Source organism: Paracoccus sp. 22332 (assembly GCF_052045125.1).
Taxonomy (GTDB): domain Bacteria; phylum Pseudomonadota; class Alphaproteobacteria; order Rhodobacterales; family Rhodobacteraceae; genus Paracoccus; species Paracoccus haematequi_A.
Genome location: NZ_JBQEOI010000010.1, coordinates 1 through 55,031 on the forward strand (window position 1 = coordinate 1; position 55,031 = coordinate 55,031).

Sequence of the window (55,031 nt, forward strand, 5' to 3'; positions counted from 1 at the left end):
GCCCGGTCTATGCCGGCAACGCCATCCAGACGGTGCGGTCGAAGGACGCGAAGAAGGTGCTGACGATCCGCACCGCCAGCTTCGAGGCGGCGGGCGCGGGCGGCTCCGCGCCGGTCGCGGATGCGGCCCTGGCGGAGGACCCGGCGCTGTCGGGCTGGCTGAATGACGAGGTGGCGGCGTCGGACCGGCCGGAGCTGACCTCGGCGGGCCGGGTGGTCTCGGGCGGCCGCGGCGTCGGCTCGAAAGAGCAGTTCGCGATCATCGAGGCCCTGGCCGACAAGCTGGGCGCGGCGGTGGGCGCCTCGCGCGCGGCGGTCGATTCGGGCTATGCTCCGAACGACTGGCAGGTCGGCCAGACCGGCAAGGTGGTGGCGCCCGAACTGTATGTGGCGGTCGGCATCTCGGGCGCCATCCAGCACCTGGCGGGCATGAAGGACAGCAAGGTCATCGTCGCCATCAACAAGGACGAGGAAGCCCCCATCTTCCAGATCGCAGACTACGGCCTCGTCGGAGACCTCTTCACCGTGGTGCCCGAACTGACCGGAAAGCTCTAGGGCCATCTTCTGTGCGGAAATATCCTCGGGGGGTCCGGGGGGCGAAGCGCCCCCGGCGTCCCGAACCAGGACGGCAGGACAAATGCGGCGCCCTGCCCCGATCAAAGCCGCAAACAACAGGGAGACTGCATGATGAGAAGACTGCTGATGACCACGGGCCTGATCGCCGGGGGCCTAGGGGTGGCCGGTGCCGCAAGCGCGCAGGACTGCGGCGACGTGACGCTGGTGCTGCACAACGTCCAAAGCGCCGAGGTGCTGGCCCAGGTCGACAAGTTCATCCTGGAACACGGCTATGGCTGCGATGTCGAGACCGTGCCCGGCGACACCGTGCCCACCACCACCTCGATGGTGGAAAAGGGCGATCCCGATGTTTCCTCGGAAACCTGGGTCGATCTGCTGCCCGAAATCGTCCCGCGGGGCATCGAGGAAGGCAAGATCGTCTTCGGATCGAAGGCGCTGCCCGATGGCGGCGTGCAGGGATGGTGGATCCCGAAATACCTGGCCGACGCCCATCCCGACATCAAGACGGTCGAGGACGCCCTGGCCCATCCCGACCTGTTCCCCGACCCCGAGGATCCCAGCAAGGGCGTCATCTTCAACGGCGCCGAAGGCTGGGGCGCGACGGTCGTGACCAACCAGCTTTACAAGGCCTATGACGCCGAGGCCAAGGGCTTCACGCTGTTGAATCCCGGTTCCGCGGCGGGCCTGGACGGCGCCATCGCGCGTGCCTATGAGCGCGGCGAGGGCTTCATCACCTATTACTGGGCGCCGACCGCGCTGCTGGGCAAATACGACATGGTGATGCTGGAAGCCACCGTGCCGCACGATCCAGCTGAATGGAAACGCTGCATCACCAATATCGACTGCCCCGATCCCAAGGTGACGGCCTGGCCGGTCGATACGGTGATGACCGTCGTCACCAAGGACTTTGCCGAACGCACCAGCCCCGCCCTGATGGACTATTTCAACACCCGCGGCTGGAGCAACGACACCGTGGGCAAGCTGATGTCCTGGCAGACCGAGAACCAGGCTACCGGAGAGGAAGGCGCCCTGCATTTCCTTGAGGAGAACAGGGATCTCTGGTCCCAGTGGGTGCCCGCCGAGGTCGCCGAAAAGGTCCAGGCCGCGCTGTAAACCCGCCCGGACGGTCCGCCCGGATGCCGGGCGGACCAGACCTGCCCCGTCCCCCATCACCCGAGGCACCCATGACGTTCAAGCGCATGATCCACGCCGTCGATACCCATGCCGGAACGCCCATGCGCGTGATCACCGGCGGCATCCCGCATATCCCCGGCAATTCCGTCTATGAAAAGATGAAATGGCTGGAAGGCCATGACGACGGGTTGCGCAAGATGCTGCTGCGCGAACCGCGCGGCTATTCGGCCCATTGCTGCAACATCCTGGTCCCGCCTTCGCATCCCGAAGCGCAGGCCGGATATGTCATCCTGGAACAGATCGAATATCCGGTCATGTCGGGCGGCAATACCATCTCGGTCGTGACGGTGCTGCTGGAAATGGGCCTGCTGCCGATGCAGGAACCCGTCACCGACCTGGTGCTGGAAGCGCCCGCCGGGCTGATCCGGGTGCGCGCCGAATGCGCGGGCGGAAAGGTCAAGGCCGTCACCTTCCGCAACGTCCCGGCCTTTGCCGCGCATCTGGACGCGGAAATCGACGTGCCGCATCTGGGCCGCGTGCGCGTCGACGTGGGCTGGGGCGGCATGTTCTATGTCATCGCCGATGTCCGCCAGTTCGCGGGGCTGGAACTGGTTCCCGGACATGGCCGGGAAATCGCCCGCGTCTCGTCGATGATCCGGCAGGCCGCGATCGAGCAGCTGCCGGTAGAACATCCCGATTATCCGGGCGTCGGCATCACCATCTCGCAACTGTCCGGCCCGTCCGACGATCCGAAGGCCGACTGGAAGAACGCCGTCACCATGGCCTCGGGCGAGTTTTCCTGGGACGACCCGGCGACCTGGACCGGCGCCCTGGACCGCTGCCCCTGCGGCACCGGCACCTGCGCCAAGATGGCGGTCCTACACGCCAAGGGCGAATTGCCCCTGGACCGGCCGTTCCGCCACCAAGGCATCCTGGGCAATATCTATACCGGCAGGCTGGTCCAGGAAACGATCCTGGGCGGCCGCCCTGCCGTGGTCCCCGAGGTATCGGGCACAAGCTGGATCTACAGCCTGAACACCATCGTGCTGGACCACGACGACCCGTTCCCCGAAGGTTTCACGGTGGGCGACACCTGGGCGTAAGGAAACGGCCGCTCAGGGAACCGGGACCGCCGGGCTGCCCGCCAGGCGGATCGGGACGGCGCGCAGCCGGGCGGCCTCGGCCGCGTCATGGGTGACCAGGACCAGCCCCGCCCCGCTGCGATCCAGCAGACCGGCGGTCAGGTCCATCATCCGGCCCGCCGTGCCGGGATCGAGACTGGCGAAAGGTTCGTCCATCAGCAGGATGTCGGGACGCGCGGCAAAGGCGCGGGCCAGCGCCAGGCGGCGCTGCTGGCCAAGCGACAGTTGCCGGGGAAACTTGTCCTCGTGCCCCGACAGCCCGACCTGGGCCAGCAGGGCACGGGCCTCGGCCTCGGGACAGCCGGTCGGCAGGGTGACGTTGGCGATGGCGCGGCGCCAAGGCAGCAGGGTCGGTTCCTGGAACACCACGGCCAGCCGGTCGCGCCCGTCCAGCCGCCCGTCGAAATCGCGGTCCAGACCGGCCAGGATCCGCAGCAGGGTCGATTTGCCGATCCCCGACGGTCCCAGCACCGCCACCCGCTGACCGCGTTCGACCTCCAGCCGCAACGGACCCAGCACCGGGCGCCCGGCGAAGGATTTGCCCGCCAGATCAAGCCTCATCGCGGCGCCAGCGGTTCGCGCGCGCCTCGCAGGGACGCAGGAGGGCCAGGTCGATCAGCAGCATCACCGCAACGAAGGCCAAGGCCCAGGCCAGCACGCCCGCCACGTCGAAGCTGGAAAACAGCAGGTGGATCTTGAAGCCGACGCCGTTGGACCGGCCCAGGAATTCGACCACCAGCACGATCTTCCAGATCAGCGACAGTCCCGCCCGCGCGGCCGCCGCGATATGGGGGGCAAGCTGGGGCAGCACGACATGGCGCAGCCGCGCCCGCCAGCCCATCCGAAAGGCCGCCGCCATGTCGTCCAGATCCGGGCGCAGGGCACGGGCGCCTTCGCGCAGCATGACGGTGGTCACGGGGATCTTGTTCAGCGCCACGGCGGCGACGGCGGCGACCTCGTTCAGGCCGATCCAGACATAGGCCAGCACGATCACCACCAAGGCCGGGACGTTCAGCGCGATGACCAGCGACGGGTTCAGCCAGTGGTCCGCCGCCCGCGACCGGCCCATCCACAGGCCCAAGGCGGTGCCGACGGCCATGGCGATGGCAAAGCTGGCCAGCACGCGCCCCAGGGTGGCGCCCGCGTGCAGCCACAGCTCGCCCGACGCGGCAAGCGTGGCGACCCGCCCGGCCACCGCCAGCGGCGACGGCATGGTCCGCGGATCGCCCGCCAGCGCCGCGACGGCCGTCCACAGCGCCAGCAGCAGCAGGACCGACAGCACCCCCGGCACCAGTCCGGGCCGCTTCTGAGGGGGCGCGTCAGTCACCTTGCCAGAACAGCCCCTCTGGCAGGTCGGTCAGCCCGCCGGTCAAATCGTCGCCGCCCAGGTCGGCCAGTACTGCGAACAGCTTCTGCGCCGCATCTGCATCGACCGGACCCTCGGCCGGGATGCCTGCGCGCCAGCCGTCGCGCAGGGCCATGAATTCCGCATCCGTCGTGGCCCCCATGACCGGGCGCAGCGCCTGCCAGGCGGCATCGTCGGCCGCCAGCAGATCCTTGGCCTGACGGGACGCCCGCGCCAGGCCGCGCGCCAGATCCGGGTGATCGGCCACCCAATCGTCGCGCAGCACATAGCCCAGCAGCGGCGTGCCGGGATCCAGGCCAAGGCCCTGCGCGGCATCGGCGACGCTGACGACCTCTCGCATTCCGGCCGCCTGCATCAGCGCCAGGAAGTGCCAGAAATTGACGGCGCCCGCGATCTCGCCCGTCTGGGCGGCGTGCTGGATCATCGGCGGGGCGCCGAACACCTGTTCCGTCACATCCGCCAGGTCGCGGCCGGTCTGCTGGCGATAGAAGGCGCGCAGGATCAGCCAGCTTTTGTCCACCGGCCCGCCGGCGATGCCGATCCGCTGGCCTTCCAGGTCCGCCAGGGTCCGCACCGGGCTGTCGGCGGGCACGACCAGCCCGCCTACGGCGGTGGAATAGGGCCAGAAGGTGAAGGGCGCCCCGTTCGCCCGCTGCACCGCCACCCAGATCCAGTCCGACACGATGGCGTCGACCTGGCCCCCCTGCATGGCGACCTGGGTCGCCGGATTGCCCGCCAGGGGCAACATGCGCAATTCGAATCCGTTCCGGCGGTCGAAACCCTGGTCGCGGATCGTCTGCAATTCCCAGGCGACGGTGCCGTTTTCCAGCGTGCCGATGGTGATGGCGGGTAAGGAAGCCTGCTGCGCAAGACCGGGCCCCGCCTGCGCCAGGATCGCCGCGGCAAGACAAAGGGCCGGACCCGCGATCCGGCCAGCCCACGGAAAGCGCATGGTTCCCCCCTTGGCTTTCTTCCGACCGCAAGGTGGCACGACCGCCGCCCGGTCACAATCGACCAGAAGTCGCACCCCTGACACGGGGCCGGGGATCAGGCCCAGCGGCGCTTCAGCGCGACCAGGTGCAGCGCCGCCGCCGCCGCCCCGCCGCCCTTGTTCTGGCCCTGCGGATCGGCCCGAACCTGGGCCTGGGCGATCGTCTCGACCGTCAGAATGCCGTTGCCGATGCAATGCCCCTGCAACCCCAGCAGCGTCAACCCGCGAGAGCTGTCGTTGCACACCGTGTCGTAATGGGTGGTTTCCCCCCGCACCACGCAGCCCAATGCGACATAGCCGTCATAGAGATCGCGGGCCGCGGCCAGGGCGATGGCGGTGGGAATCTCCAGCGCGCCTGGCACCTCGACCAGATCGACGGCGGCGCCTGCCCGGGCCGCCACGGCCCGCGCGCCCGCGACCAATCCGTCCGCCACCTGCCGATAATAGGGCGAGACGACGATCAGCAGCCGCGCGCCGGAAACCTGGGGCAGCGGAAGCTGGTGATGTTCGATGCTGGCGGCCATGGCTTACCCCTTGATCGGACGGGTGGAATGGATCGAAAGCCCATAGGCGTCAAGCCCGATGACCTTGACCGGCGCCGAATTGGTCAGCAGCACCAGATCCGACAGGCCCAGGGCGGACAGGATCTGCGCCCCCAGCCCGTAATGGCGGATCACATGCGAGGAAACCTCGTCCTGCCGGGGCAGGCGCGGCTCGGTGTCGCGGAACAGCACGACGACGCCCCTGCCCTCGTCGGCGATCATGCGCATGGCCTGGTCCAGCGTGCCCGCGTTCCGGCGGCCGATGCCCAACACGTCGTGCAAGGGGTCCAGCACATGCATCCGCACCATGACCGGGCCGGGCGCGGTCAGGTCGCCCTTGGTCAGCACGATATGTTCCGCGCCCGAAGTGTCGTCGGCGAAGATGCGCATCATCCAGTCGCCGCCATGCGCGGAATGGACCGCCATCTGGCCGCGTTCGGCGATCAGGTTGTCGTGGCGGCGGCGATAGGCGATCAACTGGCTGATGGTGCCGATCTTCAATCCGTGCCGCTGGGCAAAGGCCACCAGATCCGGCAGCCGGGCCATGGTGCCGTCGTCGTTCATGATCTCGCAGATCACGCCCGAGGGGTTCAGCCCCGCCAGCCGGGCCACGTCCACCGCCGCCTCGGTATGGCCGGCGCGCACCAGCACGCCGCCGTCGCGGGCGCGCAACGGAAAGACATGGCCGGGCGTGGCGATGTCGGCCGCGCCCCTGGCCGGGTCGATGGCCACCGCGATCGTATGCGCCCGGTCGGCGGCAGAGATGCCCGTGGTCACGCCTTCGCGCGCCTCGATCGACATGGTGAAGGCGGTCTCGTGGCGGCTGGAATTCTTGGCGCCAAGCAGCGGCAGCCCCAACGCGTCGATCCGCGCGCCGGTCATCGACAGGCAGATCAGACCCCGGCCATGCGTCGCCATGAAGTTGATGACCTCGGGCGTGGCCATCTGCGCGGGAATGACCAGATCGCCCTCGTTCTCGCGGTCCTCGTGATCGACCAGGATGAACATCCGGCCGTTGCGGGCCTCGTTGATGATGTCCTCGATGGGGGAAATCGCGTCGGACCAGTCACGCTCGACCGGTCCTGGAATGTCGTCGGTCATCCGCCGCTCCTGCACAGGGGTCGGTGACGGGTCAACACCCTGGCCGCCACCATCGGGTTTTCGCTTCGGCCGACCATGGCGATCATCGACAGGCGCGGGCCTGTCCTGCATCTGCACCGCAACCCCACCCGGTGCAACCCCCGTCAGCCGCCGACCGATGCGACAAGACGCGCGTCGAGGGGAGAGGGCGCGGAGGGGCGTATTCGCATCTGGGGGAATCGCGGCAGGCGCGCGACAGGACATTGCGTTTGCGCCGACCGCGAAGGCCGGCGCGACGGAACCCTATTCAGCCGCAATCTTCTGCGCGCCTTCGATATAAGCCACGCAGTCATCGGCGGTCCGAACGTCTTCGGACTTGGCGGCGATGTCGAACAGGTTTCCAGGCCACCGTACCGGGCAATGTGCCGCGCCTTGGGGTGACCGTGAGGCCACTTCAGGATGTCACAAACAGACGTTCCGCAAGAACGGCTTTTTCTCCATCTGCGGCCATGCAATGTCGCCCCGTCAAACGCGCTTCGGCGCAGCTCACTCGGCAGTGTCGCGGCGTGCCAGGATCTCGTCCAGGCGCCGACGCGCGGCGTCGGGAAGGTCGTCGGGCAGATCGGCCTTGCTCGCGGGCCTGTCGCCCACCTGGATCAGCATCACCATCCCCATGGTGAAATGGGGCGAACACTTGATGCCCCAGATGCCCTCGGCCTCCAGCGTAACCTCGATTTCCTCGTTGATCTTGCCGATGAATTTCTCGCCGCCCTCTGGGATCATGCCGGCGATGGTGGCGGCGTTGTGGCCGGGATCCGTGGCGATGAACTTCACCGTGTCGCCGGGCCGGATCACCAGATAGTCCGGCTCGAACGGCATGGGGCCGGTGTCGTTGCGGTTCAGCATCCTGACCTCGTGCACCTCGGCCAGGGTGGCGGCGGGCAGCAGGCAGGCAAGCAGGGCGGCGCGAAACAGCATGGCGGTTCCTTTCAGGACAGACGTTGGAAGGCGAAGACCGGGCGTCCGCCGCCCGGATGGGGGATCAGCGCGGCCTCGACCGCGAAGATGTCGCGGATCAGCGCGGGGGTCAGGACCTCGGCCGGGGGGCCCAGGGCGGCGCAGCGCCCGGCCGTCATCACCAGAACGCGGTCGCAGCGCAGGGCGTGGTGCAGGTCGTGCAGGGCGATGACCGAGGCAATGCCCATCGCCTCGACCAGATCGAGGATCGCGATCTGATGGTGGATGTCCAGGTGATTGGTCGGCTCGTCCAGCAGCAGGACGCGGGGCTCCTGGGCATGGGCGCGGGCGATGTGGACGCGCTGGCGTTCGCCCCCGGAAAGCGAGGACCAGTCGCGATCCGCCATCGCCTCCAAGCCCACGGCGGCAAGGGCTGCGGCGACGGCGGCCTCGTGCCGCCCGCCCCAAGGTTCCAGCGGGCCGAGCCAGGGGGTGCGGCCCAGTTCCACCGCGTCGCGGACCCGGATGCGGTCGCCGGTCTCGGCCGATTGGGCGACAAGCGCCAGGCGGCGCGCCACCGTCCGCCGGGACATCCGGGCCATCGGCCGCCCCTCCAGCAGAACCTCGCCGCCGGTGGGCCGGATCAGCCCGGCCAGCATCCCCAGCAGCGTCGACTTGCCCGAACCGTTCGGTCCCACCAGGCCCAGCGTTTCGCCCGGCTGCACGCGCAGGCTGACATCGGCGACGATCTGCCGTCCGCCGACGATGCGGGACAGGCCGATGGCTTCCAGGACCGGGGTCATCGGTGCCGCCCCCGGATCATGATCAGCGCAAAGGCGGGCGCGCCGACCAGGGCGGTGATGACGCCGATCGGCAAAACCTGGCCCGGAATGGTGATCCGCGACACCACGTCCGAGACGACCAGGAACACCGCCCCCGCCAGGGCGGTCGCGGGGACGAGGCGGACATGCCGGGGACCGACCAGGATCCGCATCGCATGCGGCACCACCAGGCCCACGAAGCCGATGGCCCCGGCGATGGAAACCATGATCGCCGTGACCAGGGCCGCCGTGCCGATCAGCACCGCCTGCGTCCGGCGCAGGCCGATGCCCAGCGATGCGGCGCTGTCCGCGCCGAAGGTAAATGCGTCCAGCGCCCGCGCGTGCCACAAGGCCACGCCCAGCCCCAGCCCGGCCATCGGCAGCGCCAGCCATGTGTCGGGCCAGCGCACGCCCGACAGGTTGCCCAGCAGCCAGAACATGATGCCCCGCGCCTGCTCGGCGCTGGCGGACCGGGCGATGATCAGCGCCGTCAGCGCGTTGAACATCTGCGACCCCGCAATGCCCGCAAGGATGATGACCCCTGCCCCGCGTGTGCCGGTGCCGCCGCCTGCCGCCCGCGCCAGCGCCGCCACCAGCACGAAGGCCGTCAGCGCACCGGCAAAGGCACCGGCCGACATCGACAGCATCCCCGCCCCGATCCCCGCGACCGAGACCGCGACGGCCCCGGTCGAGGCACCGGCGGAAATCCCCAGCAGATAGGGTTCAGCCAGCGGGTTGCGCAGCAGCGCCTGGAGGATCAGCCCCGACAGCGCCAGGCTGGCGCCGCCGCAAGCCGCCACGACCGCGCGCGACAGGCGGTAATGCCAGATCACGCCGGCATCGACGGCGCCGACCTCGGCCTGCGACAGGCCGGCCTTGACCGACAGCACGTCCAGCACCACCGACAGCGGGATCCGCGTCTCGCCCACCGCCGTGCCGAAGAACAGCGCCGCGGCCAGGATCACGGGCGCAAGCCAAAGCCATCCCCAGCCCTGCACCACGGCGCGATCCCTCATTTCAGGCCGAACCCGGCCAGCGCCTGGGCCAGGGCTTCCAGGGCGTAGATCGACCGGACCGAGGGGTCCATCGCATTGGCCTCGATCGTCACGATGCGGTCGTTCTTCACGGCGTCCATTTCCCTGGCGACCGGGTCGCTGGTCAGGAAATCGCGCTTCACGGCGATGTCGTCGGCGGGAAAGCGGCGGCGGTTCATCTCGGCCGCGACGATGAAGGACGGGTTCGCGCTGGCGATGGTTTCCCAGCCGACGGTCGGCCATTCCTCGGCGGAATCGACGATGTTGCGGACCCCAAGCGTGGACAGCATCCAGCCCGGAACGCCATAGGCGCCCGCGACATAGGGGTCGATCTCGATATCGGCCGAGGAATACCAGAAGACCGCCGTGACATCGTCGGGCAGGTTCAGCGCCCTGGCCTTGTCCACGGCGGCGGCCTCGCGCGCCTTCAGGTCGGCGATGACCTGGGCGCCGCGCTCCTCGACATCGAAGATCCGCGCCAGTTCCGCGATGCCCTGATAGACCAGGTCGGGGTCGAACATCACCGTGCGCGCGCCGTCCATGCTTTGCGTGTTGTCCTTGCCGACGCATTCCGTGGGCATGACCCAGCTGGGGATCCGCGAATCGTCGAACATCTCGCGCGTGCCGACGGCGCCTTGCGGCCCGATCATCCATTCATAGGCGGTGACGACCAGATCGGGATTCTTGCCCAGGACGCTTTCGAAGCTGGGGGCGTTGTCAGCCAGCCGTTCGACCTTGGCATCCGTTTCGGCGAATTCGGGCAGGACCGGGTTGATCCACAGCGCGGTGCCCGCCACCTTGTCGGCAAGGCCCAGCAGATACAGGATCTCGGTCGTGCTCTGGCCGACGCTGACCACCCGTTCGGGGGCCTTGTCGATGGTGACCCGATGGCCGCAACTGGTCAGGGTCAACGGGTATTCGGTGCCCGCCCGCGCCATGGGCGCAAGGGCAACGGCGACGGCGATTGCCGTGGCTAGCTTCAACATCATGCTTCCTTCCGATGCATTCGGCGGGACGGAAGGCATGGACACAGGCGCGGGGACCACGACCCGCAACACGATGTCACGCCGAGCCGACCCGCTCGGGTTGAACAGACTGCGTCGGCAGGTCTCCTGACTGGCGGATGATCGCCTTGCCCGGCCTTCCCGGACCGAGGTCCAGTGGCATGATCGGGCAGGCTACCGCTTACAGTTGCGGGGGCAGTTCCGGTTGTCGCCCAGGGGCGGATCCGGATTCCCTATTAATTCCGGGTGGAAACCGACGCACCGTCCTTAGCCCGAAGCGGGTTTTCTGACAAGATCGCCTATCGGTCGAAAGGGACGGTCGGTCCCGATTCCCGCGAAGGGCACCAAACCCGGTGACAAAGATGCCTTTCAGCCGCCGTCGAAATAGCGGATCCCCTTGACCACCAACTCGCCCAGGCTGGAGGCGCCCAGCTTGTCGCGCAGCACCAGGCTGACATTGGACACGGTCTTGTAGCTGATGCAGGCCCGGTCGGCGATCTCGCGATAGGACAGGCCCTCGGCGATCAGGCCCAGGATCTCTTCCTCGCGCGCGGTCAGGTTGGCGGCATTGCCGCGCCGGCCGGGCAGGTTCATCAGCGCGATCTGCGTCGCAAGCCGGCCCTCGACATAATTGCCGCCGGCCAGCACCTCGGTCAGGGCGGTCAGGATCTCGTCCGAGGGCGAATCCTTGTTGATGACGCCATTGGCCCCCGCATGAAGCGCGCGGCGGGCCAGGATCGGGCTGCGATGCATGGTGAAGACCAGGATCGGCAGATCCCGGTCCAGCATCCGCAGCCGGTCGATCAGCTTGATCCCCGCGATCCGGTGATCGCCAAGCGTCAGGTCGACGACCATCAGGTCGGGCCGCGCCGCCCGCCAGGCGCGCCAGCCTTCCAGCGCGGTGGCCGCGCCGACGATCTCGCAGGGGATGCGCTGGCGGATGATGCGACCCCAGCCTTCGACCACGACGGGGTGATCGTCGATGATGACGATGCGCTTCAGGCCGTTGGCGGATTGTTTCCGGGGCGGGGCTTCGATCATCGGTGCGGCATCCTCAGTTCGGTGACGGTTTCGGCGCCCACGCGGCGGGGCGGGTCGAAGGCGGCGCCCAGGGCGCGCGCGCGGTCGCGGATGCCGGCCAGCCCGTGTCCCCCGGCCGAGCCGCGCCCCGAAGGACCGCGCCCGTCATCGCGCAGCTGGGTGACGATCTGGTCCTGGGTCCGGCGCATCTCGATGCGGATCCGGCGGGCCTTGCCATGCCGGACGGCGTTCAGCAGGCTTTCGCGGACGAAGCGATAGATCGCCGTTTCCGCAGGCTCGCTGGCCGCGATCCGTCCGTCGCAATCCAGGTCGATGGCCACATCCGGCGCGATCTCGGCGAATTCGGCCACCAGTTCGCCCAGAAGTTCAGGCAGCGATCCGTGGCCCATCAGCATCGGGCGCAGATCGTTGATCGCGGTGCGGGCGGTGTCGCGGACCGCGCCCGCATGGACCAGGATCGCCCGCAGCGCATCGTCAAGCTGCGCCGATCCGGGGCCCGAAACCTCGCGCGCGGCGGCGCGGGCCTGGGACAGCGCCGCGTTCAGCGCGAAAAGCTGCGGACCCATGTCGTCATGCAGATCCGAGGCGATCTTCGCGCGCTCGGTCTCGGACAGGGTCAGCAGCCGGGCTTGCAGTTGCCGGTTTTCCGCCCGCTGCGACGTCAGGTGGTCGGCCAGCGCGTTCACGCCATTGGCCAGCGCCGCGAATTCCGCCAGCCGGTCAGGCGGCGCGCGGCGGTCCAGATCGCCCTGCCGCATCGCGCCCAGCGCCTCTTGGATCGCGCGCAGGCGGCGCAGGATCAGGCGGCTGAAACCCATCGACATGCCGACCAGCGCCGCGCAGGTCAGCGCCAGCAGCGGCATGATGATGCGGAAATCCTCCCAGACCTCGGCGATTTCGTCGGCGGGATCGGTCTGGATGACCAGCCAGCCCAGGACGTTGGGATAATGCGAGATCGGAACGCGGTCCGACCGCAGTTCGGGGCGCATCAGATCGCTGAACCAGCCCGGCGCCTGGTCCTCTGTCAACGCCGCGCCCTCCGCATGGGGCGTCACGGGATGGCCGTGGTTGTCCGTCACAAAGGCGGAAAGATGGCGCAGGGCGTCGATCTCGGCGGCCAGCTGCATCGCCTGGCCCATCGTGTCCTGACCCGCGAAGCGCGGCGGCATCCGCACCGCGACCGTGGCCTGGGCGGTGCGGAAGGCCGACGAGGTTTCCTCGTCTATGGCGATGCGGGCGTTCAGGACGATGATCGCGGCGACCGTGGCGCAGAGCATGACCCCAACCGCCACGGGCACGATGGTGACGATGCGGTGCAGCGACCAGGGCCGGATCCGGGGCGGGACGGCGGCATCTGGCAGGATCCGGGCCTCAAAGCGCATCACGGCACCCGGCCTTCGGCGGTGGCGGCCCGCATGGCGGCGGCGTGGTCGGCGCCCTGGGCGCGCAGGACGCGATAATGCTGGATCACCGGGCCGATGCTGGGCCGATCCGGGCCGCCGCCAGCGGCAAGCTGGTCCAGCAGCGCCGCGACGGCGATGGGCGGATCGTCCTTCCGCCGGATCTCGTCCCACAGCTGGGCCGCGCGATTGGCGATCATGCGCGGGCTATCGCCATAGGCTGCCGTCGCGCGGTCCAGGGACGGCGCGATCCCGTAGGCGGGGTGCCCGGTCACGCGGGCCAGAAAGGCCGAGGGGGCTTCGTCGCCGGTCGCATCCAGCCAGGCCTGCCCCTCGGCCGGCATCCGGTGGACCTGTTCCGATGCGGCGGGCAGTGTCGGCTCTTCCTCGCGGCAGGCGGACAGGGCCAGGGCCATCAGGGCGGTCATGGCGGCGGTGCGGTATCGTGTCGCAGTGACCTGCATCCGGTCCCTTCCCAGTCCGGGGCGATTCGCCCCCGCGCCCGATGCGCCCTTCAAGGCTAGGTCAGCCCAAGGGATGAGACAATCTGCGCGGGCTTCGGACAATGGTATGGCCGATCGAGACGCGCCATGACTTTCCCCCCGCTTCAACGGGGAAAATTCCCCGCGAAGATCGGGGACCGTTCCCCGCAGACACGCCCGCGGCGGGGTGTTCTGATCGTCCTTGCGGCAGACCGAACGCCGAAAGGCCGAAGGCTGGCAGCAGGCGCGCGGGACCGGAGGGGAGGGCTCCGACACCGGATCCGCCGCGCGATAGGGAGAGGATCACATGAAACGCACAATTCGCAAGACGATGACGCATGTCTCGCCGCTGGCCGTGGCAAGCGTGCTGGCCTGCGGGCTGGCGGCGCCCGCCGCCGCCAACGACACATTGGTGGAACTGGCCCAGGATCCGGCGAACTGGGTCATGACCGGGCGCGACTACAACGCGCAGAACTATTCCGAGATGACCGAGATCAACAAGGAAACCGTGGCCCGGCTGCGCCCGGCCTGGTCCTTCTCGACAGGGGTGCTGCACGGGCACGAGGGCACGCCCCTGGTGGTGGGCGACAAGATGTTCATCCATTCGCCCTTTCCGAACACCACCTTCGCGCTGGATCTGAACGATCCCGGCACGATCCTGTGGCAGAACAAGCCGCGCCAGAACCCGACCGCCCGGACCGTCGCCTGTTGCGACGTGGTGAACCGGGGTCTTGCCTATTGGCCGGGCGACGACACGCGCGGGCCACTGGTGTTCCGCACCCAGCTTGACGGCCATATCGTCGCGATGGACGCCGATACCGGCGAGAATGTCTGGATCATGGAGAATTCCGACATCAAGGTCGGCTCGACCCTGACCATCGCGCCCTATGTCATCAAGGACATGGTGCTGGTGGGCAGTTCGGGGGCGGAACTGGGCGTGCGCGGCTATGTCACCGCCTATGACGTGAAGACCGGCGAACAGCGCTGGCGCGCCTTCGCCACCGGCCCGGACGAGGAGCTGAAGCTGGCCTCCGACTTCAACGAACCGAACCCGCATTACGGCCAGTTCAACCTGGGTCTGGAGACCTGGGAGGGCGACGCCTGGAAGATCGGCGGCGGCACCAACTGGGGCTGGTATGCCTATGACCCCGACGAGGATCTGTTCTACTACGGCTCGGGCAACCCCGCGCCCTGGAACGAGACGATGCGGCCGGGCGACAACAAGTGGACCATGGCCATCTGGGGCCGCGAGGCCGAGACCGGCGAAGCCAAGTTTGCCTATCAGAAGACCCCGCATGACGAATGGGACTATGCCGGCGTCAACGTGATGATGCTGTCCGAACAGGAAGACAAGGACGGTCAGATGCGCAAGCTGCTGACCCATCCCGACCGCAACGGCATCGTCTATACGCTGGATCGCACCAATGGCGACCTGATCTCGGCCGACAAGATGGACGATACGGTCAACTGGGTGAAAGAGGTTCAGCTGGATACCGGCCTGCCGGTCCGCGACCCCGAATTCGGCACCCGCATGGACCACAAGGCGCGCGACATCTGCCCCTCGGCCATGGGCTATCACAACCAGGGCCATGACAGCTATGACCCGGAACGCAAGCTGTTCATGCTGGGCATCAACCATATCTGCATGGACTGGGAACCGTTCATGCTGCCCTATCGCGCGGGCCAGTTCTTCGTCGGCGCCACGCTGGACATGTATCCGGGACCGAAGGGCGATCGCCAGAACGGCCTGGGGCTGGGCCAGATCAAGGCCTACAACGCCATCACCGGCGAAATGGCCTGGGAGAAGATGGAGCGTTTCGCGGTCTGGGGCGGCACCATGTCCACGGCGGGCGGGCTGACCTTCTATGGCACGCTGGACGGTTACCTCAAGGCGCGCGACAGCGACACGGGCGACCTGCTGTGGAAGCACAAGCTGCCTTCGGGCGTGGTCGGCCATCCGATGACCTATCAGCATGACGGGCGCCAATATGTCGCCATCTATTACGGCGTGGGCGGCTGGCCCGGCGTGGGCCTGGTCTTCGACCTGAACGACCCGACCGCCGGTCTGGGTTCGGTCGGCGCCTTCCGCAGGCTGAAGGAATTCACCCAGATGGGCGGCGGCGTGATGGTCTTTTCGCTGGACGGCAACAGCGTCCATACCGACGACGTGAATATCGGCGAATGGATCCCCGGCGACGACGCCTGATCCCCGCCGCGGCGGGCCGCGACCGGCCCGCCGCATCATCCGACCGACATTTGGGAGACTTGACGATGAACGCGACGATTTCGCGCCTCGGCTGCGGGACGGCTGCCCTGCTGTGCGGCCTTGGCACCGCCGCAGCCCAGGACGCCGACACGCTGCGGGTCTGCGCCTCGACCATGGACGCGCCCTATTCGACCGAGGACCGCACCGGCTTCGAGAACCGGATCGCCGAGGTTCTGGCCGACGAGGCGGGGATGACCCTGGATCTGGTGCAGATCCGCAAGGACGCGATCTATCTGGTCCGCGACGGGATCGAGGACGGTCTGTGCGACGTGCTGATCGGCGTGGACCAGGGTGACAGGCGGCTGCTGACCAGCGAACCCTATTACCGTTCGGCCTATGCCTTCATCAGCCGCCAGGACCGGAATTTCGACGGCGACAGGTGGCAGGACGTGGACCGGGAAGGGTTCGACACCTTTTCCTATCGTTATCACAGCCCGGCCGAGACGATCCTGAAATATACCGGCCGCTATGAATACAACCTGATCTATCAGGCCTCGCTGACGGATTTCGAGGATCGGCGCAACAAATACACCCAGGTTCCGGCCGACCGCGTCGTGTCCGAGGTCGCGGCGGGCAATGCCGATCTGGGCATCGCCTTCGCCCCCGACGTGGCCCGCTATGTCCGCGATTCCCGCGAGCCGCTGAAGCTGACCCTGATCACCAACGAGATCGAGCGCGAGGATGGCGTCATCATCCCGCTGCAATACAGCCAGTCGGTCGGCGTCGCGCCGGACAAGCCCGAACTGCTGGACCGCATCAACACGGCCCTGGAATCCGGCAAGGACCGCATCCGGGCGATCCTGGACGAGGAAGGCATTCCGACCTTGCCGCTCGATTCCTAAGACAAGGACAAGACATGAGGCATCTTTCGCTGGCAGTGATCGTGACGGGGTTGGGTTTGGGGCTTGGCGCCGCCTTCGCGCAGCCACAGTTCTACAACACGGTCGACGGCTCACCGCTGAACTTCGACGACGCCATGGAGGAAGGCCGCGACACCGAGGCGGTCAAGGAATTCATGGCCACCGGGGTCAACATCTATAACGAGAACCCCGAGGTTATGGCCCAGGCCGAGGAAACCTACAACACCATGTGTTCGGGCTGCCACGGCCATTACGGCGAGGGCAAGATCGGGCCGGGGATCAACGATTCCTACTGGACCTATCCGCAGAACGAAACCGACGTGGGGCTGTTCTCGACGCTCTATGGCGGCGCTTCGGGGCAGATGGGTCCGATGTGGGGCAGCCTGACCCTGGACGAGATGCTGCTGGCGATGGCCTGGGTGCGCCATCTCTATACCGGCGATCCGCAGACCGCGACCTGGCTGACGCCGGAACAGCGCGAAAACTTTGCCCCGTTCAAGCCCCAGGGCGCTGAGGAGGACCAGTCCTGAGGCTGCGACCGGCCGGCGCAGCGGCGCCGGTCATTTCCACAGAAGGAGGAGAACAGATGAAACTGATCGCATTCGGCATCGCCGCCGCGATGTCCCTGGCCGCCCCGGCCTTCGCCTATGACGGCACCAACTGCCGCGCCCCCGGCAATTGCTGGGAACCCAAGCCCGACTATCCCGAACGGGTCGAGGGTTCCGAATACGACCCCCAGCACGATCCGGCGGAACTGTCCAAGCAGGGCGAATCCCTGGCGGCGATGGACAATCGCAACGCCTGGCGGGTCTGGCATGCGGCCCAGACGGGGACGTTCGAATACGATGTCGCCAAGATCCCCGGCTATGAGGAAGGCGCCACGCCGCCCGCACAGTGACCGGGGCGTGCCGCGCCCTTGGACGGCTACTCCCAAATGTCACGTCCCGGCGCGGCACATCCGCTTTTCCACGGTGATCCATGCTGCAAGATGCCCCTGCCCCGGCCGACTGGCTGTCCCGCCTGCGCGACGCCGAGGCGCAACTCAACTCTGTCATCCTGGGCCAGTCGCGGGCCATCCGGCTGATCCTGCTGTCGGTTCTGGCGCGCGGCCATGTGCTGCTGGCGGGCGACGTGGGCACCGGCAAGACGACGCTGCTGCGCGCGGTCGCCCGCGCCATCGGCGGCCCCTATGCGCGGGTCGAGGGCACGGTGGATCTGCTGCCCACCGACCTGATCTATGACGCGCATCTGGACGACGACGGAAAGCCGCGGATCGAACCCGGCCCGGCGCTGTCGCAGGGCGAGGATCTGTCGATCTTCTTCTTCAACGAGATCAACCGTGCCCGCCCGCAGGTTCACGCCATGCTGCTGCGGCTGATGGCCGAACGCAGCCTGACCGCCTTTCGCCGCGAATACCGCTTTCCGCATCTTCAGGTCTTCGCCGACCGCAACCAGATCGAGCGCGACGAGACGTTCGAACTGCCCGCCGCCGCCCGCGACCGCTTCGCGATGGAAATCCCGGTGACGGTGCCGACGGCCCGCGACGACCGGATCGCCCTGGCCTTCGACACCCGGTTCCACGACACCGACGCGCTGATCGGCGGCCTGTCCGCCGGCGTGCTGCCTTATCACGGGCTGAACCGGCTGGCCGCGCAGATCCAGGCGGGCGTCCATGCCAGCCCGGCCTTGCAGCGCTATGTCTTCGACCTGTGCGACGCCCTGCGCGATCCGGTCCGGGCGGGGCTTTCCGTTCAGGACGCGGACATGGCCCGGCTGGTGCAGGGCGGCGTCAGCCCGCGCGGGATGCAGGCCCTGGTGCGTGTCGCCCGCGCCGCCGCCTGGTCCGATGGCCGCGACGCGGTGCTGCCCCAGGACGTGCGCGAGGTCTTTGCCCCGGTGATGGCCCATCGCACCTTTCTTGGTCCCGCCTACGAGGCACGGCGCGAAATCCTGGTGCCCGCCCTGATCCGCGCCGCCTTCGACACGATCCCGGTGCCTGCGGAATGACGGCGGACCTGCATCTGTTCGACGCCCTCGCCTGGCGGATGGCGCAGCCGCAGCCCGGCCTGCGCCAGGGCGCCCATCGCGGCCGAATGCGCGGCGCGGGCGGCGCGTTCGCCGATCTTGCGCCGCTCTTGGCCTATCCCGACGCACGGCGGCTCGATCTGCGCCGGTCGCTGACCGATCCGATGGGCGGATTCTTCGTGCGCCGTTTCGAACGGCCCGCCGACATCACGCTGCATGTGCTGGTGGATGCCTCGGCCTCGCTGGGGGCGGGGGCCTTATCCGACCGGCAGGGGCTGGCGGCGCTGATGGCGGGCGGGCTGGCCCAGGCGGCCCGGCGCGGCGGCGACCGGGCGGCGGTCCAGGCGGTCGGCGGCGACGAGATCCTGGCCGCGCTGCCCCCCTCCCGGCGGGCAGGTATCGGGCAAGAGGCGCGCGATCTGATCGCGGCGCTGATCCCCACTGGGTCGGGCGTCGGCGGGCTGATCGCCGCCGCATCCTCGCTGCCCCGGCGGCGCGTCCTGGTCGGGGTGATTTCGGATTTCGACATCTCGGCGCCCGAACTGGCACTGCTGCTGGAAGCGCTGTCCCCCCGTCCGGTTCTGCCGATCTGGCTGCGCGACAGCGGGCTTGAGGAACCGCCCGGCGATTTCGGCCTGGCCGAGATCCGCGATCCCGAAACCGGCCGCCGCCGCACGCTGCTGACCTCGGGCAGATGGGCCGCCCGCCAGGCTCAGGCCAGCCTGCGCCACCGGCAGTCCCTGCGGGCGGTCTTTGCGGGCCAGGGCCTGCGTCCCGTCGAGATCCGCGACAGCATCGACATCGGCGACCTGATCGCCACCCTGGACGAGGCGCCGCTATGAAATGGCTGGCGCTTGCGCTGCTGCCCCTGCCCGCCCTAGCGCAGCCGGTCGTCACGGCGGACAATCCGCATGGCTATGGCTGGTGGCTGGGCGACGAACTGGTGCAGCGCGTCACCATCGCCCTGCCGCCCGGCGTGACCGTCGATCCCGCCAGCCTGCCGCGCCCTCGGGCGGTGGATTACTGGCTGGACCTGCGCGCGGTCGAAGCCGAACAGGCCGACACCGGCCTGCATCTGACCCTGCGCTGGCAGAACTTCTATTCCGCACTGGAGCCGAGTTGGCGCGAGGTTCCCGCCCAGCCCATCCGCCTGTCGGACGGCACCGTGGCGGAACTGCCGGGTTTCGGCTTCGTCACCTCGCCCCTCCGGCCGCTGACCGCGCCCTCGACCGCCGATCAGTTGCAGCCCGATCCGCGTTTCCGGCTGATCGACCCGATGCCCTCCCGCGCGGGCCTGGGCCTGTCGCTGGCGGCGCTGATCCTGTCGGGGCTGGGCCTGGCCTGGCACCAGGCCTGGGGGCCGTTCCGCGCCCGGCCCGCGCGCCCCTTCACCCGTGCGGCGCGCGCAATGGCCCGCCTGCCCGACCGCCGGCTGCTGCACCGCGCCTTGGACGCCGCGTTCGGCCGCGTCCTGATCGGCGCGGATCTGCCGCATTTCCTGGCCGCCCGTCCCGAGTTCCGCCCGCTGGCCGATCGGCTGGCCGCCTTCTTCGCCGCCTCGGACGCCGCCTTCTTCGGCCAGCACGCGCACCCCGACACGGCCGAGGCCCAAGCCCTGGCCCGCGACCTGGCGCGGATCGAACGAGGGCGGCGATGATCGGCTTTACCGCACCCTTCGCCTTGTGGGCGCTGCCGCTTGCGGGCCTGCCGCTGCTGACGCGATGGCTGCGATCCTCGTCCGTGCCCCGGCTTGATCTGCGTCCGGCCGAAGGGGCGTCCCGCGCAGTGGATCGCGGGCTGACGGCGGCGGGCGTGATCGCGCTTGCGGCGCTGATCATGGGCCTGGCCGGTCCGTATCTGCGGGGCGGATCCCTGCCCTATCGCGGCATGGGCACCAACCTTGTGCTGCTGATCGACCGCTCCTCCAGCATGGACGACACCTTCGCGGGCCGCGCGCCCGACGGCACCGGCGAAAGCAAGGCCGCCGCCGCCCGCCGCATCCTGCAAGACTTCATCGCGGGCCGCCCCGACGACCGCATCGGCATCGCGGCCTTTTCCACGGCGCCCTTGCAGGTGCTGCCGATGACCACCAGCCGCAGCGCCATCGCCGCGGCCATCGCCGCGCAGAGCGAACGCGGCCTGTCGCAGACCGATGTGGGGCGCGGGCTGGCCCTGGCGATGCAGATGACCCGAGACGCGTCGGCCATGGGATCGCGGGCGGTGGTGCTGGTGTCGGACGGCGCCGCCGTCATCGCGCCCGAGGTGCAGGATCTGGTCCGCGAACTGGCCCTGGAACAGCAGGTCAACCTCTATTGGCTGTATCTGCGGACCGAGGGCGCGCGCAGCATCTTCGACCCCGGCGCGCCGGGCGAGGCGGACAGCCCCCAGACCCGGCCCGAACGCCACCTGCACCTGTTGTTGCAGCGCCTTGGCATCACCTATCGCGCCTTCGAGGCGGAAAGCCCCGAGGCGGTGGCCCAGGCCGTCGCCGAGATCGGCACCCTGGAATCCAGGCCGATCCTGACCGAACGAAGCTTGCCCCGCCGCGATCTGGCCTGGCTGTGCTTCCTGGCCGCCGCGCTTGCCGCCGCGCTGCTGACCGCCGCCCGCGCGTTGGAGCGGCCCTTCGCGCCACGCCGCCCCGCCCCGCTGGTGCGCCAGCCATGAAACGGCTGGCCTTCATGGCGCTGCTGCTGTGTCTTGCCGCGTCCCTCGCCGCGACCGCCTGGTTTGGCCGCGTCGTCTTGCACGACGCCCGCGACAATGCCGCGATCCGCGACCTGGCGGCGGGCCGCGACGCCATTCCGGCCGTACGCGCCGATCCGCGCGCCATCCATGCCCGGATCCTGTTCCTGGCCTGGCGCGACCGCCTGCCCGAGGCGCAGGATCTGCTGCCGCTGCTGGTCGGCGCCCCACCCGAACTGCTGTCCGAGGCCAGCTATGCCATCGGCAACGCCCGGATGCGCGCCGGTTTCCAACAGATCGAAGCGGGCAATTTCGAGGATGCCGAAACCGAGATCTCGCTTGCCAAGACCGCCTATCGCGACGCGCTGCGCGCCGTGCCTGGGTTTCGGGACGGCAAGGTGAACCTCGATCTTGCCATGCGCCTGGTGCGCGACCTGCCCCGGCCGCTGGCCGACGGCGACAGCGATCCGCTGACCCAGCCCCGCAGGCTGTGGACCGATCTGCCCGGCCTGCCTCGGGGGGCGCCATGAGGGTGCGCGTGATCCTGCCCGCCATCGCCGCCATCCTGGCCGGGACGGCGATGATCGGCCCCAGCCTGACGCGCCCGCAGCGGCTGACCGATGCGCTGGTGGTGGTGGACATCACCCGGTCGATGAACACCCGCGACATGGAGGGCGGCTCGCGGCTGGACTACGCGCGCCGCGCGCTGACCGACTGGATCGCGACCCGCCCCTGCGGCAGCCGCATCGGCCTCGCGCTCTTCACCGAACGCCGCAGCCTGACCCTGTTCGAGCCGGTCGAGATCTGCGCCGACTTCGCATCCATCAAGGGCGCGATGGATGGACTGGACTGGCGAATGGCCTGGGAAGGCGACAGCATGATCCAGAAGGGCCTGGATCACGCGCTGCGCCGCGCCGGGGGGTTGGGCGTTCCCCTGATCTTCGTGACCGATGGGCAAGAGGCCCCGCCCCTGCCGTATTCCGGCGCGGCCCGATTTGCAGGCGACAGTCCCGGCGGGCTGATTCTGGGCGTGGGCGGCGATCAGCCCGCGCCGATCCCGAAATTCGACGATCTGGGCCGCGAGGCCGGTTTCTATGAATCCGGCGACGTGCAGCACGCCCCGGCACGGCTGGGCGCGCCGCCGCCCGACGCGGCCCAACGCCCCGGCTGGCACCCGCGCAACAACCCCTATGGCGAGTCTGACCTGGACGGCAGCGAACATCTGTCGGCCCTGCGCGCCGAGTATCTGGCGGACCTTGCCGCAGAACGCGGCCTTGGCTTCCTGCGCCTGTCGGACGGCCCGGCGGCGATCGACCGCGCGCTTGCCGTCTATGCGCCGGGCAAGACCGTCCCGGCGACCCGCAGCCTGTCGCCGCCCCTTGCGGCGGCGGCCCTGGTCCTGCTGCTGACACTTTGGGTCATTGGCGGCAGGCGCGTTTCCCTGACCCGACAGGACATCACATGACATTTGGAAAATTCATCGCCGCCGCCGCGCTGACAGCCTCGCTTGCCCTGCCCACCTGGGCGCACGGCCCGACGCCCCAGCAGGCCGAACAGAAGATCACCCTGGCCGCCCCGCCCGAGGCTGTGTGGAAAATCCTGCGCGACCCCGCCAGCATCGCCGACTGGCACCCCGATGTGGCCTCGGTCACCATGGAGGGCGAGGGCAAGGGCGCCAGACGGACGGTCGAATTCACCTCGGGCGGCACGGTGACCGACGGCATCGACCGTATCGACGACGATGCGCTGGAAATCCGCTGGCGGCTGAGCGAGCCGGATATCGAGGTCTTTCCCGTCAGCTACTATACCAACAGCATCACGGTCGCCCCCGCCGCCGAAGGGTCGGACGTGACCTGGAAAGCAAGCTTCTTCCGTGCCGACACCACCAACGAACCCGCCGAACGGTTCAGCGACGAGGCGGCCGTCACGGCGATGAAGGCCCTGATCGACAATGGATTGTCAGGTCTGAAAGATGCAGCAGATCGTGGAGGTCCAAGCTGACGGACGCTGGCCCGAAGCTGTCGCGTATCGGTGCCGCTCCTGATGCTTGCCTGATCGAGAATGCTGGACACTCGAATAAGGTCATCGGCGGGCGAGCTTATCCGTGTATATCCCCCGATCGGTGGTCGGCGCCGGGATGGAGACCGCAGCCTGTCTTGCTGTTGCAGCATAGAAAAGCCTGCCAACGGCGACGCTGGCAGGCCCGGATGCACATGTCCTGCAAGACGGAATGTGCCAGATCGCTCGACGGCAGGTTTCCTTTTACTCGCCTGCCTCGGCGGATCTTCTGTTCCATCGGATCGAGGACCACAGCGACACGCCGATCAGCGCCGCGCCGCCCAGGCCGGTGATGACCTCGGGGATGTGGACGAAGGATTGCAGGAACATGATCACCGACAGCGCGATGATGGCGTAGAAGGCGCCGTGTTCCAGATAGCGGTATTGCGCCAGCGTGCCCTTTTCCACCAGCATGATGGTCATCGACCGCACATACATCGCGCCGATGCCCAGGCCGATGGCGATGATGAACAGGTTCTGCGTCAGCGCGAAGGCCCCGATCACGCCGTCAAAGCTGAAGGACGCATCCAGCACCTCCAGATACAGGAAGGCGCCCAGGCCGCCCTTGGCGCCCGCGACCAGCGTTTCCTGGGTGCTGTCCAGCAGCCCGCCCAGAACCTCGACCAGCAGGAAGGTCAGCAGGCCCCAGATCGCGGACTTGAAGAACACCTCGGATTCGGCAGGATCCAGGAAGCGCGAGAAGATCAGGATCAGCGACAGCACCAGGGCGACCTCGATGCCGCGGATGGTCGCGTATTTCTGCATCTTGGATTCCAGCCAGCGGACCCAATGCACGTCCTTTTCATGGTCGAAGAAGAAGGACAGGCCGACCATCATCAGGAAGGTGCCGCCGAAGGCCGCGATGGGCAGGTGCGCATCATGCATGATGCGGGCGTATTCCTCGGGCTGGGCGGCGGCCAGGACCACGGCCTCCCACGGGCCGATCTTGGCGGCGATCACCACGATCAGCAGCGGGAATACGATCCGCATCCCGAAGACGGCGATCAGGATCCCCCAGGTCAGGAAACGGCGCTGCCAGACAGGCGTCATTTCCTTCAGCTTGTTGGCGTTAACGATGGCGTTGTCGAAGGACAGCGAGATTTCCAGCACGGCCAGCACCGTGCAGATGAAGAAGATCGTCAGCGTGCCGCCGACCGTGCCGGTCATCTGCCAGCCCAGATAGGCGCCCAGGACCAGGCCGACGACGGTGACGATGAAGGCCCAGGTGAAATAGTGAAGGATCGGCCGGGCGCCTGCGTGCGCGCCATCGGAAGGCAGTCCGTTTTCCATGCAAAGAATCCAGGCGGCTGTTTCGAAACAGTGCCGACATCACGGATGTGCCGCCACATCCGCCAGAGGGGCCCGGTCACCCAATCTGCATCCGCGAATCCGCGAATGCCGCGTCTATGCAATAGCTGGGGTGGTTTCGCCAACAGAAATGTGACCGGCCTGCGCAAAATCGTGCATGGCAATAAGCTCGGATTGCGTCATTGCCGCCCGGCAGGGTTGGCGATCGGGAATCTGTTTCCATTGGCAGCCCGCGCCTTCCACGGCGCGCCCTGTCCGCTTGGCATCGTGGCTGCCGATCACCGCAGCGGCAGCACCACCCGCTGCCGCAGCCCGTGGGGGCGCAGGTTCTCCAGCAGCACCTGCCCGCCCGACTGCTCGATGATCTGGCGGGCGATGGCCATGCCCAGGCCCGCACCGGGCAGGGCCTTGCGGCGGGCCTCGTCGACGCGGAAGAACGGCTCGAAGGCGCGCTCCATCAGCGGCTCGGGGATGCCGGGGCCTTCGTCCTCGATCAGCAGGGCGGCGCGGTCCGCGCTGCGGGACAGGGCGACGCGCGCCGCCTTGCCATGGGTCGCGGCGTTGATCAGCAGGTTGCGCACGGCGCGTTTCAGCGACAGCGGATCGGCCGCGACGGTCAGCGGCGCCAGCGGCCCCACCGCCACGGCATAGCCCTGGGCGTCCAGTTCCTGCGCCACGTCCGCCACCAGCCGGTCCAGCCGCAGATCCTGCGTGTCGCCCTGCGCCACCTGGTCGCGCACCAGCCGGATGGCGCTGTCGGCGATGGCGTCAAGCTCGGCCAGGTCGGCCAGCCATTTCCCCCGCTCTTCGTCGTCCTCGACGAATTCGGCGCGCAGGCGCATCCGGGTCATGGGCGTACGCAGGTCGTGGCCCGCCGCCGCGACCAGGCGCATCCGGCTTTCCATCGCCGATTTCAGGCGCGCCGACAGGTGGTTCAGCGCCCGCGCTGTGGCCTGGGTCTCGGGCAGCCCGGTTTCCGGGATCGGCACCAGCACGCCGTCGCGGCCGATCCGGTCCACGGCGCTTTCCAGGATCCGCAGCGGCCCGGTGATGCGCGTGGCGGCGATCAGCGACACCACGGTCGCCCCCGCCACGATCAGCGCCATCCAGGCCCCGAAGATCCGCCACCCCCCGCGCGGCGGCCTCAGGTCGGGCAGGGGCAGCACCGCCCAGCGGTCGCCCAGATCGACCGAGATGCGCAGCGTCGTCCCCGCCGGATCAGCACTTACCGCCAGCGGCAGATCCATTCCCTGCCGTGCCAGCACGCGCGACCAGCGTTGGGTCGAACGGTCCTGCGGCAGCCCGGCGGCGGGGGCGTCGGCGAAGGCGATCCCGGCATCCGCCGCCGCCTGCGGATCGGTCTGGGCGAAGCGGACGTTCCAGGCGATCTGGCGCGCCACGGGGATGATCGCCGTTTCCGGCAGCGGCCGCTGCATCATCTGCATGGCCACCAGGCTTGCCAGCACGATCACCGTGGCGATGGCCAGGATCATGAAGCCCGCGATCCGGTTGCGAAGCGAGGTCATGGATCCGCCGCGTCCGCCTGCACCGGCACCGCCAGCTGATAGCCGCCGTTGCGCACCGTCTTGAAGATCGCGGGCAGGCTGTCGGTGGCCAGCTTGCGGCGAAGGCGGCTCATCAGCACGTCGATGGAACGGTCCAGCGGGTCGCGGTCGCGCCCCTGGGTCAGTTCCAGCAGCAGGTCGCGCGACAACACCCGCCCCGGCCGTTCCAGGAAGGCCATCAGCAGGTCGAATTCGGCCCCGGTCAGGTCGATGTCCACGCCATCCGCCACCACGCGCCGCTGGTCGGGGACCGCCTGGAACCCCGCGAAGCGATAGCGGCGGGCGGGATGCGGGGCATCCTCGGGTCCGCTGCGGCGCAGGACGGCGCGGATCCGGGCGGTCAGTTCGCGGGGGTTGAAGGGCTTGCCCAGGTAATCGTCGGCGCCGATCTCCAGACCCACGATGCGGTCCACGTCCTCTTTCAGCGCGGTCAGCAGGATCACCGGGATGCGCGGCCGCCGATCCTGAAGGCCGCGGCAGATCTCCAGCCCGGTGCCGTCGGGCAGCATCACGTCCAGCACGATCAGGTCGGGCCGCGCGTCGGCCACAGAAGCCAGGCATTCGCGCCGGTCCTGCGCGGTGGCCACGCGAAACCCCTGCCCGCCCAGATAGCGGGCCAGCAGGCTGCGGATTTCGGCGTCGTCGTCGACGACAAGGATGCGCGGGCTGCCGGTCATGATGATCCTGATCGCGTTCGACCGGGACTATAGCGCCCGGCGCGCCGAGAGGGCGGGAATTTTGCAACCGAACGTTTCCCGCGCCGCCGCCGCAACGTTGGTTTACAAATCTGTCCCGGCCAGCCGCGCGGCCGGGATTGGATCTGCCGCCCCCGACGCTATCTATGGGTCGAGGAACGGTTTTCCGAAAAGGGAGGGCAGATGCGGGTTCGGTTTCGCCACGGGGTGCTGGCACTGGCGATCTGCGCGGCGCTTGCCGCCGGGGCGGCGGCGTTGGGCATCGGCCAGTCCGGCGACAGCGGCGCGACCGTGCTGACCACCCCCGTCGAACGCGGCGACATCCAGGTGACGGTGCTGGCGCAGGGCACCCTCAAGCCCCGGAACCTGGTCGCGGTGGGCGCGCAGGCGTCGGGCCGGATCACCCGCATCGCCGTGGAACTGGGCCAGGCCGTGAAAAAGGGCGACCTGATCGCCGAGATCGACTCGGTCAACCAGCAGAACGCGCTGAAATCCGCGCAATCCGATCTGGCCGTCGCCCGCGCCCAGCGGGTCGAGCGGGAATCGACGCTGGATCTGGCCGAACGCACGCTGGACCGGCTGGCGAAATTGCAGCGCAGCAACCTGTCCTTGCAGGCCGAATACGACACGGCCGTGTCGGATGTCGCGGTGTCCAAGGCCCAGATCGAGGCGCTGGACGCCCAGATCGCCCAGGCCCAGGTCGCCATCGAGACGGCGCAGGCGAACCTGGACTATACCCGCATCACCGCGCCCAGCGACGGCACCGTGCTGGCGATCACCGCGCAGCAGGGCCAGACCGTCAACGCCGCCCAATCCGCGCCCACCATCGTCGTGCTGGGCGATCTGACGCAGATGGAGGTCTTTGCCGAGATCTCCGAGGCCGATATCGGCCAGGTGCGGCCCGGACGGCCGGTCTGGTTCACCACCCTGGGCGCGCCCGAGCGCCGCTATGACGCCGTGCTGGAAGCCCTGGCCCCCGCCCCCGAATCGATCGTCAACGATTCCAGCATCGCCGGCAGCGCCGCAACCGGCAGCAGCGCCACGTCCGAGGCGATCTATTACAACGGCCGCTTCACGGTGCCGAACCCGGACGGCACCCTGCGCACCTATATGACCGCGCAGGTCCATATCGTGCTGGGCAGCGCGCAGGACGTGCTGACGGTGCCGTCGATGGCGCTTGGATCGCCCGGCCCGGACGGGCGCTATCGGCTTCAGGTCCAGGGCAGCGATGGCACGCTGTCCGAACGCGTGGTCAGCGTCGGCCTGAACGACAAGGTGATGGCCGAGATCACCGAGGGCCTGGCCGAGGGCGAGAAGATCGTGACAGGCACGGGCGGCGCTGACGGCGGCTCTCCCGCCCGCAACCCGCTGGGCGGGATGCCGCGCGGGATGCGGGGCTGATCCGGTGGACGGGCCGATCATCCAGCTGACGGGCATCGGACGCAGCTATCCCCAGGGCGAGGAGCGACTGACCGTCCTGCGCGACGTGGACCTGACCATCCGGCCCGGCGAATTCGTGGCGATCATGGGCGCGTCGGGGTCGGGCAAGACGACGCTGATGAACATCCTGGGCTGCCTGGACCAGTCCAGCACCGGCCGGTATCTGTTCGCGGGACAGGATACCGGCGGGCTGGACAATGCCGAACTGGCGGCGCTGCGGCGCGAACGCTTCGGCTTCATCTTCCAGCGGTATCACCTGCTGCCGGAACTGACCGCGCTTGGCAATGTGGAAATCCCGGCCGTCTATCGGGGCGAGAGCGCATCGCTCCGCCGGGCGCGGGCCGCCGGGCTGCTGGACCGGCTGGGCATGGGCGCGCGGCTGGACCATCGTCCGGCGGCCCTGTCGGGCGGCCAGCAGCAGCGCGTGTCCATCGCCCGCGCGCTGATGAACGACGCCAGCGTCATCCTGGCGGACGAACCGACCGGCGCCCTGGACAGCCGCAGCGGCGAGGAAGTGCTGTCGATCCTGGAAGAACTGAACGCCGACGGGCGCACGATCATCATCGTCACCCATGACCCCAAGGTCGCAGCCCGCGCCCGCCGCGTGATCGAGATCAGCGACGGCCGCATCATCGCCGACCGCCAGAACCGCCCCGAAACCCCGGCTGCCGTCCGCGACAGATCGGCCAGGGGCGCATCCGCCCTGCCCGGCTCGGCCTTCCGCGAGGCGCTGCGGATGGCCTTGGTGTCGATGCGCGCGCACAAGCTGCGCAGCTTCCTGACCATGCTGGGAATCATCATCGGCATCGCCTCGGTCGTGTCGGTGGTGGCGCTTGGCGAAGGGTCGCGCCAGCAGGTGCTGGCCAATATCTCGTCGCTTGGGACCAACACGCTGGAGGTGTTTCCGGGCCGCGACTTCGGCGACATGCGGTCGGGGCGGATCAAGACCCTGGTCGCGGCGGATGCCGAGGCCCTGGGCCGCCTGTCCTTCGTCGCCGCCGCGACCCCCGGCACCGCGACCACCGCCACCATCCGCTTCGGCGGGACCGAGGCCAGCGCCCAGATCAGCGGCGTCGGCGCGGATTACTTCGCCGTCACCGGATCGGCCATCGTCGCCGGGCGCAGCTTCGGCCAGGCGGCCATCGACCGCATGGCGCAAGAGGTGGTGATCGACACCAACACCCGCGACAGCCTGTTCCCGGACCGCGCGGACGGCGGCGTGGGCCAGGTGATCCACGCGGGCAACGGGCTGTTGCAGGTGGTCGGCGTGGCCGAGATCGCCTCGCGCGGGCCGGGCGGCAGCCAGAGCCTGCGGCTTTACGCCCCCTATACCACGGTGCAGGCGCGTTATCTGGGGACCAGCACCCTGTCCAGCCTGACGCTGCGGATCGCCGATGATGCCGACATGGGCGCGGCGCAATCGGCAGTGACCGCGTTCCTGACCCAGCGGCACGGGACGCAGGACTTCTTCATCGTCAACACCGACCAGATCCGCCAGACCATCACCAGCACCACCGGCGCGCTGACCCTGCTGATCGCGGCCATCGCCGTCATCTCGCTGGTGGTCGGGGGGATCGGGGTGATGAACATCATGCTGGTCTCGGTCACCGAACGGGTGTCCGAGATCGGCCTGCGCATGGCGGTCGGCGCGCGGCGCAGCGACATCCTGCAACAGTTCCTGATCGAGGCCGTGCTGGTCTGCATGATCGGCGGCATCCTGGGCATCGCGGCGGCGCTTGGATTCGGCCTGGTCTTCGACCGCTTCAGCACCAGCTTCACCATGATCCAGTCGCCAAACGCGATGATCGCGGCGCTGATCAGTTCGACCCTGATCGGCATCACCTTCGGCTTTCTGCCCGCCCGCAGCGCCGCGCGGATGGACCCGGTCGCGGCGCTTTCCAAAGGCTAAAAAAAAGATTGTGCCTTGTTCGAATGCTGGCGCAAGCTGTCGCCAGCATGACGGCGGCGTCAACCGCGCCGCCGGCCAGTCTGGGAGGACACATGACCGCTTCGAAACTGATCGGCGCGCTTTTCGCCGCCACGATCCTGACCGCGCCCGCCTTTGCCCAGGGCTATCCCGAACGCCAGATCACCATGGTGGTGCCGTTTTCCGCAGGCGGCCCGACCGACACCGTGGCCCGGCTGGTGGCGGAACGCATGTCGGACGACCTGGGACAGCAGATCGTGATCCAGAACGTCGGCGGCGCGGGCGGCACGCTGGGCGCGGCCCAGGTCGCCAAGGCCGAGGCCGACGGGTATACGGTGCTGCTGCATCACATCGGCATGGCGACCTCGGCCACGCTGTATCGCAACCTGCCCTATGACACGCTGAACGCCTTCGACTATGTCGGCCTTGTCACCGAGGTGCCGATGGTCGTCACCGCGCGGGCCGATTTCGAACCGGCCGATTTCCCGGCCTTCATCGACTATGTCAAGGCGAACGCCGATTCACTGACCCTGGCCAATGCGGGCATCGGCGCGGCCAGCCATCTGTGCGGGATGCTGCTGATGCAGGCTTTGGAAGCGCCCCTGGTGACGGTGCCGTATAAGGGCACCGGCCCGGCGATGACCGACCTGCTGGGCGGGCAGGTCGACATCATGTGCGACCAGACCACCAACACCACCCAGCAGATCAAGGCAGGCACCATCAAGGCCTATGCCGTGACCACGCCCGAACGGCTGGATCTGTTCCCCGACCTGCCCACCGCCGCCGAATCCGGGCTGGAGGCGATGCAGTTCGGCATCTGGCACGGCATCTATACCCCCAAGGGCACCGCGCCCGAGATCAATCAGCGCCTGTCGGAGTCGCTGCAAAAGGCGTTGGCCGACGACGGCGTGGCCAAGGCCATGGCCGATCTGGGCACCGCCCCGTCATCCGCCGCCGACGCCACGCCCGAGGCGCTGAAGGCCAAGCTGGAATCCGAGATCGCCCGCTGGAAGCCGGTGATCGAGGCCGCCGGCGTCTACGCCGACTGACCCAAGTCCCCGCCGCCCCTCAGGCGGCGGGTTTTTTCCGGCACGCGGGGGGATCATGTCCACGAAACCGAAAGACGGCACCGACATTGCCGCTGGCCTGTTGTTCATGGCCATCGCCGCCTTCTTCGCCTGGCAATCGCTGGGGTTGGAGATGGGAACCTCGACCCGCATGGGGCCGGGCTATTTCCCGATGGTCCTGTCGGGCCTGCTGTTCATCCTGGGCGCGATCAGCCTGGTCAAGGCTTTCGAGCGCGCCGATGACGAGCCCTTCGGGCGCATCGCCTGGCGCGGCATCCTGTTCATCCTGCCCGCGCCGATCTTCTTCGGCCTGACGGTGCGCGGCCTGGGCTTCGTGCCCGCGCTCTTCATCACCACGCTGATCGCCAGCCAGGCATCGATGCGGATGCGGCCCCTGGCGGCGCTGATCCTGGCAATCATCGTCACCATCATGTCGACGCTGATCTTTTCCTATGGGCTGGGGCTGCCGTTCCGGCGCTTCGGTCCCTGGCTGCCGGTCTGAGGGGACGCGCATGGACCTGCTTTCCAATCTTGCGCTTGGCTTCAGCGTCGCCTCGTCGCTGGAAAACCTGCTGTTCTGCCTGATCGGGGTGCTGCTGGGCACGCTGATCGGCGTGCTGCCGGGCATCGGCGCCACCGCCACCATCGCCATGCTGCTGCCGATCACCTTCCAGCTGGAACCCGTGTCGTCGCTGATCATGCTGGCGGGGATCTATTACGGCGCGCAATACGGCGGCTCGACCACGGCGATCCTCATCAACATGCCGGGCGAAAGCTCGTCTGCGGTGACGGCCATCGACGGATACCAGATGGCCCGGCAAGGGCGCGCGGGCACGGCGCTTGCCACCGCCGCCCTGGGGTCGTTCTTCGCGGGCAGCGTGGCGACCTTCCTGGTGGCGATCTTCGCGCCGCCGCTGACCGCCATCGCGCTGAAATTCGGCGCGGCCGAGTATTTCAGCCTGATGGTCATGGGCCTGGTCATGTCGGTGGCGCTGGCCCATGGCTCGGTGCTGAAGGCGCTGGCCATGGTGGTCTTGGGCCTGCTGCTGGGCATGGTCGGCACCGACGTCTATACCGGCGCGCCGCGCTTCACGATGGGTATGAACCAGTTCGCGGACGGGCTGAACTTCGTGGCCGTCGCCGTGGGCGTCTTCGGCATCGCCGAGATCCTGCGCAACCTGGAAGACGAGCACGACCGGCAGGTGATGACCCGCAACATCACCCGCCTGTTCCCCACGCGCGAGGAATTCCGCCAGATGATCGGCCCGGTGCTGCGCGGCACCGGGGTCGGGTCCGTCCTGGGCATCCTGCCGGGCGGCGGCGCGATCCTGGCGTCGTTTGCCAGCTATACGGTCGAGAAGAAGCTGTCCAAGCACCCCGAGGAATTCGGCAAGGGCGCCCTGGCAGGCGTCGCCGGACCCGAAAGCGCCAACAACGCGGGCGCGCAGACCAGCTTCATCCCGCTGCTGACGCTGGGCATTCCCGCGAACCCGGTGATGGCGTTGATGATCGGCGCGATGATCATCCAGGGCATCGTGCCGGGGCCGAACGTGGTGTCCGAACAGCCCGCGCTGTTCTGGGGCATCATCGCGTCGATGTGGATCGGCAACCTGATGCTGGTGGTGCTGAACCTGCCCCTGATCGGGTTGTGGGTGAAGCTGCTGGCCGTGCCCTATTACGTGCTGTTCCCGATCATCATGGCGATGTGCTCGATCGGGGTCTATTCCGTCAACTCGAACCCCTACGACCTGTTCGCCGTCGCCTTCTTCGGACTGCTGGGATACGTCATGTCCAAGCTGCGCTGCGAGCCCGCGCCCCTGCTGCTGGGCTTCGTCCTCGGTCCGCTGCTCGAGGAGAACCTGCGTCGCGCCATGATCCTGTCGCGCGGCGATCCCACCACCTTCGTGACCCGTCCGATCAGCGCGGGCCTGCTGGTCCTGTCGCTGGCGGTCCTGGTGCTGGTGTTCCTGCCCCAGATCCGCAAACGCCGCGACGAGGTGTTTACCGAAAGCGACGCCTGACCCAACCAAGGAGGAACCCATGCCGACCATCACCCGCCGCATCCTGCTGGGCACGGCCCTGGCGCTTGGCCTTGCCGGCACCGCCGCCGCAGAATTTCCCGACCGCCAGATCACCCTGGTGATCCCCTTCGCCGCCGGAGGATCCACCGACGTGGTGGGCCGCATCGTCGCCGAACGCATGGGCCAAGAACTGGGCCAGCAGATCGTCGTCCAGAATGTCGGCGGCGCGGGCGGCAGCCTTGGCGCGGGCCAGGTCGCCCAAGCCGACGCGGACGGCTATACGATCCTGATGGGCACCGTCGCGACGCACGCGCTTAACCCCCTGATCCTGAATCAGAAACCCTATGACCCGGTGGCGGATTTCGCGCCCGTGTCGCTGCTGGTCCTGGTGCCGAACGTGCTGGCGGTGAACCCGGAACTGCCGGTGAACACGGTGCAGGAGCTGATCGACCTGGCGAAACAGGAACCGCTGGCCTATGCGTCGTCGGGTAACGGCACGCCGCTGCACCTGTCGGGCGAATTGTTCAAGTCGATGGCGGGGATCCAGATCGACCACATCCCCTACAAGGGGTCCGGCCCGGCGCTGACCGACGTGCTGGGCAACCAGGTGCCGATCATCTTCGACAACCTGCCATCCGCATCGGGCCACATCAGCAGCGGCAAGCTGCGCGCGCTTGGCGTGACCACGGCGGAACGCGCGCCCAGCTTCCCCGACGTGCCGACCATCGCGGAAACCCTGCCGGGATACGAGACCTATACCTGGAACGCGCTGTTCGCCCCCGCAGGCACCCCGCCCGAGGCCATCGAGGCCCTGTCGGCGGCGGCGCAGGCGACCATGGCCGACCCGGCGGTTGCCGCCCGCATGGCCGAATTCTCGGCCACCATCGTCGCCTCGGGTCCCGAAGAACTGGCCGAGCATGTGAAGGCCGAGATGGCGAAATGGGAACCCGTCGTCCAGGATGCGAACGTCAGCCTGGATTGAACAAACCCGCCTCGCAAGGGTTGCTTTCGGCGTGATCTGCGCCAAGGATCGCGCCGAAGACAGCCGATGAGGAATGGATGAGCGGACTTCTGGCACTTCTGGACGATGTGGCGTCGATTTCCAAGGTCGCGGCGGCGTCCATCGACGATGTGGCGGGACAGGCGGCCAAGGCCGGGGCCAAGGCGGCGGGGGCGGTGATCGACGACGCGGCGGTGACGCCGAAATATGTCCATGGCTTCGATGCCAGCCGCGAGATTCCCATCGTCTGGAAGATCGCGCGCGGGTCGCTGTTCAACAAGCTGGCCATCCTGCTGCCGGTGGCGCTGCTGCTGTCGGCCTTTGCGCCCTGGGCGATTTCCCCCCTGCTGATGCTGGGCGGCGCCTATCTGTGCTATGAGGGGGCCGAGAAGATCGCCCATGCGCTTGGCTATGGCGACACGCATGACAGCGCGGAACACATCCATCCCGACTCGGACGGGGCGGCGTTGGAGGAGGCGCGGGTCGCGGGCGCGATCAAGACCGACTTCATCCTGTCGGCCGAAATCATGACCATCGCGCTGGCGACCATCCCGGTCGGCGACTCGATCTGGATGAAGGCGATCATCCTGGCGGTGGTGGCGGTCGGCATCACCGCAGCCGTCTATGGCTTCGTGGCGCTGATCGTGAAGGCCGACGATGTGGGGGTCCACCTGGCGATGCGGCGGAACGGCCTGTCCTCGGCCATCGGGCGCGGCATCGTCAAGGTCATGCCCGGCTTCATGAAGGCGCTGACCATCGTCGGCACCGCCGCGATGATCTGGGTCGGCGGCCAGATCGTGCTGCACGGCTTTGCCGAACTGGGCTGGGCCTCTGCCTATGACTGGATCCACCACCGGGCCGAGGCCGCGGCCCATGCCGTTCCCCAGGCGCCCGGCCTTGTCGCCTGGATCGTCACCGCCTTCTTCGACGGCATCTTCGGGCTGGTCCTGGGCATGATCCTGATCCCCATCGTCCACCGCGTCATCAACCCGGTCTTGCAGGCGACGGTCGCGCCGCTGATGGCGCGGCTGCGCGGGGCGTGACCAGCCCCGCCGCAACCGATTGATATTCCTTTATGTGTCGGACAATCTTGGAAGATTGACCGACTGGTCAAAGAGTGTCACCATTTCGTCATGCGGAGGTTGTGTTTGCGTCACCTTGGCCCGCTAGGCCCGTCGCGAACCGCAACTCCATAAGGGAGGTAAATCATGAACCGACTTTTCGCAGCGTCCGCCGTGGCGCTGATCGCGTCGCTGTCGGCGGCACAGGCGCAGACCGAAATCCAGTGGTGGCATGCCATGGGCGGCGAGCTGGGCGCCAAGCTGGAAGAGATCACCAAGGGCTTCAACGACAGCCAGGACGAATACCGGATCGTGCCCTCCTACAAGGGCACCTATCCCGAAACGATGACCGCCGCGATCGCCGCCTTCCGCGCGCAGCAGCAGCCCGCCATCGTCCAGGTGTTCGAGGTCGGCACCGGCACCATGATGGCCGCCAAGGGCGCCATCGTCCCGGTCCACCAGTTGATGGCCGACAACGACGTGGCCTTCGATCCGGCCGCCTACCTGCCCGCCGTGGTCGGCTATTACAGCGATACGGACGGGAACATGCTGTCCCTGCCCTTCAACAGTTCGACCCCGATCCTGTATTATAACAAGGATGTCTTCGAAAAGGCCGGGCTGGACCGTAACACGCCGCCCAAAACCTGGGCCGAGTTCGAGGAATTCTCGAAGAAGATCAAGGAATCGGGCGCGGCAAACTGCGGGCTGAGTTCGCGTTGGGTCAGTTGGATCCAGACCGAGAATTTCAGCGCCTGGCACAACCAGCCCATCGGCACGCTGGAGAACGGCTTTGGCGGGCTGGCGGCGCGGCTGTCCTATAACGGGCCGGTGCAGGTCAAGCACTGGGAAAACCTCAAGCGGTGGGCCGACGAGGGGCTGTACAAATACGGCGGGCCGGTCGCGGGCGACAACGCCGCCCCGCTGTTCTATTCGCAGGAATGCGCGATCTACATGGAAAGCTCGGGCGGTCGCGCGGGGATCGTGGCCAATGCCAAGGATTTCGAGGTGGGTTACGGGATGCTGCCCTATTACGACGATGTCGAGGGCGCGCCGCAGAATTCCATCATCGGCGGCGCATCCTTGTGGGTGCTGTCGGGGCGGCCGGACGAGGAATATGCGGGCGTGGCCAAGTTCTTCGAATACCTGTCCAGCCCCGAGGTGCAGGCCGACTGGCACCAATTCACCGGCTATCTGCCCATCACGCAGGCGGCCTATGACCTGAGCAAGGAACAGGGCTTCTACGAGCAGAACCCCGGCACCGAGATCAGCATCAAGCAGATCACGCTGAACCCGCCGACCGAGAATTCCAAGGGCCTGCGCTTCGGCAACTATGTCCAGATCCGCGGCATCATCGACGAGGAATTCGAGCAGCTTCTGTCCGGGTCCAAGGACGCCCAGGGCGCGCTGGATTCGGTGGTCGAACGCGGCAATGCGCTGCTGGCCGAGTTCGAAGCCCAGAACCAGTGATCAGGCTTGGGGCNCCCCGCCACCCCCGAAAGGCCCGAAGATGAAGCGCACGATCTTCCGCAACCAGCTGCTGCCCTGGCTGCTGCTGGCCCCGCAACTGGCGATCACCTTCGTCTTCTTCCTGTGGCCCGCCGCCCAGGCGATCCGGCAAAGCTTCCTGCGCCAGGACGCCTTCGGCATCAACACGACCTTCGTGGGCCTGTCGAATTTCAAGGCGCTGTGGACCAGCCCGGAATACCTGAATTCCCTGCAAGTGACGGCGGTCTTCGCCGTATCGGTCACGATCCTGTCGATGGGCTTTTCGCTGCTGCTGGCGGTCGCGGTAGACCGGATGATCCGGTCGACCAGCGTCTATACGACACTGCTGGTCTGGCCCTATGCGGTGGCCCCGGCCGTCGCGGGGATCCTGTGGTGGTTCATCTTCAACCCGACCATCGGCGTCATGCCCTATGTGCTGGCGACGGTCGGCTATGACTGGAACCACATCAGTTCGAAAACCGACGCGATGATCCTGGTGGTGATCGCCTCGGCCTGGAAGCAGATCAGCTACAACTTCCTGTTCTTCGTGGCGGGCCTGCAATCCATCCCGGCCAGCTTGCGCGAGGCCGCCGCCATCGACGGCGCGGGCCCGGTGCGGCGGTTCTTCGACATCACCCTGCCGCTGCTGTCGCCGACCACCTTCTTCCTGCTGGTCGTGAACATCGTCTATGCGATGTTCGACACCTTCGCCGTGATCGACGCCACGACCGAGGGCGGCCCCGCCCAGGCCACCAACATCATGGTCTACAAGGTCTATTTCGACGGTTTCGTGGGCCAGAACATGGGATCGTCGGCCGCGCAGTCGGTGGTGCTGATGCTGATCGTGATCGCCCTGACGGTGATCCAGTTCCGCTGGGTCGAAAAGAAGGTCGCCTATTGATGATCGAGAACCGTCCCGGCCTGAACCTGCTGGCCCATCTGACGCTGATGCTGGGCGTCGTCGTCGTCGCCCTGCCCGTCTGGGTGGCCTTCGTCGCATCGACCCATACCGCGACCGACTTCATGTCGGGCACCATCCCCATGTGGCCCGGCCCGCATCTGCTGGAAAATTACGGCCGGATGCTGGATTCCGGGGTGTCCACCAGCGGCATGCCCCCGGTCGGCACGATGATGCTGAACAGCCTGATCATGGCGCTGCTGATCGCCTGCGGGAAGATCGCGATCTCGATCATCTCGGCCTTCGCCATCGTCTATTTCCGCTTTCCGCTGCGGCGGATGGCCTTCTGGTGCATCTTCATCACCCTGATGCTGCCGGTCGAGGTCCGCATCGTCCCGACCTTCCAGGTGGTCGCCGACCTGGGGATGCTGAACAGCTATGCCGGCCTGTCCGTGCCGCTGATCGCGTCGGCGACCGCGACCTTCCTGTTCCGCCAGGTCTTCCTGACCATCCCGGACGAGCTGACCGAGGCCGCCCGCATCGACGGCGCAGGCCCGATGAAGTTCTTCCGCGACATCCTGCTGCCGCTGTCGCGCACCAATATCGCGGCGCTGTTCGTGATCCTGTTCATCTATGGCTGGAACCAGTATCTGTGGCCGCTGCTGATCACCACCAGCAGCGATTACTACACCATCGTCGCGGGCATCAAGCGCATGGCCGACGCGGTGGACGGGCTGCCGCAATGGCATCTGGTGATGGCGACGGCGATGCTGGCGATGCTGCCCCCGGTCGCGGTGGTGATCGGGATGCAGCGCCTGTTCGTCAAAGGTCTTGTCGAGACGGAGAAGTAAGACATGGCATCCATTACCCTCGACAAGGTCGGCAAGATCTATTCCGGCGGCACCCGCGCCGTGGGCGAGGTGTCCATCGACATCGCTGACGGCGAATTCATCGTGCTGGTCGGCCCGTCCGGCTGCGGCAAATCCACGCTGCTGCGGATGGTAGCGGGGCTGGAATCGATCAGCGAAGGCACCGTCCGCATCGGCGACCGGGTGGTCAACGACATGGAGCCCGCCGACCGCGACATCGCCATGGTGTTCCAGAACTATGCGCTGTATCCGCATATGTCGGTGCGTCAGAACCTGGCCTACGGGCTGAAGAACCGCCGCACCCCAAAGGCGGAAATCGACCGCCGCGTGGCCCAGGCCGCCGAGATCCTGCAAATCGGTCCCTATCTGGACCGCAAGCCCCGCGCCCTGTCGGGCGGCCAGCGTCAGCGCGTGGCCATGGGCCGCGCCATCGTCCGCGAACCGGCGGCCTTCCTGTTCGACGAGCCGCTGTCGAACCTGGACGCCAAGCTGCGCGTCACCATGCGGCTGGAGATCAAGGACTTGCAGCGCCGGCTGCGGACCACCTCGATCTACGTCACCCATGACCAACTCGAGGCGATGACCCTGGCCGACCGGCTGGTGGTTCTGAACGGCGGCAGGATCGAACAGATCGGTACCCCGCTGGAGGTCTATCGCAAGCCCGCCTCGACCTTCGTGGCGGGTTTCATCGGCAGCCCGGCGATGAACCTGATCAGCAACCGCGCGGTCCCGCACCTGCCCGGAACGGCCCATGCCGGAACCGTCGGCATCCGCCCCGAGGATCTGACCCCTGCCCCGGACGGTCCCATCGACATGGAGATCCTGGCGGTCGAGGAGCTGGGCGCGCAACGCCTGGTCCACGGCCAGACCGGGGGCGAGCGGCTGACGGTGACGCTGCCCTCGGGGGTCGAACTGCCCCAGACGCTGCGCCTGGCCTGGCGCCCCGGATCGCTGCACCTGTTCCAGGCGGAAAGCGGTCGGCGCATCGATTGATGTTCATGTTTCGTTCATGATCGACCCGTGCTATTCTGGGATGAGTTTTCCAGAACGGGATTCGCCTCATGTGCTTTTCGCTGAACGGTTCGCGTCACCATGCCATCCACTGCATCGTGCCGCCCTATATGCTGCGGGTGCTGGCCCTGCGCGGCGATGCCAGGACTGCGGACATGGCGCGCACCCTGCTGAAGCAGACCGAAAAGCTGCGCGAGGAACGGACCGAGATGACCCGTGCGGGCCTGCCCCCCGCAGATGCGACCGGGGCCTATGTCGCCGCCGCCGTCACCCCGGCCCAAGGGCTGTGCTGTCCCGACCGCCGCATCCATGATGGCCAGTTCAAGGCCGCCCTGCCGGGCAAGCTGATCCGGTCCGAAGGCGATGGCCCGTCCGGCATCCCCGACGCCGACACGGCCTATGACGCGGCGGGCCAGGTCTTTTCCCTGTTCGCCGAGGAATATGGCCGCAATTCGCTGGACGGCGCGGGAATGCCGCTGACAGCCACCGTCCATCACCGGCGCGATTACAACAACGCCTTCTGGAACGGCACGCAGATGGCCTATGGCACCGGCGACGGCAAGATTTTCCGCACCTTCCTGGAACTGTCGGTGATCGGGCACGAGATGGCGCATGGCGTCATCCAGCATTCCGGCGGGCTGATCTATGAAAACCAGTCGGGCGCGCTGAACGAAAGCATCGCCGACGTGTTCGGCAGCCTGGCGCTGCAACGCGCCCTGGGACAAGAGGCGCATGAGGCCGACTGGCTGGTCGGGCGCGGCATTCTGGGCCCCGGCATCAACGGCGCGGCGCTGCGCAGCATGAAGGCGCCGGGCACCGCCTATTCCGACGACCTGCTGGGCCAGGATCCGCAGCCCTGGCACATGGATCATTTCGTGGCGACCGCTGACGACAACGGCGGTGTGCATATCAATTCCGGCATCCCCAACCACGCCTTCTACCTGTTCTGCGCCTATCTGGGCGGGCGGGCCTGGGAACTGCCGGGGCGGATCTGGTACCGGGCGCTTCAGACGCTGAACAATCCGATGGCCAGCTTTTCCGACTGGGCCGACCAGACCATGGACGCCGCCATCGAACTGACCAGCCGCGGCAGCTATGAGACGGTGATGCTGCGCCGCGCCTGGAAACTTGTGGGAATCGCCATCTGATCCTAGATTCCCCGCATCAGCGGGGGATCGGGCCATGATCATCGAAATCGCGGCGCAGGGCGGCTTTGGCGGCGTCGCCGCCGCCAGTCTGCACAAGACCATCGACGTGGCGGACCAGCCCGAACAGATGCGCCAGGAATTGTGCCACGCGTTCGAACCCGACGAACTGGCCCGCCTGGCCCGCCAGCCTTGCGGCAACTGCGCCGACCGCATGACCTATTGCATCACCGTGACCGAGGATCGCGAAAGCCGCAGCTTCACCCTGCACGAACAGCAGATCCCGCCCGAGATGCTGGACCTGATCGACCAGATGTAGGGAAAGGCGCAGGTCTAACCCGCGCCCATCTTCTGTGTCCAAATATCCCACAGGGGGTCCGGGGGACGTGAAGTCCCCCGGCTTGGCCGTCAGCCCTGCGCCGCGCCCTTGTGGCGGCGGTTCCACATCACCGAATTGACAAAGGCCGCGCCGATGAAGACCGCGCCCAGCATTCCCGTCACGACCTCGGGCAGGTGCCACATGGTCTGGCCGAACATGATGATCGACAGGATCAGGATCGACCAGAAGGCGCCGTGTTCCAGGTAACGGAATTCCGCCAGCGTGCCGCGTTCGACCAGCATCACCGTCATGGACCGCACATACATCGCGCCGATGCCCAGGCCGATGGCGATCAGGAACAGGTTCTGGGTCAGGGCGAAGGCGCCGATCACGCCGTCAAAGCTGAAGGACGCGTCCAGCACTTCCAGATACAGGAACCCGCCCAGCCCCGCCTGCGCGGCGCTGTGGGACCGTTCCTGCGCCTCGCCCCAGCGGTCCAGCACATGGCCCAGGGCATCCACGGCAAGAAAAGTCACGATCCCCCACATGGCGCTGAACATGAACAGGTGTTCGTCGCGCACCGGCAGCAGCCAGACGAAGACCAGGATGATGACCAGCACGAAGCCGACCTCCATTCCGCGCACCGATCCGCAGGCGCGCAGCGCGCGTTCCACCTTGCCGATCCAGTCGACCTCCTTGGACTGGTCGAAGAAAAAGGTCAGAGCGACCAGCATCAGGAAGGCGCCGCCGAAGGCCGCGATGGGCAGATGCGCCTCTTGGATCAGGCGGGAATATTCCTGGGGGCTGGTCGCGGCCAGCCTGATCGCGGCCCAGGGACCGATCCCGGCGGCGATCACCACGATCAGCAGCGGAAAGATGACCCGCATCCCGAAGACGGCGATCAGGATCCCCCAGGTCAGGAAGCGGCGCTGCCAGGCGGGCGTCATTTCCTTCAGCTTGTTGGCGTTGACGATGGCGTTGTCGAAGGACAGCGAGATTTCCAGGATCGCCAGCACCAGCGCGATCATCAGGAAGGACACCGCGCCCGAGGTGCTACCGGTAAACCGATACCCCAGCCAGGCGGCCAGGACGACGCCCGTCGCCGTGACGATCAATGGCCAACGAAGATAGGACAAGGATGAACGCATCGGGTTTCTCCCCTTTACGGACCGACCAATAGGCGGCTGGAACTGGGGCGGCAAGGGCATTTGCGCCGCAGGGGCGCGGCCCTACAGCCAGCGTTTCCACCGCAGCACCAGCCAGGTCGCCGCCGCCGTCCCGGCCATCAGCAGCAGCGCCATGGGATAGCCCCAGGCCTCGTCCAGTTCCGGCATCATCTGGAAGTTCATGCCATAGATGCTGGCGATCAGCGTCGGCGGCAGGAACAGGGCTGCCACCACCGACAGGATCCGCACGGTGTTGTTCTGTTCCAGGTTGATCATGCCCAGCGTCGTGTCCACCGCCAGGCTGACCCGCGATCCGAGGAAATCGGCATGGACCTCCAACGCCTGGACATCGCGCAACTGGCCCTTGACCACCGGACGCAGCCGCCCGGATTCGGGCTGTTCGTCGATGGTGGCGATATAGAAGGCCAGCATCCGCTCGATGGTCAGAAGCGACAGCCGCACGCGGGCCATGGCCTCGGCCTCGCGGCCCACCTGGCGCAGCGCGGCTTGCAGCCGGTCGCCCTGGCCGCGCGCGCTGCGGGTCTCGAAGATCGAGATGGTCGCCTCGTCCAGCAAACGGCCCGATCCCTCCAGGATGTCGGCCAGCCGGGCGATGATCTCCTCGACCAGGCCCAGGAACAGGCGATGGGGGGTGGAACAGCCCAGCGTCGACCGTTCGCCGCGTTCGGGATAGGTCAGGAACGGGCGCGGCGAATGGTGCCGCACCGTGACCAGCCGGTTGGGCGACAGGATGAAGCTGACCGGCATCGTCACGCGGTTGCCGTCGCCCCGTTCCCCCGGCAGCACGGCGGTCATGTAGTCCGTCCCCGCTTCCCGATACAGGCGGTTCGAGATCTCGATCTCTTCCATGTCGGCCAGCGTGGGAACATCGACGCCTAGGTCGCGCAGCAGCGCGGTTTCCTGCTTTCCGGGGGCGATCAGGTCGATCCAGATGGCATCGGCCAAGGGCGCATCCTTGTCCTGCCGCACGATGCGCCCGTTGCGGATGACATAGGAATACATCATGGCGGCGATCCCGATCCTGGCAAACACCGCCTTGGTAGCCTGCCGTCCGCCAAAGAAAAAGGGTGCCCGGAAGGCACCCTTTCCCGTTCGGGCCGGACCGCCTCAGAAGGTGCGGTCGCGGAAATGGTCGTCGATGTTGCGTTCGGCCTCGTCCTTGGTCCAGCCGTATTTTTCCTGCAACTTGCCGGCCAGCTGGTCCTTGTTGCCGTCGATCCGGTCCAGGTCGTCGTCGGTCAGGTCGCCCCATTTTTCCTTGACCGAACCTTTGACCTGCTTCCATTTTCCCTGGATGATGTCCCAGTTCATGCTTGTCTCCTTTGGACGCTGTGATCTGGGAAATAACCGCCTGCGGCGGGCCAGGGTTCCGGCGCGCCTGCCTCAGTTCACCCGGTCGTGAGGGTCGCGCCCTTCGGCAAAGGCCGTCAGGTTGTCCAAGGCGCGCAGCCCCATCGCCGTGCGCGTGTCGTCGGTGGCGGTGCCCAGATGGGGCAGCAGGGTGGCGTTCGGGGCGCCCAGCAGCGCCTGCGGCACCAGCGGTTCGCGTTCATAGACATCCAGCCCGGCGCCCGCGATCTGCCCCGCGTTCAGCGCCTGAATCAGCGCGGCTTCGTCGACCACGTCGCCGCGGGCGATATTGACCAGATAGCCCTGCGGCCCAAGCGCCGCCATCTGCCGCGCGCCGATCAGGTGCCGGGTTCCCGCGCCGCCCGGAACGGCGACGACCGCGACATCGGCCTGCTCCAGCATCCCGTCCAGGTCGGGAATCTGGCGGGCCGGGAATTCCAGGCCGGCGACCGAGGATCGGTTGAAGAACACCACGTCCATGCCGAAGCCGAAATGGCAGCGCCGGGCGATGGCCTTGCCGATCCGGCCCATGCCGACGATGCCGACGGTCCGCCCGCTGACTTGGCCGCCCAGAAGCTGCGTCGGGTTCCAGCCCTGCCATTGACCGGCGCGCAGGATCCGCTCGCCCTCCGAGGCGCGGCGCAGCGTCATCAGGATCAGCGTCAGCGCGATGTCGGCTGTGGCGTCGGTCACCACCCCCGGCGTGTTCGTGACCACGACCCCCGCCGCCGCGGCCGCCGCCACGTCTATATGGTTATAGCCCGCCCCGAAATTCGCCAGGATCCGGCAGCGCACCGGCTGCGCGAAGGTGGCGGCGGTGAAGGCGTCGCCCAGCGTCGGGATGATCGCGTCGTAATCGCGCAGCGCCTGCGCGGCCTGGGATTCCGACATCGGGGTATTGTCGCGGAAGGTGGCGTCAAAGCGGTCGCGGATCGCCTGGCTGGCCCGGTCGGTCATGGGCCGCGTCACCAGCAGCCGCATCAGAACAGCCGCCCGCCATTCGCCACGGTCAGGTCGGGGCGGACCAGCACGACCTCTCCGTCCGCGTCGGGGACGCCCAGGACCAGCACCTCGGACCGGACGGGGCCGATCTGGCGGGGCGGAAAGTTCACCACGCACAGCACCTGCTTGCCGACCAGCGTTTCAGGGTCATAGTGCCGGGTGATCTGGGCCGAGGATTTGCGCTCGCCCAGATCGCCCACGTCCAGCCACAGCTTGAAGGCGGGCTTGCGCGCCTCGGGGAAAGGCTCGACGCGGGTGATGGTGGCGGTGCGGATGTCGACCTTCAGGAAATCGTCAAAGCTGATCGTCATTGTGAAGCCTTTCCCAGTTCGGTGGCGGCGGCAATGGTGCGCGCCATCAGCGGCGGCAGTCCGTTATCCGGATCCATCAGCACCCGCAACCCGGCGGCAGTCGTCCCGCCGGGCGAGGTGACGTTTTCGCGCAGCACCGCCGGATCCTCGTCCGCGTCGATGGCAAGCGCCCCAGCCCCGGCGACGGTCATGCGCGCCAGGTCCAGCGACAGCGCGGCGGGCAGACCCTGCGCCTCGCCGGCCTGAGCCATCGCCTCGATCAGGTGGAAGACATAGGCCGGTCCGCTGCCCGACAGGCCGGTCACCGCATCCATCTGATCCTCGCTGTCCAGGCGCACAACGCGGCCCACGGCCGCCATCAGCGCCTGCGCCAGATCCAGATGCGCCGGGGTCGCCAGGCTGTTGCCGATCATCGCGCTGATCCCCTGGCCGATGGCGGCGGGGGTGTTCGGCATCACGCGGACGATGGGCGAGCCGGGAAAGGCGGCTTCGAAGGTGGCGATGGTGGTGCCCGCAGCGACCGACAGCACCAGCGTATCGGCCAGGCGCGGCACGCCGCCCAAGGCCTCGGCCATCATCTGCGGCTTGACGGCCAGCACCAGCACCGCCGGATCGGCGGGCAGCGCGGCGTTCACCCGCAGCCCCTTGTCCTGCCATTCAGGCGCCAGCCGGGGGTCGATCACCGTCACCGCGCCGGGTTCCAGCCCGCGCGCCAGCCAACCGCGCAGCATCGCGCCGCCCATCCGCCCGCAACCGACCAGCACTAGCCCGCGCCTGTTGATATCGTCGAAATCGCCCATCCGGCCCCCCTATCTTGCATCGGGGCCGCGCCGCCCCTTATGCCCGTCCGTAGGCCTCGCCCAGGGCGATGTCCAGTGCGGCGGCGGGGGCGCTGTTGCCCCAGGCAACCAGTTGGAAGGACGGATAGAACCGCTCGCAACCCAGCAGCGCGTTGCCGATCATCCGGTCCACCTGCTCGGCCGAGGCGATCGCGTCGCCGCCCAGCACCAGGCCATAGCGCCAGACCATCAGCCGCTGCCTGGACCAGAAGGTGAAGCCGCCGTCCCAGACCTGATCGTTGGCCAGATTCAGCGTCTCATAGATCAGCGGCAGCCGGTCGGCGGGCGGATCCAGGTCGAAGGTGCAGATCAGGCGCAGCACCTCTTCCCGAGGGGACCAGGCCAGCGTCAGGGTATAGCTGCGCCACTGCCCCTGGACCGTCATGACGATCTGGTCGTCGGCCAGGCGGTCGAAATCCCAGTCGTGATGGGCGGCGACCACCTCGACGATGTCGATGGGATGAATCTCATCGGTCGGAATCACTGCTTCCGTTTGCGCCATGTCGTATCCTGCCTCGGACGGGACGCGATGCGATGCCGCTGTCCCTTGTTCATGAAACAAGACCGGGCGGGGTTGCCCGGATGTTCCTACTGCATATCGTGGTCGCGATTGTGCCCGCTGTAAAGCAAAATTCCCGAAAAGATTGTGGAAAACACGATGACTGGCTAAATCGCGCCATCGGAACGGCAAGACAGGCGAACCCCATGCAAGACGGCCCCCGCGGCAATATGGAACAGGCTTCGGCGGGGGGCTGGATCGACCTGTCCGGGGCGGCCAACCGCCGTCCCTGGCCGGGGCGCGCGCAGCCCGCGGACGGGCCGCAAAAGCCGCTGGCGCAGGCCGCGGCAGACTGGCTGGGCTGCGATCCCGCGCAGGTCAGGGCGGTGGCGGATGTGTCTGCGGCGATCCTGCGCCTGCCGCCCGGACGGGCGGCGGTGCTGGCGGGCGGCGATGCGGCATCCCTGCGCGCGGCGGGCTGGCAGGTGGCCCAGGTCCGGGACATCCACGACATGGCGGGTATCGACCTTGCGGTGGTCGGGAATCCCGGCCATTCCGCTGGCCGGGACTGGCCGCCCGAGGCGCTGTCCCGGCTGGCCCGGCAGGTGGGCCACCTGGTCGTGGATGAAAGCCTTGCCGATCCGCGCCCCGATCTGTCGCTGGCCCCCGCCCTGCCCGGCAACGGGCTGATCCTGCGGGATCTCCGCCCGTTCTGGGGCCTGCGGGGGCTTGGTCTGGTGTTGGCCGCCCCCGCCCTGCTGGACCGCCTGTCCGACTGCCCGCCGCCCGACGGCCCGGCCCTGTCGCTTGGCGCCCAGGCTCTGGCCGACCGGGCCTGGGCCGATCAGACGATCCTGTATCTGGCCGAGGCCGTGCTGCGCCTGGACCGGCTGGCGGTGGCGGCGGGATGGCGCCCGGCGGGCGGCACGCATCTGTTTCGCCTGTACGACACCCGCGATGCGGCGGCGGCGCAGGACCGGCTGGCCCGCGCCCATATCCGGGTGCATCGGCCTGTCCGCCCGGACCGCCGCCTGCGGCTGGGCATCCCGGCCGATCGCGCGGAATGGGACCGCCTCTGCGCCGTCCTGCGCGAATTTTAGGCAACGGCTCCGCAAGATCTCGCGCCCCGGACCGCATTGTGTAAGCTGCGGGAAAAGACCAACGGGGACAGCGCATGTCGATCAAGGCCAGCATCTATCACCTGACGCATTACAGATACGACCGTCCGGTGATCCTTGGCCCGCAGGTGATCCGGTTGCGCCCCGCGCCGCATTCGCGCACCCGCGTCATCTCTCATTCGCTGAAGGTCGCGCCCGAAGGCCATTTCGTGAACCACCAGCAGGATCCCTTCGGCAACTGGCTGGCGCGCTTCGTCTTTCCCGAACCCGTCCGCGAGCTGAAGATCGAGGTCGATCTGACAGCCGACATGACCGTCTACAACCCGTTCGACTTCTTCGTGGAAGACAGTTCCGAACACTGGCCCTTCGACTATGCCCTCGACCTGGCCGAGGAACTGGTCCCTTACCGCGCCGTCGAACCCGCCGGGCCGCTGCTGCGCGCGCTGCTGGACAGCATCCCGCGCGACCGGACCCGCACCGTGGATTTCGTGGTGGCGCTGAACGCGCGCATCGCGGCCGAGACCGGCTATACCATCCGCATGGAACCCGGCGTCCAGACGCCCGAGGAGACGCTGGGCCTGCGCAGCGGATCCTGCCGCGATTCCACCTGGCTGCTGGTCAATGCGCTGCGCCATCTGGGCTTTGCCGCGCGCTTCGTGTCGGGATACCTGATCCAGTTGAAGCCGGACCTGCAGGCGCTTGACGGTCCCTCGGGCACCGCCCACGACTTCACCGACCTGCACGCCTGGGCCGAGGTCTATCTGCCCGGCGCAGGCTGGATCGGCCTGGATCCGACATCCGGCCTGCTGGCGGGGGAAAGCCATATCCCGCTAGCCGCCGCGCCGCATTACCGCAGTTGCGCGCCGATCAGCGGCGCCGCCAGCTTTGCCGAGGTCGATTTCCATTTCGACATGCAGGTCCGCCGCGTGGCCGAACATCCGCGCATCACCAAGCCCTTCAGCGACGATGCCTGGGCCGACCTGAACCGGCTAGGCCAACAGGTCGACGCCGCCCTGCGCGAGGGCGACGTGCGCCTGACCATGGGCGGAGAGCCGACCTTCGTGTCCATCGACGATTTCGAAAGCCCGGAATGGAACACCGATGCGGTCGGCCCGGCGAAGCGCGACCGCGCCGACCTGCTGATCCGCAAGCTGCGAGACCGTTTCGCGCCGAACGGGTTCCTGCATCACGGCCAGGGCAAATGGTATCCGGGGGAAACGCTGCCCCGCTGGACCTTCTCGCTGTACTGGCGGCGCGACGGCCAGCCGGTCTGGCAGAATCCCGGCCTGATCGCGCGCGAATCGGGCGGCGGCGCGGCGACGCCCCTCCAGGCGCAGGAACTGCTGCGGGAAATGGCGGCCGAACTGGGCGTTTCCGGCGACAACGTGCTGCCCGCCTATGAGGATCCGGCCGAATGGCTGCTGCGCGAGGCCCGGCTGCCCGCGAATGTCACGCCCGAAAACAGCGAACTGGCCGACCCCGAGGCGCGCCACCGCATCGCGGCCGTTTTCGACCGGGGGCTGACCGTGCCCACCGGCTTCGTGCTGCCGGTGCAGGCCTGGCAATCGCGCGCGGGCCTGCGGTGGCATTCGGAACGCTGGCGGCTGCGGCGCGGGCATATCTTCCTGGTGCCCGGCGACAGCCCTGTCGGATATCGCCTGCCGCTGTCGTCGCTGCCGCATCTGCCGGAATCCGACTATCCCTATGTCAATCCGGCCGATCCGACCCAGGACCGCGCGCCGCTGGCCCCGCCGGGTCCGGTCGCGCCCGGCCGCAAGTCGCAGCCCATGGCCAGTTTCGTCGCCCATGCGCCGGTTCAGGACGGGGTGTCCCAAGGGCCTGGCGCGGGCGACGCGGAACTGGGCGGCAAGATCCGCACTGCTCTGTCGGTCGAGCCGAAGAACGGGCGGCTCTGCGTCTTCATGCCGCCGGTGGCGACGCTGGAGGAATATCTGGACCTGCTGCGCGCGGTCGAGGCCGCGGCCCTGCGCCTGAACCTGCCGGTCCATGTGGAAGGCTACGCCCCGCCCCACGATCCGCGCCTGAACGTGATCCGCGTCGCCCCCGATCCCGGCGTGATCGAGGTGAACATCCACCCCGCCGAAAGCTGGGACGACTGCGTGGCGATCACCCAGGGCGTCTATGAGGACGCGCGCCAGTCCCGCCTTGGCGCGGAAAAGTTCATGATCGACGGCAAGCATACCGGCACCGGCGGGGGCAATCATGTCGTGGTGGGGGGCGCGACGACCAATGACAGCCCCTTCCTGCGCCGCCCCGACCTGCTGGCAAGCCTGATCCGGCACTGGAACCGGCATCCCTCGCTGTCCTACCTGTTCTCGGGGCTGTTCATCGGCCCTACGTCCCAGGCCCCGCGCATCGACGAGGCGCGGCACGATTCGCTCTATGAACTGGAAATCGCCCTGGCCCAGATCCCGGCGCCGGACCAGGGCACGCCGCCCTTGCCCTGGCTGACCGACCGGCTGCTGCGCAACATCCTGACCGATGTGACGGGCAACACCCACCGGGCGGAAATCTGCATCGACAAGCTGTATTCCCCCGACGGCCCCACCGGCCGCCTGGGCCTGGTCGAGTTCCGGGGCTTCGAGATGCCGCCTGACGCGCGCATGTCCCTGGCCCAGCAACTGCTGCTGCGCGCGCTGATCGCGCGGTTCTGGAAGTCGCCCGCCTCGGGCGACCTGACCCGCTGGGGCGCGGCGCTGCACGACCGCTTCATGCTGCCGCATTTCGTCTGGACGGATTTCTGCGACGTGCTGCGCGACCTGACCGACCACGGCTTCCCGATGCGGCAGGACTGGTTCAAGGCCCAGGCCGAATTCCGTTTTCCCTTCTGCGGCGAGGTCGAGGTCGAGGGGGTCCACCTGGAACTGCGCCAGGCCCTGGAACCCTGGCATGTCCTGGGCGAAACCGGCGCCATCGGCGGCACCGTGCGCTATACCGACAGTTCCACCGAACGCTTGCAGGTCAAGCTGTCGGCGGCGGATCCCCTTCGCTATCAGGTGCTGTGCAACGGCCGCGCGGTGCCGCTGACGGATATCGGCGCGGGCGAATCGGTGGCGGGGGTGCGCTTCAAGGCGTGGCAGCCCGCATCGGCGCTGCACCCGGTCCTGCCGGTCCATGCGCCGCTGACCTTCGACATCTTCGACAGCTGGTCGAATCGCCCGCTGGGCGGCTGCGTCTATCACGTCGCCCATCCGGGCGGGCGAAATTACGACACCTTCCCGGTGAACGGGAACGAGGCCGAGGCGCGCCGCCTGGCGCGGTTCAGCCCCCACGGCCACCGCCCCGGCCACGGCCACCCGGTCGCGCCGGAACGCATCCACCGCGAATTCCCGCTGACGCTGGATCTGCGCCGTGCGGTGGGGGTGTGACGCGCCATGACCGGCGAGGCCGCCTTTGCCATGGGACAGCCGCGCAGCGCGTCCTATCGCCCGCTGCCCGGCATCCCGGACGAGATGGTCGGCCCGGATGGCCTGATCCACCCGCCCTGGCGCAGGCTGATGGCCCATCTGGACGCGCTGTCGGACGAGGAGCTGACCCGCGACCTGGCCCGCGCCGACCGCTATCTTCTGGATAGCGGGGTCTTCTATCGCCAATACGGCGAAGGACAGTCCGTCGAACGCCCCTGGCCGCTGAGCCAGATTCCCGTCCTGCTGGCCGAGGACGAATGGTCCCGGATCGCCCATGCCCTGACGCAGCGCGCCGACCTGCTGGAGGCGGTGATCGCCGATCTCTACGGCCCGAACCAGCTTGTCGCCTCGGGGCAGTTGCCCGCCGCCCTGGTCGCGGGCAACCCGGAATGGTTGCGCCCGATGGTGGGCGTCACGCCGCGCGGCGGGCATTTCCTGCATTTCCTGGCTTTCGAGCTGGGGCGCGGCCCCGACGGGCAGTGGTGGGTTCTGGCAGACCGCACCCAAGCGCCCTCGGGCGCGGGCTATGCCCTGGAAAATCGCGTCGCCATGACCCGCGCCTATTCCGAACTTTACGCCGCAGGCAATGTGCACCGCCTTGCCGGGTTCTTCCGCGCCTTCCGCGACGCCTTGCGCGACCAGGCGGGCGACCGGGACGGCCGGGTGGCGATCCTGACCCCCGGCCCGATGAACGAAACCTATTTCGAACATGCCTATATCGCCCGCTATCTGGGCTTCACCCTGCTGGAGGGCGACGACCTGGTCGTGGCCAGCGACCGGCTGATGGTGCGCAGCGTACAGGGGATGGCCCCGGTCGACGTGCTGTGGCGCAGGCTGGACGGGAACTATGCCGACCCGCTGGAATTGGACCCAGCCTCGCGGATTGGCACCCCCGGCATGATGGCCGCGCTGCGGGCGGGCACGGTGACGATGGTCAACGCCCTGGGGTCGGGGGTGTTGGAGACCCGCGCCCTGATGGCCTTCCTGCCGCAGCTTGCGCCCGAACTGGTGCGTGCGCCGCTGGCCATGCCGAATATCGCGACCTGGTGGTGCGGCACGGCATCCGCGCGGGCCGAGGTGCGGGCGGATCCCCGCAGGATGGTGCTGGCCGACGCGCTGACCACGCGCGCGCCCTTCGATCCCAAGGACGACCTGATCCGGGCAGCCGCGCTGTCGCCTCAGACGCTCGCCCTCAGGCTGGACCATGGCGGCGGCGATCTGGTCGCGCAGGAAGCCGTCACCCTGTCCACCACCCCCGCCCTGGTGGAGGGCAGGCTGGTGCCGCGCCCGATGACGCTGCGCGTCTATCTGGCCCGCACCGCCGAAGGCTGGACGGTGATGCCCGGCGGCTTCGCCCGGATCGGCGCGTCGGGCGACGCCTCGGCCATCGCCATGCAGGACGGCGGGGCGGCGGCGGATGTCTGGGTGGTCGGGCGCGATCCGGTGCCGGCGATCAGCCTGGCCCGGCAGGCAAGCGCCGCCGACAAGCGCCTGATCCCCGGCGGCCTGCCCGCGCGGGCGGCCGACAACCTGTTCTGGCTGGGCCGCTATGCCGAACGGGCCGAGGGGATCGTGCGGCTGATGCGGGCCTATCACATGCGCCTGGCGGAATCGGGCGATGCGGGGGCGGGGCTGCTGGAGGGGTTCGATCCGCTGTTCCGGCAGATGGGCATCGACCCCGCCGCGCCCATTCCGCAAAAGCTGCTGGACAACCTGGCCGCCGCTATCGGCAGCGCGGGCCGGGTGCGCGACCGCTTTTCCCCCGATGCCTGGTCGGCGCTGCACGATATCGACCGCAGCGCCCGCGCCCTGGCCCCCCGCGTGGCGCCGGGCGACGACGCTGCCCGCGCTCTGTCGGCGCTGCTGCGCAAGCTGGCGGGGATCTCGGGGCTGGTGCATGAAAACATGTACCGCTTCGTCGGCTGGCGGTTCCTGACGATCGGGCGGCTGCACGAACGCGCCATGGGCACCGCGGCGCTGCTGGCGGTGCTGTGCGACGAGGCCGCGCCCGAAGGCGCCCTGGACCTGGCGATCGAGGTCGGCGACAGTGTGCTGACCCATCGCCGCCGCTTCACCCTGGATGCGTCCCGCGCGACGGTCATCGACCTGCTGGCGCTGGACCCGCTGAATCCGCGCGCGCTGCGCCACCAGATCGACGGGCTGCGCGAACAGGTGGACATGCTGCCCGCCGCCAACGACCACGGTGCCCTGTCTCCGCTGGCGCGCGCGGTCCTGCGCCTGCACGCCGACCTGGCCACCGCCGATCCCGACAGCCTGACGACCGACGCGCTGTGGTCGCTGCGCGGGCGCATCGGCGGGCTGTCCGACCTGCTGACCGCCGCCTATTTTCCCTGATGCTGTACCGCCTGCGCCTGTCCTTCCGCTATGACTTCGCCCGTCCGACGGGCGCCGGGCGGCAGCTTCTGCGCATCACCCCCGCCGACCTGCCGGGCCTGCAAGAGGTCCAGCAGACCGCCATCACCGTCACCCCGCCTCCGGTCGAGCGCAGCGGCTTCACCGATTTCTTCGGCAACGAGGTGACGCAGCTGGTCCTGCCCGCCGGTCTGACGCAGCTGCGCTTCGACATGTCGGGCCGTGTGCTGCGCCACGGGGACGAGACCGAACTGGACCTGTCGGCCAGCCCCGCCTCCCTGGCCCTGGACCTGGCCGAGATCACCGATCTTGGCCCCCATTCACCGCATCACTTCCTGCGCCCTTCGCCCCGCATCCCGCACGTCCCGGCCATCGCCGATTTCGCCCGCGCCGCCTGCGCCGGTGCGGCCACCCTGCGCGATGCGGTGCAATCCCTGGGCCGCGCCATCCACGCCCACATGCGCTTCGATTCCGCCGCGACCGAGGTCGACACCCCCATCGCCGACGCCTTTGCCGGGCGGCAGGGGGTCTGCCAGGATTTCTCGCAGATCATGATCTCGGGGCTGCGCAGCATCGGCGTTCCGGGGGCCTATGTCTCGGGCTTCCTGCGCACCGTGCCGCCGCCCGGCAGGCCCCGGCTGGAGGGCGCCGACGCCATGCACGCCTGGGTCCGCGCCTGGACCGGGGCCGAGGCGGGCTGGTGCGAATACGACCCCACCAATGCCTGCTTCGTGGGCGCCGATCACGTCACCATCGGCTATGGCCGCGACTATGGCGACGTGGCCCCCGTCACCGGATCCATGCGGCTGGCCGGGTCGCAATCGGGCAGCCACAGCGTCGACATCGTCGCCGAGGAATAACCGTCCCGGCCCCGCCGCGCCCCGCGACAATCAGGGATGACCCTGCGCCAAAGCCGTGCCAAGCTGGGGGCGATACAAGCCCGCTGCCATGGATTTGATGGCTTCACGCGGTCGCGATTTTGGTTGTAAGAAGCGCGACCTGTTTGCGCTAACGAATTGGGGGGAGGTTTTCATGACACCGATCGAGCCGGTCTATGGCACCGCCACGCTGCTGATCATCGCAGCCTTGGCGATCGTGCTGCTGCTGTTCCTGATCATGCGGCTGAAGATGCACGCCTTCATCGCCCTGGTGCTGGTCAGCCTGGTCACGGCCCTTGTCGCGGGCATTCCGCTGAACGACGTGATGCCCACCCTGCTGCAAGGCTTCGGCAGCACGCTCGCGTCCGTCGCGCTGCTGGTCGGGTTCGGCGCCATGATCGGCCGCCTGCTGGAGGTGACGGGCGGCGCGCAGGTTCTGGCCGACCGGCTGATCGCCCAGTTCGGGGAACGCCGCGCGCCCTTTGCCCTGGGGATCGCGTCGCTGCTGTTCGGCTTTCCGATCTTCTTCGACGCCGGGCTGGTGGTGATGCTGCCGATCATCTTCAGCGTGGCCCTGCGGTTCGGGGGGTCCGTGCTGCTGTATGCGTTGCCCGCCGCCGGGGCCTTCGCGGTGATGCACGCCTTCGTGCCGCCCCATCCCGGCCCCGTCGCGGCGGGCGACCTGCTGGGGGCGGATATCGGGCTGCTGCTGATCGTGGGCGTGATCGTCGCGATCCCCACCTGGTATCTGGGCGCCTATCTGTTCGGGCAA

At 68.1% G+C, this 55,031-nt stretch carries 54 protein-coding genes and 1 riboswitch (1 of these 55 running past the window's edge); of the genes, 32 read left to right on the plus strand and 22 right to left on the minus strand.

The features are described from left to right. The 3 genes from ACTJI6_RS12415 to ACTJI6_RS12425 all read left to right on the plus strand — a co-directional run. Positions 1–554, plus strand: a 554-nt coding sequence (locus tag ACTJI6_RS12415) for an electron transfer flavoprotein subunit alpha/FixB family protein (RefSeq protein ID WP_440801115.1), incomplete at its 5' end; no start/stop codon positions are given. A gap of 132 nt (positions 555–686) precedes the next feature. Then, positions 687–1,688, plus strand: coding sequence for an ABC transporter substrate-binding protein (locus ACTJI6_RS12420; protein WP_440801117.1), 1,002 nt, complete (start codon positions 687–689; stop codon positions 1,686–1,688). A gap of 71 nt (positions 1,689–1,759) precedes the next feature. Continuing rightward, complete coding sequence (locus ACTJI6_RS12425; protein WP_440801118.1) at positions 1,760–2,812, plus strand: proline racemase family protein; 1,053 nt, start codon at positions 1,760–1,762, stop codon at positions 2,810–2,812. Between the two features lie 12 nt (positions 2,813–2,824). Here the strand turns inward: ACTJI6_RS12425 and ACTJI6_RS12430 are convergent, their stop codons facing one another. The 12 genes from ACTJI6_RS12430 to ACTJI6_RS12485 all read right to left on the minus strand — a co-directional run bounded on the left by ACTJI6_RS12430 (position 2,825) and on the right by ACTJI6_RS12485 (position 13,551). Beyond that, complete coding sequence (locus ACTJI6_RS12430; RefSeq protein WP_440801120.1) at positions 2,825–3,412, minus strand: ATP-binding cassette domain-containing protein; 588 nt, start codon at positions 3,410–3,412, stop codon at positions 2,825–2,827. Beyond that, on the minus strand, positions 3,402–4,178 hold the full coding sequence (locus tag ACTJI6_RS12435) for an ABC transporter permease (protein ID WP_440801121.1): 777 nt from the start codon (positions 4,176–4,178) through the stop codon (positions 3,402–3,404). The genes ACTJI6_RS12430 and ACTJI6_RS12435 overlap by 11 nt, the downstream gene beginning before the upstream one ends. Then, on the minus strand, positions 4,171–5,169 hold the full coding sequence (locus tag ACTJI6_RS12440) for an ABC transporter substrate-binding protein (protein ID WP_440801123.1): 999 nt from the start codon (positions 5,167–5,169) through the stop codon (positions 4,171–4,173). The genes ACTJI6_RS12435 and ACTJI6_RS12440 overlap by 8 nt, the downstream gene beginning before the upstream one ends. A gap of 95 nt (positions 5,170–5,264) precedes the next feature. Continuing rightward, complete coding sequence (locus tag ACTJI6_RS12445; protein WP_440801125.1) at positions 5,265–5,732, minus strand: 6,7-dimethyl-8-ribityllumazine synthase; 468 nt, start codon at positions 5,730–5,732, stop codon at positions 5,265–5,267. Between the two features lie 3 nt (positions 5,733–5,735). Further along, positions 5,736–6,851 (minus strand): 3,4-dihydroxy-2-butanone-4-phosphate synthase, encoded by a 1,116-nt coding sequence (gene ribB, locus ACTJI6_RS12450; RefSeq protein WP_126153888.1) that lies wholly within the window; start codon positions 6,849–6,851, stop codon positions 5,736–5,738. Positions 6,852–7,376: 525 nt separating this feature from the next. Next, positions 7,377–7,808, minus strand: a complete 432-nt coding sequence (locus ACTJI6_RS12455) for a pseudoazurin (RefSeq protein ID WP_440801128.1) — start codon at positions 7,806–7,808, stop codon at positions 7,377–7,379. A gap of 11 nt (positions 7,809–7,819) precedes the next feature. Beyond that, the gene (locus ACTJI6_RS12460) at positions 7,820–8,590 is read right to left on the minus strand and encodes an ABC transporter ATP-binding protein (protein WP_440801130.1); all 771 of its coding nucleotides are present in this window, start codon (positions 8,588–8,590) and stop codon (positions 7,820–7,822) included. Further along, positions 8,587–9,624 carry a FecCD family ABC transporter permease gene (locus tag ACTJI6_RS12465; protein ID WP_126153885.1) on the minus strand — a complete coding sequence of 346 codons (1,038 nt, stop codon included), beginning with the start codon at positions 9,622–9,624 and terminating at the stop codon, positions 8,587–8,589. Before ACTJI6_RS12465 ends, ACTJI6_RS12460 begins: the two co-directional genes overlap by 4 nt. After that, positions 9,621–10,631 carry an ABC transporter substrate-binding protein gene (locus ACTJI6_RS12470; protein ID WP_440801132.1) on the minus strand — a complete coding sequence of 337 codons (1,011 nt, stop codon included), beginning with the start codon at positions 10,629–10,631 and terminating at the stop codon, positions 9,621–9,623. Before ACTJI6_RS12470 ends, ACTJI6_RS12465 begins: the two co-directional genes overlap by 4 nt. Positions 10,632–10,727: 96 nt before the next feature. Next, positions 10,728–10,919: riboswitch (cobalamin riboswitch) on the minus strand. Between the two features lie 96 nt (positions 10,920–11,015). Then, positions 11,016–11,687, minus strand: coding sequence for a response regulator (locus ACTJI6_RS12475; protein ID WP_440801134.1), 672 nt, complete (start codon positions 11,685–11,687; stop codon positions 11,016–11,018). Next, a complete protein-coding gene (locus tag ACTJI6_RS12480; protein WP_440801136.1) occupies positions 11,684–13,069 on the minus strand; it encodes a LapD/MoxY N-terminal periplasmic domain-containing protein in 1,386 nt (461 codons plus the stop codon). The genes ACTJI6_RS12475 and ACTJI6_RS12480 overlap by 4 nt, the downstream gene beginning before the upstream one ends. Beyond that, positions 13,069–13,551, minus strand: a complete 483-nt coding sequence (locus tag ACTJI6_RS12485) for a protein moxZ (protein WP_440801138.1) — start codon at positions 13,549–13,551, stop codon at positions 13,069–13,071. The genes ACTJI6_RS12480 and ACTJI6_RS12485 overlap by 1 nt, the downstream gene beginning before the upstream one ends. A gap of 325 nt (positions 13,552–13,876) precedes the next feature. Here ACTJI6_RS12485 and ACTJI6_RS12490 point away from each other — a divergent pair, with 325 nt between their 5' ends. The 11 genes from ACTJI6_RS12490 to ACTJI6_RS12540 all read left to right on the plus strand — a co-directional run bounded on the left by ACTJI6_RS12490 (position 13,877) and on the right by ACTJI6_RS12540 (position 23,406). Then, positions 13,877–15,775 (plus strand): methanol/ethanol family PQQ-dependent dehydrogenase, encoded by a 1,899-nt coding sequence (locus ACTJI6_RS12490; RefSeq protein ID WP_440801140.1) that lies wholly within the window; start codon positions 13,877–13,879, stop codon positions 15,773–15,775. Between the two features lie 65 nt (positions 15,776–15,840). Continuing rightward, positions 15,841–16,677, plus strand: a complete 837-nt coding sequence (moxJ, locus tag ACTJI6_RS12495) for a methanol oxidation system protein MoxJ (RefSeq protein ID WP_440801142.1) — start codon at positions 15,841–15,843, stop codon at positions 16,675–16,677. A gap of 14 nt (positions 16,678–16,691) precedes the next feature. After that, positions 16,692–17,225 (plus strand): cytochrome c(L), periplasmic, encoded by a 534-nt coding sequence (moxG, locus tag ACTJI6_RS12500; RefSeq protein WP_126153880.1) that lies wholly within the window; start codon positions 16,692–16,694, stop codon positions 17,223–17,225. Between the two features lie 56 nt (positions 17,226–17,281). Beyond that, positions 17,282–17,593: a methanol dehydrogenase gene (locus ACTJI6_RS12505; RefSeq protein ID WP_440801143.1), complete on the plus strand. Its 312-nt coding sequence runs from the start codon at positions 17,282–17,284 to the stop codon at positions 17,591–17,593. A gap of 80 nt (positions 17,594–17,673) precedes the next feature. After that, a complete protein-coding gene (locus ACTJI6_RS12510; RefSeq protein WP_440801144.1) occupies positions 17,674–18,702 on the plus strand; it encodes an AAA family ATPase in 1,029 nt (342 codons plus the stop codon). Continuing rightward, entirely contained in the window at positions 18,699–19,562 is an 864-nt protein-coding gene (locus ACTJI6_RS12515) for a DUF58 domain-containing protein (protein WP_440801145.1), read from the plus strand. The genes ACTJI6_RS12510 and ACTJI6_RS12515 overlap by 4 nt, the downstream gene beginning before the upstream one ends. Further along, positions 19,559–20,377, plus strand: coding sequence for a nonribosomal peptide synthetase MxaA (locus tag ACTJI6_RS12520; protein ID WP_440801146.1), 819 nt, complete (start codon positions 19,559–19,561; stop codon positions 20,375–20,377). The genes ACTJI6_RS12515 and ACTJI6_RS12520 overlap by 4 nt, the downstream gene beginning before the upstream one ends. After that, on the plus strand, positions 20,374–21,387 hold the full coding sequence (locus ACTJI6_RS12525; protein ID WP_440801147.1) for a vWA domain-containing protein: 1,014 nt from the start codon (positions 20,374–20,376) through the stop codon (positions 21,385–21,387). The genes ACTJI6_RS12520 and ACTJI6_RS12525 overlap by 4 nt, the downstream gene beginning before the upstream one ends. Beyond that, on the plus strand, positions 21,384–21,935 hold the full coding sequence (locus tag ACTJI6_RS12530; RefSeq protein ID WP_440801148.1) for a hypothetical protein: 552 nt from the start codon (positions 21,384–21,386) through the stop codon (positions 21,933–21,935). Before ACTJI6_RS12525 ends, ACTJI6_RS12530 begins: the two co-directional genes overlap by 4 nt. Further along, positions 21,932–22,870 carry a vWA domain-containing protein gene (locus tag ACTJI6_RS12535; protein WP_440801149.1) on the plus strand — a complete coding sequence of 313 codons (939 nt, stop codon included), beginning with the start codon at positions 21,932–21,934 and terminating at the stop codon, positions 22,868–22,870. Before ACTJI6_RS12530 ends, ACTJI6_RS12535 begins: the two co-directional genes overlap by 4 nt. After that, on the plus strand, positions 22,867–23,406 hold the full coding sequence (locus tag ACTJI6_RS12540) for an SRPBCC family protein (protein WP_440801150.1): 540 nt from the start codon (positions 22,867–22,869) through the stop codon (positions 23,404–23,406). The genes ACTJI6_RS12535 and ACTJI6_RS12540 overlap by 4 nt, the downstream gene beginning before the upstream one ends. Before the next feature lie 261 nt (positions 23,407–23,667). Here ACTJI6_RS12540 and ACTJI6_RS12545 read toward each other — a convergent pair whose 3' ends face one another. From ACTJI6_RS12545 to ACTJI6_RS12555, 3 genes are all read right to left on the minus strand, one after another. Next, complete coding sequence (locus ACTJI6_RS12545) at positions 23,668–24,753, minus strand: DUF475 domain-containing protein (protein WP_440801152.1); 1,086 nt, start codon at positions 24,751–24,753, stop codon at positions 23,668–23,670. A 296-nt stretch (positions 24,754–25,049) separates the two neighbouring features. Beyond that, positions 25,050–26,297: an ATP-binding protein gene (locus ACTJI6_RS12550; RefSeq protein ID WP_440801153.1), complete on the minus strand. Its 1,248-nt coding sequence runs from the start codon at positions 26,295–26,297 to the stop codon at positions 25,050–25,052. Next, entirely contained in the window at positions 26,294–27,013 is a 720-nt protein-coding gene (locus tag ACTJI6_RS12555; RefSeq protein ID WP_440801154.1) for a response regulator transcription factor, read from the minus strand. The genes ACTJI6_RS12550 and ACTJI6_RS12555 overlap by 4 nt, the downstream gene beginning before the upstream one ends. 201 nt (positions 27,014–27,214) lie before the next feature. Between ACTJI6_RS12555 and ACTJI6_RS12560 the strand changes: the two genes are divergently transcribed. From ACTJI6_RS12560 to ACTJI6_RS12620, 13 genes are all read left to right on the plus strand, one after another. After that, positions 27,215–28,432, plus strand: coding sequence for an efflux RND transporter periplasmic adaptor subunit (locus ACTJI6_RS12560; RefSeq protein WP_440801155.1), 1,218 nt, complete (start codon positions 27,215–27,217; stop codon positions 28,430–28,432). Between the two features lie 4 nt (positions 28,433–28,436). Beyond that, the gene (locus tag ACTJI6_RS12565) at positions 28,437–30,380 is read left to right on the plus strand and encodes a MacB family efflux pump subunit (RefSeq protein ID WP_440801156.1); all 1,944 of its coding nucleotides are present in this window, start codon (positions 28,437–28,439) and stop codon (positions 30,378–30,380) included. A gap of 92 nt (positions 30,381–30,472) precedes the next feature. After that, positions 30,473–31,447: a tripartite tricarboxylate transporter substrate-binding protein gene (locus tag ACTJI6_RS12570; protein ID WP_440801158.1), complete on the plus strand. Its 975-nt coding sequence runs from the start codon at positions 30,473–30,475 to the stop codon at positions 31,445–31,447. Between the two features lie 55 nt (positions 31,448–31,502). Beyond that, on the plus strand, positions 31,503–31,967 hold the full coding sequence (locus ACTJI6_RS12575) for a tripartite tricarboxylate transporter TctB family protein (protein WP_440801160.1): 465 nt from the start codon (positions 31,503–31,505) through the stop codon (positions 31,965–31,967). 10 nt (positions 31,968–31,977) lie between these two features. Beyond that, on the plus strand, positions 31,978–33,486 hold the full coding sequence (locus tag ACTJI6_RS12580; protein ID WP_440801162.1) for a tripartite tricarboxylate transporter permease: 1,509 nt from the start codon (positions 31,978–31,980) through the stop codon (positions 33,484–33,486). A 19-nt stretch (positions 33,487–33,505) separates the two neighbouring features. Then, positions 33,506–34,468 (plus strand): tripartite tricarboxylate transporter substrate binding protein, encoded by a 963-nt coding sequence (locus ACTJI6_RS12585; RefSeq protein ID WP_440801164.1) that lies wholly within the window; start codon positions 33,506–33,508, stop codon positions 34,466–34,468. Positions 34,469–34,545: 77 nt separating this feature from the next. Continuing rightward, entirely contained in the window at positions 34,546–35,529 is a 984-nt protein-coding gene (locus tag ACTJI6_RS12590; RefSeq protein ID WP_126153863.1) for a DUF808 domain-containing protein, read from the plus strand. A gap of 165 nt (positions 35,530–35,694) precedes the next feature. After that, positions 35,695–37,014, plus strand: a complete 1,320-nt coding sequence (gene ugpB, locus ACTJI6_RS12595; RefSeq protein WP_440801166.1) for a sn-glycerol-3-phosphate ABC transporter substrate-binding protein UgpB — start codon at positions 35,695–35,697, stop codon at positions 37,012–37,014. A gap of 40 nt (positions 37,015–37,054) precedes the next feature. Beyond that, on the plus strand, positions 37,055–37,933 hold the full coding sequence (ugpA, locus tag ACTJI6_RS12600) for a sn-glycerol-3-phosphate ABC transporter permease UgpA (RefSeq protein ID WP_126153861.1): 879 nt from the start codon (positions 37,055–37,057) through the stop codon (positions 37,931–37,933). After that, positions 37,933–38,781 (plus strand): sn-glycerol-3-phosphate ABC transporter permease UgpE, encoded by an 849-nt coding sequence (gene ugpE, locus ACTJI6_RS12605; protein ID WP_440801168.1) that lies wholly within the window; start codon positions 37,933–37,935, stop codon positions 38,779–38,781. Before ugpA ends, ugpE begins: the two co-directional genes overlap by 1 nt. Positions 38,782–38,784: 3 nt before the next feature. Then, positions 38,785–39,792 carry a sn-glycerol-3-phosphate import ATP-binding protein UgpC gene (locus tag ACTJI6_RS12610; protein WP_440801169.1) on the plus strand — a complete coding sequence of 336 codons (1,008 nt, stop codon included), beginning with the start codon at positions 38,785–38,787 and terminating at the stop codon, positions 39,790–39,792. Positions 39,793–39,860: 68 nt separating this feature from the next. Next, the gene (locus ACTJI6_RS12615; RefSeq protein WP_440801171.1) at positions 39,861–40,958 is read left to right on the plus strand and encodes a M4 family metallopeptidase; all 1,098 of its coding nucleotides are present in this window, start codon (positions 39,861–39,863) and stop codon (positions 40,956–40,958) included. Positions 40,959–40,992: 34 nt separating this feature from the next. Further along, complete coding sequence (locus ACTJI6_RS12620; protein WP_440801172.1) at positions 40,993–41,274, plus strand: protealysin inhibitor emfourin; 282 nt, start codon at positions 40,993–40,995, stop codon at positions 41,272–41,274. An 89-nt stretch (positions 41,275–41,363) separates the two neighbouring features. Here the strand turns inward: ACTJI6_RS12620 and ACTJI6_RS12625 are convergent, their stop codons facing one another. From ACTJI6_RS12625 to ACTJI6_RS12655, 7 genes are all read right to left on the minus strand, one after another. After that, on the minus strand, positions 41,364–42,422 hold the full coding sequence (locus tag ACTJI6_RS12625) for a DUF475 domain-containing protein (RefSeq protein WP_126153856.1): 1,059 nt from the start codon (positions 42,420–42,422) through the stop codon (positions 41,364–41,366). Between the two features lie 81 nt (positions 42,423–42,503). After that, complete coding sequence (locus tag ACTJI6_RS12630) at positions 42,504–43,493, minus strand: magnesium transporter CorA family protein (protein WP_440801174.1); 990 nt, start codon at positions 43,491–43,493, stop codon at positions 42,504–42,506. 75 nt (positions 43,494–43,568) lie between these two features. Continuing rightward, complete coding sequence (locus ACTJI6_RS12635) at positions 43,569–43,772, minus strand: CsbD family protein (protein WP_126153854.1); 204 nt, start codon at positions 43,770–43,772, stop codon at positions 43,569–43,571. A gap of 72 nt (positions 43,773–43,844) precedes the next feature. Beyond that, positions 43,845–44,792, minus strand: coding sequence for a 2-hydroxyacid dehydrogenase (locus ACTJI6_RS12640; RefSeq protein ID WP_440801176.1), 948 nt, complete (start codon positions 44,790–44,792; stop codon positions 43,845–43,847). Beyond that, complete coding sequence (locus ACTJI6_RS12645; protein WP_126153852.1) at positions 44,792–45,124, minus strand: tRNA-binding protein; 333 nt, start codon at positions 45,122–45,124, stop codon at positions 44,792–44,794. The genes ACTJI6_RS12640 and ACTJI6_RS12645 overlap by 1 nt, the downstream gene beginning before the upstream one ends. Further along, positions 45,121–45,924 (minus strand): pyrroline-5-carboxylate reductase, encoded by an 804-nt coding sequence (gene proC, locus ACTJI6_RS12650; protein WP_440801177.1) that lies wholly within the window; start codon positions 45,922–45,924, stop codon positions 45,121–45,123. Before proC ends, ACTJI6_RS12645 begins: the two co-directional genes overlap by 4 nt. Positions 45,925–45,961: 37 nt before the next feature. Further along, on the minus strand, positions 45,962–46,465 hold the full coding sequence (locus ACTJI6_RS12655) for a YbjN domain-containing protein (protein ID WP_126153850.1): 504 nt from the start codon (positions 46,463–46,465) through the stop codon (positions 45,962–45,964). Positions 46,466–46,668: 203 nt separating this feature from the next. Between ACTJI6_RS12655 and ACTJI6_RS12660 the strand changes: the two genes are divergently transcribed. From ACTJI6_RS12660 to ACTJI6_RS12680, 5 genes are all read left to right on the plus strand, one after another. Next, complete coding sequence (locus ACTJI6_RS12660; RefSeq protein ID WP_440801180.1) at positions 46,669–47,562, plus strand: threonine-phosphate decarboxylase; 894 nt, start codon at positions 46,669–46,671, stop codon at positions 47,560–47,562. Positions 47,563–47,636: 74 nt separating this feature from the next. After that, entirely contained in the window at positions 47,637–50,969 is a 3,333-nt protein-coding gene (locus ACTJI6_RS12665; RefSeq protein ID WP_440801182.1) for a DUF2126 domain-containing protein, read from the plus strand. A 6-nt stretch (positions 50,970–50,975) separates the two neighbouring features. After that, positions 50,976–53,363: a circularly permuted type 2 ATP-grasp protein gene (locus ACTJI6_RS12670; protein ID WP_440801183.1), complete on the plus strand. Its 2,388-nt coding sequence runs from the start codon at positions 50,976–50,978 to the stop codon at positions 53,361–53,363. After that, positions 53,363–54,241: a transglutaminase family protein gene (locus ACTJI6_RS12675; RefSeq protein ID WP_440801184.1), complete on the plus strand. Its 879-nt coding sequence runs from the start codon at positions 53,363–53,365 to the stop codon at positions 54,239–54,241. The genes ACTJI6_RS12670 and ACTJI6_RS12675 overlap by 1 nt, the downstream gene beginning before the upstream one ends. A gap of 172 nt (positions 54,242–54,413) precedes the next feature. Continuing rightward, on the plus strand, positions 54,414–55,031 hold the beginning of the coding sequence (locus tag ACTJI6_RS12680) for a GntP family permease (protein WP_440801185.1). The gene runs 759 nt beyond the window's last position; only the first 618 of its 1,377 coding nucleotides appear in the window; it begins with the start codon at positions 54,414–54,416; the stop codon falls past the right edge of the window.

What these genes read in the sequence shown, in the direction of transcription:
- ACTJI6_RS12420 (WP_440801117.1), top strand. Translation starts at nt 687, where the DNA reads ATGAGAAGACTGCTGATGACCACGGGCCTGATCGCCGGGGGCCTAGGG.
- ACTJI6_RS12425 (WP_440801118.1), top strand. Translation starts at nt 1,760, where the DNA reads ATGACGTTCAAGCGCATGATCCACGCCGTCGATACCCATGCCGGAACG.
- ACTJI6_RS12430 (WP_440801120.1), bottom strand. Translation starts at nt 3,412, where the DNA reads ATGAGGCTTGATCTGGCGGGCAAATCCTTCGCCGGGCGCCCGGTGCTG.
- ACTJI6_RS12440 (WP_440801123.1), bottom strand. Translation starts at nt 5,169, where the DNA reads ATGCGCTTTCCGTGGGCTGGCCGGATCGCGGGTCCGGCCCTTTGTCTT.
- ACTJI6_RS12445 (WP_440801125.1), bottom strand. Translation starts at nt 5,732, where the DNA reads ATGGCCGCCAGCATCGAACATCACCAGCTTCCGCTGCCCCAGGTTTCC.
- ribB (WP_126153888.1), bottom strand. Translation starts at nt 6,851, where the DNA reads ATGACCGACGACATTCCAGGACCGGTCGAGCGTGACTGGTCCGACGCG.
- ACTJI6_RS12455 (WP_440801128.1), bottom strand. Translation starts at nt 7,808, where the DNA reads ATGCTGTTTCGCGCCGCCCTGCTTGCCTGCCTGCTGCCCGCCGCCACC.
- ACTJI6_RS12460 (WP_440801130.1), bottom strand. Translation starts at nt 8,590, where the DNA reads ATGACCCCGGTCCTGGAAGCCATCGGCCTGTCCCGCATCGTCGGCGGA.
- ACTJI6_RS12465 (WP_126153885.1), bottom strand. Translation starts at nt 9,624, where the DNA reads ATGAGGGATCGCGCCGTGGTGCAGGGCTGGGGATGGCTTTGGCTTGCG.
- ACTJI6_RS12470 (WP_440801132.1), bottom strand. Translation starts at nt 10,631, where the DNA reads ATGATGTTGAAGCTAGCCACGGCAATCGCCGTCGCCGTTGCCCTTGCG.
- ACTJI6_RS12475 (WP_440801134.1), bottom strand. Translation starts at nt 11,687, where the DNA reads ATGATCGAAGCCCCGCCCCGGAAACAATCCGCCAACGGCCTGAAGCGC.
- ACTJI6_RS12480 (WP_440801136.1), bottom strand. Translation starts at nt 13,069, where the DNA reads ATGCGCTTTGAGGCCCGGATCCTGCCAGATGCCGCCGTCCCGCCCCGG.
- ACTJI6_RS12485 (WP_440801138.1), bottom strand. Translation starts at nt 13,551, where the DNA reads ATGCAGGTCACTGCGACACGATACCGCACCGCCGCCATGACCGCCCTG.
- ACTJI6_RS12490 (WP_440801140.1), top strand. Translation starts at nt 13,877, where the DNA reads ATGAAACGCACAATTCGCAAGACGATGACGCATGTCTCGCCGCTGGCC.
- moxJ (WP_440801142.1), top strand. Translation starts at nt 15,841, where the DNA reads ATGAACGCGACGATTTCGCGCCTCGGCTGCGGGACGGCTGCCCTGCTG.
- moxG (WP_126153880.1), top strand. Translation starts at nt 16,692, where the DNA reads ATGAGGCATCTTTCGCTGGCAGTGATCGTGACGGGGTTGGGTTTGGGG.
- ACTJI6_RS12505 (WP_440801143.1), top strand. Translation starts at nt 17,282, where the DNA reads ATGAAACTGATCGCATTCGGCATCGCCGCCGCGATGTCCCTGGCCGCC.
- ACTJI6_RS12510 (WP_440801144.1), top strand. Translation starts at nt 17,674, where the DNA reads ATGCTGCAAGATGCCCCTGCCCCGGCCGACTGGCTGTCCCGCCTGCGC.
- ACTJI6_RS12515 (WP_440801145.1), top strand. Translation starts at nt 18,699, where the DNA reads ATGACGGCGGACCTGCATCTGTTCGACGCCCTCGCCTGGCGGATGGCG.
- ACTJI6_RS12520 (WP_440801146.1), top strand. Translation starts at nt 19,559, where the DNA reads ATGAAATGGCTGGCGCTTGCGCTGCTGCCCCTGCCCGCCCTAGCGCAG.
- ACTJI6_RS12525 (WP_440801147.1), top strand. Translation starts at nt 20,374, where the DNA reads ATGATCGGCTTTACCGCACCCTTCGCCTTGTGGGCGCTGCCGCTTGCG.
- ACTJI6_RS12530 (WP_440801148.1), top strand. Translation starts at nt 21,384, where the DNA reads ATGAAACGGCTGGCCTTCATGGCGCTGCTGCTGTGTCTTGCCGCGTCC.
- ACTJI6_RS12535 (WP_440801149.1), top strand. Translation starts at nt 21,932, where the DNA reads ATGAGGGTGCGCGTGATCCTGCCCGCCATCGCCGCCATCCTGGCCGGG.
- ACTJI6_RS12540 (WP_440801150.1), top strand. Translation starts at nt 22,867, where the DNA reads ATGACATTTGGAAAATTCATCGCCGCCGCCGCGCTGACAGCCTCGCTT.
- ACTJI6_RS12545 (WP_440801152.1), bottom strand. Translation starts at nt 24,753, where the DNA reads ATGGAAAACGGACTGCCTTCCGATGGCGCGCACGCAGGCGCCCGGCCG.
- ACTJI6_RS12550 (WP_440801153.1), bottom strand. Translation starts at nt 26,297, where the DNA reads ATGACCTCGCTTCGCAACCGGATCGCGGGCTTCATGATCCTGGCCATC.
- ACTJI6_RS12555 (WP_440801154.1), bottom strand. Translation starts at nt 27,013, where the DNA reads ATGACCGGCAGCCCGCGCATCCTTGTCGTCGACGACGACGCCGAAATC.
- ACTJI6_RS12560 (WP_440801155.1), top strand. Translation starts at nt 27,215, where the DNA reads ATGCGGGTTCGGTTTCGCCACGGGGTGCTGGCACTGGCGATCTGCGCG.
- ACTJI6_RS12570 (WP_440801158.1), top strand. Translation starts at nt 30,473, where the DNA reads ATGACCGCTTCGAAACTGATCGGCGCGCTTTTCGCCGCCACGATCCTG.
- ACTJI6_RS12575 (WP_440801160.1), top strand. Translation starts at nt 31,503, where the DNA reads ATGTCCACGAAACCGAAAGACGGCACCGACATTGCCGCTGGCCTGTTG.
- ACTJI6_RS12580 (WP_440801162.1), top strand. Translation starts at nt 31,978, where the DNA reads ATGGACCTGCTTTCCAATCTTGCGCTTGGCTTCAGCGTCGCCTCGTCG.
- ACTJI6_RS12585 (WP_440801164.1), top strand. Translation starts at nt 33,506, where the DNA reads ATGCCGACCATCACCCGCCGCATCCTGCTGGGCACGGCCCTGGCGCTT.
- ACTJI6_RS12590 (WP_126153863.1), top strand. Translation starts at nt 34,546, where the DNA reads ATGAGCGGACTTCTGGCACTTCTGGACGATGTGGCGTCGATTTCCAAG.
- ugpB (WP_440801166.1), top strand. Translation starts at nt 35,695, where the DNA reads ATGAACCGACTTTTCGCAGCGTCCGCCGTGGCGCTGATCGCGTCGCTG.
- ugpA (WP_126153861.1), top strand. Translation starts at nt 37,055, where the DNA reads ATGAAGCGCACGATCTTCCGCAACCAGCTGCTGCCCTGGCTGCTGCTG.
- ugpE (WP_440801168.1), top strand. Translation starts at nt 37,933, where the DNA reads ATGATCGAGAACCGTCCCGGCCTGAACCTGCTGGCCCATCTGACGCTG.
- ACTJI6_RS12610 (WP_440801169.1), top strand. Translation starts at nt 38,785, where the DNA reads ATGGCATCCATTACCCTCGACAAGGTCGGCAAGATCTATTCCGGCGGC.
- ACTJI6_RS12615 (WP_440801171.1), top strand. Translation starts at nt 39,861, where the DNA reads ATGTGCTTTTCGCTGAACGGTTCGCGTCACCATGCCATCCACTGCATC.
- ACTJI6_RS12620 (WP_440801172.1), top strand. Translation starts at nt 40,993, where the DNA reads ATGATCATCGAAATCGCGGCGCAGGGCGGCTTTGGCGGCGTCGCCGCC.
- ACTJI6_RS12625 (WP_126153856.1), bottom strand. Translation starts at nt 42,422, where the DNA reads ATGCGTTCATCCTTGTCCTATCTTCGTTGGCCATTGATCGTCACGGCG.
- ACTJI6_RS12635 (WP_126153854.1), bottom strand. Translation starts at nt 43,772, where the DNA reads ATGAACTGGGACATCATCCAGGGAAAATGGAAGCAGGTCAAAGGTTCG.
- ACTJI6_RS12640 (WP_440801176.1), bottom strand. Translation starts at nt 44,792, where the DNA reads ATGCGGCTGCTGGTGACGCGGCCCATGACCGACCGGGCCAGCCAGGCG.
- ACTJI6_RS12645 (WP_126153852.1), bottom strand. Translation starts at nt 45,124, where the DNA reads ATGACGATCAGCTTTGACGATTTCCTGAAGGTCGACATCCGCACCGCC.
- proC (WP_440801177.1), bottom strand. Translation starts at nt 45,924, where the DNA reads ATGGGCGATTTCGACGATATCAACAGGCGCGGGCTAGTGCTGGTCGGT.
- ACTJI6_RS12655 (WP_126153850.1), bottom strand. Translation starts at nt 46,465, where the DNA reads ATGGCGCAAACGGAAGCAGTGATTCCGACCGATGAGATTCATCCCATC.
- ACTJI6_RS12660 (WP_440801180.1), top strand. Translation starts at nt 46,669, where the DNA reads ATGCAAGACGGCCCCCGCGGCAATATGGAACAGGCTTCGGCGGGGGGC.
- ACTJI6_RS12665 (WP_440801182.1), top strand. Translation starts at nt 47,637, where the DNA reads ATGTCGATCAAGGCCAGCATCTATCACCTGACGCATTACAGATACGAC.
- ACTJI6_RS12670 (WP_440801183.1), top strand. Translation starts at nt 50,976, where the DNA reads ATGACCGGCGAGGCCGCCTTTGCCATGGGACAGCCGCGCAGCGCGTCC.
- ACTJI6_RS12675 (WP_440801184.1), top strand. Translation starts at nt 53,363, where the DNA reads ATGCTGTACCGCCTGCGCCTGTCCTTCCGCTATGACTTCGCCCGTCCG.